Raw genomic sequence first — 52,007 nt, forward strand, 5'->3', positions numbered from 1 at the left:
GCATATCCAAGTCTTCCTTAATCCCTTTCCCGATCTCAAAGGAATTCGATTGCAGATTAAACATGTCTTTTCCTTCTCTTGTGATCCATTTCATCAGAAGCTGATCAAGAATAGACGTAATCCGTATTTTAATGTCTTCCACTAAGTAGCTGTCTCTGACACCGGCAATTTTATCAATCAAGCTAATGTAATCCATGACCTTAAAGTTGAACGTTCCATTTGCCCGGATCGGCATGCCCCCCGGCATTCCCGCCGCCGGAATGTTAATGGCGTTTTTCGTGCCCCATTTCACGGTGAATTCCTTCGTGTTGACAAATAACACCTCAGCCCGCATTCCGCTGTTAAAACCAAACTTAAACCCTTTTAACGTTGATAAAAACGGGATAATTTCAGATTCAATATCATAATCGCCGTCATCACGGAAAATCCCTTCAATCTTGCCGTTATATAAAAAGATGGCATCCTGGCCGGGCCGGATGATCAGCCGGCTCCCCTTTTTGATTTCACGGTTGTTCCATTTATAGAAAACCATATCATCTCTAAACTCTTCCCATTCCACAACATTCGCTAACTGATTTCTGAAAAAGCCCATGTATGATCAATTCCTTTACGTATAAATTTAAAAACTTCCTTTGCTGCCGCTGTATGAGGTGCCGCCTCTTGTCACTCCGCCGTCGCTGTCATTGTCTTTGTCAGACGGCTTTCTTTCTCTTGTGACGGTCGTTCTGATATACGTGTCGTGCTGGTCCAGCACTTCAGACGTGTCGTGATTCATATACGTGCTGCCGGTAACGGTGACCTTGCCGCCGGAATTGTACACCATCACAGTAACGGCAATCCCCGCAACCGCCGCGGCGGCAATCAGCTGAAACCACCATTTAAACAACAGGTTGTCAGACTGGTCCCCGGGGCTTTTCCCCATATCTTTATAGGACATCTTCATATACGTTTGAAACGCCTTATCATAATGCCCGTCAGAAATGTCCGAGGAAATCGTATTCCTGATCGTATTCAGCCTGCTGCTGTCCAAATACTTCTCTGCCTTTTGATAGCCGGAGATAAATACCTCCCGCCCCTTCATATCGATGGTCAGCATCGCCGTGCTGCCGTGAAAATGGCTGTCATAAAAGTCCCCGGCGTATTGCGCAATATCCTTACCGTCTGTACCGTTTACGGTCAGAATGATAAAATCGGTTTTTCGTTTTGCGCCCAGCTTGCCTGCCAGCGCCTCAAGCTTCCCGATTTCTTCCTTCGTTAAAAGATTGGCATTGTCATAGACATATTGCTTCTGTCCTGAAGCTTCTGCCGATGTATGTACTGCAAAAGGCAAAAGCAGCAAAAGAACGAAGCAAACGAGAAACGCTTTTCCGATAAATGTTCTCATCAAAAACCGCCTCCCATCATCAGTGAGACGAGTCTTAAAGCTAAAAACGTCCCGGCGGTAATTCCGCCGAACCACGCGGCAACTTTTCCAGAGCTGATCGGCGGTTTGCCGACCACCTTGCCGGTCTGCCCGTTCATCGCAAAAATGTGCTCAGTCCGTTCATAGTCATAACTGACCATCCAAACCGGAAGCAGCACATAAAAGCTGTTCAATTTGTTTGTGTGAATGTCTTCGTCTGTTATATCGACCGTTGTATAGCCGGAGAAGGTAGATCTTACATAAGAATCAATATAATGGCTGATTTTATCCTTCGCCCGCGGGAACAGATCGTCATCGGTATAATTATACTTTTCCGCTATATAACCTGCTAAATAAGCCGTATTAAACTCCTTCAGCTCACTATAGGAATACGGCTCTAATTTGTCCATTAATTCATCACTCATTTTTTCTGAAGCGTCGACCGGAATCTTGAGATAATCAAGGTTGATATCACGGAACGCGTTGAAATACTCCGTCTCCGTCACTCGGTATTCCCCATCATCATAATGATGCACTCTCGTACAAACGGCATTGACCTGAACCTTGCTGTTTAAATCAAACATCCAAAACGGGACATACATGCCGGTGATATTCTTCACCCGATCGGCTGACATAAAACCCTTCGGCGTCAGACGGCCGTTTCTGCACCATTTTTTAAATGCGCTCATTGCCTCGTCTTTGCTGATCGTAAAAGGAATCACCATTGAAGGCGCAAGATTTCCCGATAAGCGGTCGGCAAGGACGGCGGCTCCTCCGCAAAAACCGCACGTCGTGGCAGTCGTTTCCGCCTCCGTCATTAACACGGCTCCGCAGTTCTCACAGCGGTACTCGTTCGCCTCATGTTCAGAAAATCTCGTCGTAATATACTCTTTTGGCAGGCTTTCAATCTGATCCTGCCGCCCGCAGCTGTGACATGTCAGCATGCCGGATGAACTGTCAAAGACCATATCATCGCCGCAGTTCGGGCATTTATAAGAAATGATCATTCTGTTTCTCTCACTTTCTCTTTATATCGGACAAAGCTGAAGCCCGCTTTCTACTGATCTTTACTGAAAAGCATTTTCTGCTTGAGCGCCGCCAGTTCATCATCAACACTGCTTTGATTGCTGTCATATTTAGCCGTCAGATCGTCAATATCGTCTTTCGGAGACGCGTTCAGCTCCGCCATCGCATTGGCATGATCAAGCGCCCGGTTCACCTTGTCTTCCATTCTCCCGAAAGCTGACATCGATTGACCCGCATTTGACACAGAGGATCCCAGTTTATTCATTCTCTCTTGCGTTTTTGCCACAGACCACTTCGCTTTGATGGCATTTCGGCGCGACTCAAGCTCCCCGATATCAGAAACAAGCTTGTCATGCATGTTCCGCATTTGAGACGCGTTGGAAGAAGCGATCTGATAAGCCGTTTGCAGCTCAGACAGCCTTGATTCAACAGAGGTTTTCTTTTCCAAAAACGTCCTCGCATCCGCTTCATTGCCGGCCTGTAAAGCCTTCATCGCATAGTTTTCCATCTTTTCGGCATCAGCCTGGCACTCCGTTAAGGCTCTTTTCGCCCGCTGCTCCTCAGCCATGACAGAAGCCGTCTCCGCCTTTACTTTCCCTAAATCACTGTTTAAGTTCCGCAAATATTGGTCAACCATTTTTTCAGGGTTCTCAGCTTTATCTAATAAAGCATTGATATTGCTCGACATAATATCTTTAAATCTTCCTAAAATACTCATTTTTCATTTTCCTCCCAAAATTAAATAGTAACAAATTCACAGTTATATATACTGGTTTTTTTCAAAAAGGTTTCATTTTCTCTTAAATTCATGTACAAATACATGAAAAAAGTCTCATTCAGCCCATTTGTGCCGGCGGGTATTCTTTATGACCAAATACAGTGAGAACAAAAAATAAATAAACAGCCCAATCATCAAACCGCTCACTAACGGATAATGCTTCGCAGAATACACAAAGAAATCCAGCTGCGATATCTGTTCGGGCCTTGTAATCGTATCCGTCCCGTTCAGCAGCTTTGAAAATTTTGCTGTATAATTCCAATCAAACGAATCAGAAACAAGCTCACTCCCCTGATACCAATTCACAGCGGCGAGACAGAAAAAACAAAAAACAGAAAACGCGCATTGCACGATAAGAAATACACTTTTCATTGAAATCCTCCGCGGTTTGTTAACTTATGTATCATTTTTCCGGTCATATTATAAATGACGGCAGTAAAGGAAATTTGGTTTTACTGACAACTCATAAAAACGTTATTGTATGTACTTCACATTGGTTCAGCAGTTAATGGATACCTTTATAAAGTATACTGTAAAATGGAAAATGTTTAAATTAAACCAAAAGATCCCCTATAAAAATCTCTTATAACTAATTAGACTGCAAGGCAGAGAAAGAAATATTTTTATTCCTTCTTTCAAACAATAAAAACTCTATCTTGTATAAGTTAGAATTTTAAGTCTATTATTTACCTGCTGATACAAAGTTTCAATAATTAATTAGACGTCTATGAGCCGACAGACACTAATTCAAATCGGGCTAGCTGATCTCCTAACAGCATTCCTATGCTACAAATTTTCTGTATAAATGTACAATTTGCGCCTATTTTTCTTACTCATCATTCTATGCTAGCGAAATAAGAGCCTACTTAAATAACTATGAATTATATCTAGCTCTTCGGTACTTTTTCATGATCCAAACAAGTAATACAATAAAAATGATGTTAAATATTAATGCGGAAACAACATAAGTTTCATCTGAAACGCCAATATACTTCCCTTTCGTTTCCAAGAGATTCCGTACTTCCTTACTCCATAAAGAACCATTCGGTGAACTATCATCCGCCCCAAATGTAATAAGCGTCATTTCTTTATCCCTGTTAGATATATTTACCCCATAATATACCGTGTATTTATTGTTATGAAATATATGCATATAAGAATAGTTAGAAAATAAAGGTTTTACCTGCCTGACTGGTAATGAGACGTACAATATCGCAGTTGAATTGCCTATTCCTGTTTCAAATTGCTCTGCTTTAATAAATTTTGTATTTGAAGGAAGATCAATATTATAAAATTGCTCAAAAATTTGAATATCCCCTTTTGAAAAATCTGTAAATCGATAATAGTGCGGCTCAATAATACATTTGTAAAAATACCATCCGTTAAAAATTTAAAAAAATGAACTGATTAATATTCCTAATGCTATTTTCGTTATCATATTTAAGTTTGTCATAATGCCCTCCATGAAGGGAATTATAACATTAAGTAGCAAAATACAGAAATTCACTTAAGGTACAAATAAAAAAGGCTTCTCACAAGTTCAATGAACTCGTGAGAAGCCTCGATATGGAACCGAAACAGCGTTAAATGTGACTTTGTTACCCGACAACCCCTTATGTCAAAAGGGGTTGCGCTTTTACATCATTCCACCCATAATTACCACGGTTTTCGCTTGCTTTCGCACCCTTTCGATCGGTGTTATTTTTTTATGAGATCATGAATAGACAAGAGACAAAAACCGCATTGTTTCAGACCCTGACGAAACTTTCGTTATTTTTGTGTTATTTTTTAAAAAATAACAGGTTGGTTTGCATGTCGAACGCACGTTCTTTATAATCGTCTCCAAGGAGATGAAACACAATGACCGATTTTGAACGGAAAGTGTATCGGATTATTTTTAACATGAGCCGCTTCGGGAAAAATCCCTCAATGGAACAATTGAAAAGAAAAACTGGGAAAGATGAACAGACGATCCGGGCTGCCGTGAAAAGTTTGATGAGGCAACGCATTTTGAAGTGGGATAAAGACAAAAGTAAATGGAGATTCTAAAAAAACTCTCATTATTGAGAGTTTTTATTTTACATGGTGATGATATTTAGTAATAAGATCATCCGTTATTGCGCAATTTTGACCTGGCTCATATGCTCTATGCCAAGGCCCACCTTCTTGATGTGTCATATCAACCAAACGGAAAGGTGGATATTTCCCGTATTTAACAAGCACTTTAGTAATACTCTCAATAGCTTCTCCTCCATGCTCAGAAGATAAAACCTTCATGAAGGATGGTGTTACTACTAAATCATCTGTAAGAAGTTTGATGGAAGCATCTTCTTGATAATCTATAATAGATTTTCCATGAACCTTATATTTAGAGAAAATATCCTCAATAACTGGACCGAATTTAAAAGCGACTATAGGTTCCTTGAATAGCTTTTTGCCTGTTTTCAACAAAAATTCTGCATAAATATAATACAGTAATTTTTGTAGTTTCAAGTGGGACGCTGATTGAAATGACAACACAAATTTTGCTACGTCATAAGCAGTTAATTCCTTGTCTCTAGATATTACATCTATAAAGGCAGAAATATCTTCCGTAACAATAACATCATCAAAAAAGGAATCTTTTTTAGTTACAGAATCCCAGCTAGTTGAATCAGTTGACAGCTTGTGAATCCCGAATTGGACTTTTCCGCAACTCTCTTTAACTTTTTCAAAAAATTCTGATATATAGTTTTTATCCAGCCTACTTTCACTTGAGTAGTGCCAGCCAATTCTTCTACCACCAGAAAAATCACTAATGATCGCGATAAAATGAAATGCCATGTTTATCACCTCTACTTCTCCACCTCTGTGGAGTTCTTATAAATCGATGCCCAACCTTTATATGCTTGTTTATGAAGTTGATGCGACGAATTATTTGATTCTTTATCTTCTGTTCTCCATATTTGAAGCTCCCATGGGAAGAAACGAGTACTCTCACCATAAAAATAAAAATGAAATGCTTTATAATCGCCTTTGGACGAATCCATACAATTTATTTTGTATTGTTTTTTCAACGACTCACACATATCTTGAAAGCATTTATTATTATGGTCAAAAGAGTCAATAGTTATTCGTATACCCAACAAATCATTCAGGCACTTTCTTAAAGCTATTTTCCCACTTTCTCTTTTCCCCACACGATAATATTTAAGCTTATTGACAATGGAATCAGGTTGTTTTACTCTAAGCCGCAAATCAAATTCACTATACAGATATTCTAAGTCATTATAAATGACAATATCTTCTAGGTTGTCGGCATAATGTTGGAGTAAATTAAAGAAATCATTGTCGATTGAGAAAAGGTTTCTTTTTTCCGTAACCTCTGTGACGTGTCTTATTTGAGTTGTTTTTAAATGAACATGCGTGACATCTTGTTTTAAGCTGAATTCTGTTGAAAAATCACTATGCAACTGATTAATTTCAAGTATCAACTGATGAAGATGGTTGCAAAATGACTCAATTTGACAAGTGCATTTGATCAATTTTTTCTTCCTCGGTTATTTTAGTTTGATTTTACTCTTTTATCGTCATTTATACAATCATTTGTGAGTATTTATTTAAAGTTTTTCTTGATTTTTTTAATCAAAAACTTTATAATACTACATTTTGTTTAAGAGAGCCGAAACAGCATACCATATATAGTGTTTTTCGTTTTCTGCCCAACTTCCAAGCGCTCTAAACACAATATGTAGATGAAATGACCAAAATAACACTTTTCATCTACATATTGTGTCAAGAATTATTATTTGCACTGTGTCAATAAAGTGTGTTCTGATTAACTCTTAATAAAATAGCCCCCTTAGAAAAAGGAGGCATCTAAGGATTACTTCAATAGTGATTCAAGTTTCGCTTTTGTTTTCGGTCCGTAAATGCCATCAGCAGGCAGCCCGTACATAGACTGGAACCGTTTTACCGCATTTGCTGTTTTCGCGCCATATGCGCCGTCGATCCCAAAGTTTTTTGCACTCTTATCCGGGTAATAATGAAGAGCCGCCAGCGCTGTCTGAATCCGTTTTACGGCCTCCCCTCGGGTCAATGGGCTTGTGACTTTAAAAATACCCGCAGGCAGGCGGAAGGATGATTTCTTTCCTTTGGATGAAGAGCCGGCCGAATCCGTCAGCTTTATTACCTGGCCGACTCTGATTAGATTCGGATTCTTAATGCCGTTCAAGCTTTGCAGGGTTTTCATGCTTACTCCTGTTTTCTCTGCAATTACAGAAAGGACATCGCCTTTCTTGACGGTGTACGTCGCCCCGCAGGTCTTTGAATCTGTTTTTTGTGGTTCGGATGCTTTTTTACCTCCAAGGCGTTCAAGTTCTGCAGCAATGGCCGCTTTCACTTCATCCCAGCGCCCCGCATCTAAAATACGGTGCGGGCAGTATTTCCCATTCCAGTCCTGATGCTTTCTGATTTTGTCAACGCCCCATCCGCGCTCTTGAAGTAACTGAGCGACAAACTTGATAGCCAGCGCCTCCGCTGCTTGGTATCGCGCTCCGCCTGACTTGCTGTAGCAGATTTCAACACCGATAGACTTACGGTTCCCGGTTCCGTTTGTACCGTCGCCAGAATGCCAAGCGTTCCGGTCCAGCGGAATCCCCTGAATTACTTCTTTATCATCTACGGCAAAATGATAGCTTGTCGATTCGCTGTTTCCCGTCATATAACTGATTTCATTGGCGGCTGATGCGTCGTTTGCTGTGTTATGGATGGTGATATACTCCGGCGTCATTGGATTCGGGCATTTCAGGCTGTATTCTTCGCTTGGGACTAATCTCTTTTTCACTGGAATTGTCATAAAAAATCTCTCCTATTCTGTTTTGGAAATATAAAAAAGCAGCCGGGTTAAACAGCTGCCTGATCGTCTTTTTCTGTTTTCTGGTCGTTGTCGTTTTCGATTACGTGCAGGCGCTCCGTGATGACGGCCGGAATTTTAACGCCGATCTGTGCCAAGTTTTCCGTGATGGACAGGCCCTCATTTGCGATATAAAAAAGAACGGTTCCAAAGGTCAGAACACCGTTCAAATTTGTTATCGTATCAATAATGTTGGCGACGATGACCACCATAAAACTGAGCATCTTCCGCACATATCCAAACCACGCGCTGCGGCTTCGGAGCTGCTTCATTTTCCACGCTTTGATAATGCCGGTGATGACATCCAAGATGCTGAGTATCAAAAGCAAGTCAAGGTATTTCACCTCCCCGAAAAGATATGTTCTTGCGATCTGTAAGCTTTCAAAATTCATCCACACATGTATTCCCTCCATTTTGATCACCTCCTTCGAGGCAAAATAAAAACACCTATTCGGTTACAGGTGCTGGTTCACTATTATTTTCTTTCGCTGACAGTGCAGCATTTAATTGTTCTTGAAGTTCCTCGCGCTTCTTTTGCGCAAATGTATATAAAGCCTTGTATTCGGCGCGTTCCTTATTCTTTTGATCCAATTCTTCTTGCAGTGAAATGGATTTATAGATTTCAATCTGCAGCTGTTCCTGAAGCTGCTCTTTTGTCATTTCTTGCATCCTGTTCCCCTCCCTATTCTTGATCCGGATACGCATTACCGCGCTCTTTTTCTGTAATTTCATCATATTCCGCTTGAGTGATGCGACCTTTCTCAACGGCTTTTCTCATTTCAACGGTCAAAACAGTTCCATTTTTCCAGCAGTCTTCAAAAAAACCGAAGAGAACGCTTCGATTCTCCAATGAAATTTCCTCCGCTTCTTATGATTGATTCATTAAGAGATTGCAAACACGCTGAAGATCAAGAGTTCTGGCTTTCAAATTTTCCTCTTCATCAGTTTGAGAACCTTCGCTTTCTTCTTTAATACGTTCAATATCTTCCGTTGATAAGCCCTCAGTCCAGCAGTTATTTTCAAAATCTCTTTTAACCATAAAAAACTGTTCGGCCGGAGCTTCATAAAAACCTTCAGGTGGCTCGCGATCTTCAGAATTCTGATAAAACACATCGTTTACAAAACCTTCTTTATCAACTCCTAAAAAAGTTTTCATGGCAATCCCACCTATTTATCTTTTGGTCTAAAATGAATGTTGCTAATTGACACTTCATATTCTCGGCCGTCAGTCGGTCCATAGAATAGCTTTATATCGCCGCTAGGATACACAGTAAAACGTTCCTTTCCAGTTCCATTCCAAACGTAAGCAGGAAAGATTTGCTGATACTCCGGTGCAACTTCTTCAGGCAGACTGCAAATTACATAATCACGCAGCTCTCCAGCGCCCATTTTTCTCAAAAAGCCCCGCAGCATTACATCGCCGCTCTCATTAATTCGATATTTAACCGGACCAAAAGAGCCTCCTTTACTTGCAAAAGGGCTCATAACCTGCAAGAATTCCCACCCACTGTCTTTATTTCTTATCACAAATCTTGATTTTTTGTGCTCCAAAACCGCTTCATATCTATCTCCAACTAAGCCGTCGTAATTTACAGTGTTTTTCAACTGCATAACAACCTCATTGTTCAGCAAAAAATCAAAATATGTGCCAGCTGAATCACGAGTATCAATTTGATTTTGTGAATAGATTTTCAGGGCCGAAGTATAAGTTTCTTCCGGAAATGTTTTGCCTCCGTCTATCGTAATTGTGCCATTCTCGATTAACACACGGTTTATATCATATTCAACATTACCGCTTGTATCTTCAGCCTGCCTTCTTTGTGAGAATGATGAAGCTGTCAATTCTAAAACATCATATCTTAATCCTTTATTTGCTCTTTTTCTTTGATATATTGTACCCGCTTCAATATAGGCAGTCAGTGAGTCTGAATTTGAGATTGGCTCAAACCGGGCTCCTTTTATCAAAGAACCTTCTATCGTGATCCCCTTAATCGTGCCAGCGGTTATTTTATCAGCAGACAGATTGGCGATTTTTGCGTTTGTAATTGCTCCATCAATAATATGTGCGGTGTCAATTATGGCCGTTCCGAGATGTGCCTTTTTAATTGCGGCGTTCGCGATAGCAGCAGACCCTACCGCCGCATCTGCAATTTTTGCTGATGTTATCGCGGCTGATTGAATATTGGCTGAACCGACCGCAAGGTTTGCAAGATAGTTATTCGTGATGACCCCATCAACCAGGGCTACGTCATAGGGACTGTAGCCATATTCTTTAATTATCGTTCCTTTTCTGACTTGAATTTTTCTTACGACATAACTGCAATTACTGTTATCATCCGAACCACGGCCACCCAAACCAATTGTGTAATTATTACCGGTTTCCGGTGCCGTGAATTGAATATTCACCCTCTTGAATTCATCTGCCGGGTAATTGCTTATGTCGGTGAGCCCGCTTGAATCCAAGGAAATAAAAGTGCTGCCTTTTTTTAGATGATTCCAAGATATATCTGTTGTATTATTTCGTTTCACTTCAAAAGACAATGTATACACTTGATCTTTTACAAGCGACATCGTCTGTTTTACAGAGAGTTGACAAACACCAAAAGCCTTGGCGCCATCCTGAGAAATTGTCATTTCATTGAATTCTTTTTTGTCTATCGTGTACTTTGAGCCTGAATAGGCATACCACCAGTTGCTATCTAACAATGAGCCCGGCAAAATATTGGCATCATCAAAGTTTCTGGAGAGCTTATCAGCATCAACGGCCAGCTCGGCCAGCTTTTCCTTTGTGATCGCTCCGAAAACAATGTCATCAGTCAGAATGCGCTGAGTGGTCGCGGAAAACTGATCCGTGAATTCGCTTGCTGTGCCCCGTGTGTTGATTGAGCGCAAGCGATAATACCAAACTTCATTTACTCCCGTAAAATGCTCGTATCCGCCTGTTTTGCCTCTGAAAATACGATTCTCTTTTAATGGGGTGAATCCATTTACTTGTGAAGCATACACCTCGTAGGCTGCAATATAACTGGACGGATCATAGTCCCATGTCAGGGCCACATTCTGAAACATGGGTTTGATCACTACATTCGACGGAACGGGCGGTGCTTTGTCGGGAAAGCTGCCGTCCGTAACCTCTCCGGCGTCCGGTTTGCTTTCCCAAGTGCCACGGTTCTTTTCGATCACACTTTCAATCTGCTCAAGCCTACCGTCTTTTTGTAATGCCGATAAAAATTGGCCGATCTCAACGACGCAAGTATTTTCAGGGTCGGTAATATCGTATTCCATTGAAATAACGCGCTGAGATGTCTCAATCGGGATAGCGAAGTTTCGATCAATTGCGATCGTTGTATCTCCCAATTCCGTATGTTCGTGTTCGTGTCCCGGCACGCTCTCAAGCAGTTGCACGGACAGCTCATAATTGATTTCTGTCTTACATGCAGTCGTTATCAAATGATTATACGTGGCCTTTAAGAGCTCTTCCGGCTCCGTTATGTCTTCATTATTGAACTGGCCTTCCCGATGGATCAACTTTCCATCTTTAAGGCGCCCCAATCTTTCTAATAAATCCGGATCGCCAACCCATTCCTGGCCTAAGGGCTTATCGACCGGGTCGCCTTTTGATTTTTTCCATTCTACTTCAGAGAAGTCAATAAAACGGGAATAACCGCCCGTTTCCTCTCCTTCCTCATCCGTAGATGCTATGGATGCCCCATAACCCCAAAGGGCTGTCACCGGGTAACTGATAACGGTCCGCCGGATATTCGTTGTATCCTTATCACTCTCAAAGCGCTTCCCGCTGTCTTTACCGCGACGTGGAAGTATTTTTATGATTCGTTTGACGACCTTGTTCCCGTCAAATTCTATAGTATCCTGAAGCTCCCCGCCCCATATATTGATCACGTCAGCGATACATTCCAGAGCTGTTTTTTTATAGAAGGTAGTCGAATTCACTCCAAGCTCCGCCGTTACTTCCGCCACCCATCTTGACCGAGAAAGAACGTTGTCCAGTACAAACTGAGCAGTTTTATCGGTAGGGCGAAAATCTTTTACAAAGGTTTCGGCAAGCTCCATCATGGCAGCTTCACAGGTAACCTGAGTGTTAATCTCTCCTTCTTCACTTGTATCATCCAGTTCTTTGATGACAAACAGACGCATTACACCGTCCTTATCCTTGAATACCACTTGATTCTCTTCGAATAGGAAACGCGCGTCAGGGTGGGAGGCGTCTGCTACAAAAGAAAAAGAAGAGCCCTTGTTGAGCTCTTCTTTGTATTTAGCATCCCAGAACGTACAGGTTTCTCGTCCGTGGCTGGACAGCACTGTCAATAATTTATCATCTGGTGAAAGTATATAAATGTCAGCCATGACCGGACCTCCTTACAAATATGCCTCATTAAATTTGATGCTGCTCTTATGACTGAACTTGATTTTAACTGGCGTCCTGGGCGGCAGCAGAAACCAATCTGATTGAATTTGAAGTGCTGTCATGATTAAATTACCGCTGCAAGTGACCTTTCTTTTTGCTGAATCAATTACAAGTGTGTCACCTGCGATGAAATCGTACAGCAGCTTGATCGTTTTCGATACAGATCCATCAGCATTAAGAAGAGCCACCTCATATGAAGTGGCTTTCTCTTCAAAGATGCATACAATTGTCGGGTCTACAGCTGCATAACCCGGATTAGTGATAGTTTGAACACCTGAATTAAATTCAAAATCCTTCGCCGGGCCGTATTTTTTTGGATCAGGACAGATAAAAGTCAATGTTGCAGTCTGAAAGCCTCCCTGTTCTTCGCCTTCTGAAATGCTTTCAAAGACAGCATTATAGACTCTGTCAGGCTCATCGTGAAAAATTAACGGTTTAGGCTCTTCAGTATGCAGAATAAAAGTCAGTTCCTCCTGCTTTTTCTTCAGCTCTTCTTCACTACGGAAGGCAAAAAGAACCTCAACGGTTATGACTCTTACAGGAATTCTTGTGTCCCGCAGGAAACCTCCCGGACGATTCCCTATAGTGGCTGTATTCACTTCCCTCCCTGTCACGCCTCGGCCGCCCGTGGACTTTACATAAAAGAAGGGTGATATATCAATGCCGTCAAACGTGATTTTCCATTGGTTTGGCAGCAGCTCCTGATAATTAATCATTAAATCTCACCCTCCTTGCGTTTGACCTTTTTTGTGCGTTTGTGACAGGCTTTTCTACTCCTTGACCGACCTTCTTGCTGTCCATCTCAATAACAATCATTCTGTCAGGCAATTCAAGGTTCCGGATGTCCGCGCTCAATTCTTTTCTAACCGTGCCGAGTTCGCTGCTAGAAATGGATGTGTCATATGCAAAATTCATATCCTCTTGCTGAATAGTCATGGCATCACTGACGGCTCCCATAGCTTTCTGAACAGTGCCGATACCATTCTGAATCCCCACAGCGATACCGGCAGGAACCATGATCCCCACCTGATCCCGCATCAATCTGGATGGGGAATGGATTTTCAATTTTTTCTTAATGGTTTTCTCAATTGTCGATGCGATGGAGTTTGCTTCTTTCGCCAGCTCGCCCTTCATATTCTTCATTCCAGAAATAATGCCGGCCATTGTATTTGATCCGATGGCTTTGCCGCTTTTCTTGAGAGAACCAAGTTGTTTTACATCGACTGTAAGCTCCCCAATTTTGCGGAGATAGTCATTTTTCAGAAGTGCCAGTTCTTTATTTGCGGCCGAGCGTAATTCAACTATTTTCTTAGTTGTCTCGTTTTTCAGTCCGGTTAATTCTTGTTCCGCCTGAGTGCTCGCCAGCTTATGCTTTTCCTGCCACAGCTTGACATACTCATTTAACTCGGAATCTGTCATGCGTGAAATCGCATTAATTTGATCAGCTGACCCGACACCCATTTCTTTCAATTCGTCTGTGAACGCCTTCGGTGCCCGACCTGCTATTTTTGAAATGTCATTGTTGAACGTTTTGATCTTGTCCAGCTGCTTTTTAAGATTTGCAGTCAGCTTGGAGCCGTTCACTTTTTCACTTGAGACATCGTCAAATAGACCGATGGCGTTATAAATCGCGTCTGTTCGGTCTTGCAGTTCCTTTTTATAGGCATCGTTGGCCGCCTTAATATCGGCAGTCAGTTTATCATTCACACTTTTGAATTTTGAGAGATAAGTATTGTTTGCAGAAAGAATGCCCTTGTTAAGTTTGTCAGCCGCTTTCTTTTCGGCTTCCTTCTGCTTTCTAGCCTTATCAGCCATCGTTTTTTGAGTCTGATAGATTTCCCGTTGAACCTTTATTTGCTGGTCAGAATTCAGCTTGTTCTTCTTCTTGATTTTCTCAAGCATTTTGATATAGGTATTCCCGCTGATTTTTCCTGTATCGTATTTTGCCTCAGCTTTCTTAATCTGATCTGATACTTTCTTGGTATAAGCCAGTTTCGCCTTCGCTTCCTTGCGCTGCTGCTCTTTCAGTAGCTTCTTCTGTTTATCAGAGGCGCTTTTGGATGCCTGATATATCTCGCGCTGGATTTTTCGATTTTGCTCGCTGGTAAGCTTGTTTTGCTTCTGAATCTTCTGCAATGTTTTGATATACGTATCGGCGCCCATTTTCTTGGTGTCATACTTCACTTCAGCGTTCTTAATTTTGTTGGATACCTTTACCTCAGCCGCCTTCTGAGCCGCTTTTGCTGCTTTTGCCGCGGCCGCTTTTACTTTGGCCTGAGATTTATCAATACCTGCAGCCATACCGGTACCGACATGATAACCGACCTGGTCACGCATTACCCTTGACGGAGAATGAATCCCCAGAAGTTTTTTCATGCCGTTAGGTATAGCATTTGCCATTGATTTTACTTTGCTCGCTAATGCTCCCGCCATGCCTCCGATACCGTTTATTAAGCCTTGGATGATGTTACGGCCAATGGACTTGAGATTGATGCCTTTAAAAAACTTCATGACACCATTCCAAATGCTGACGATACGTTCTTTTGTTGCTTGGATACGGTTTACGATTTGTGCTTTCATGTAACTGAATGCTGTAGAAGCCGCACTTTTAATGCCGTTCCAAATGGACATCACTTTGCTTTTCACTGTATTCCAGAGGCTTATTACGCTGTCTCTCGTCGCTACAATTCTATTGACGATTTGCGCCCGCATGTAGTTGAAGGCTGTTACAGCTGCACTTTTTAAAGCATTCCAGACAGATGTTACTTTGCTTTTTATCGCGTTCCACAAACTGACCATTTTGTCTCTGGTTACAATAATCCGATTCACAATTTGTGCGCGCATATAGGTAAAAGCAGTCACCGCAGCACTTTTCAGGGCATTCCATATGGACGATACTTTACTCTTAATTGCATTCCATATGCTGATCATTTTGTCTCTTGTCGCGATGATCCTGTTAACGATCTGCGCCCGCATATAAGTAAAGGCTGTGACAGCAGCCGTTTTAAGACCTGACCAAATTGAGGTAACGGTGTTCTTTATACCGTTCCATATTGAGGTCGCAGTCTTCTTAATTCCATTCCAGACAGAAGAGGCGAATGATTTTATCGCATTCCAGACCGTAGTGAAAATGGTTTTGTAAAGATTGAATTCCCATTTGAAGAAAGCAGACAGGCCAGTCCAAATGGTTTTGGCTGCCGTTACAATTCCATTCCAAACAGTGGAGAAGAACGACGTTATTGCGTTCCATGTTGATGTTGCCGCTGTTTTAATGCCTTCCCATACAGATTGGAGCCACTGAGATATGACGCCCCAAACTTGAAGGGTGTACTGCTTGACCTTATCCCAATTGGCAATAATGAGAACAACTAAGGCTATAACTGCCGCCGTAATCCACCCGATAGGCCCCATTGCGATGACCCATGATGCTGCCATGCGCGCCGCATTTGCCGCTGCTTGAGCCGCCAGAATGACCAAGCGTTTACCAAATAAGATCATTTGCTTAATTCCTGCCGCCAACATTGACACAAATGAACTGATTTTTGCCGCGGTCCACGCCGCTGCCATACGTGTTGCTTGGGCTACTGATTTTGCTGCTAAAACAGTTATTCTGGCAATGAAAAGTCCCATCTGCTTAATGCCGTTTTTCAGCATTGTTATAAAAGAACCGATTTTCATCGCAGTCCATGATGCTGCCATTTTCACAGCATTAGCTGTTGTCTTTGCTGCCATAACGGTATATCTCGCAATGAATTGCCCTATAGTAGCTATCGCTGATTTTAATTGGGTGATCAATCCGGCCATTCTAATTCCGGATGCGGCAGAACTGAAACTCCGAATATATCGAGCAGCAGTCATAAAATCTTTAAGTCCGTTCGTAACAGCGCTGACCGCTACTATCGCCGGAACAATGGCTCTTAAAGCACCGATTAATGAAATGCCTGCCGCAATGAACTTCCCGATTGCCGGGTTTGCTTCCATCGCTGCATTAGTAAATTTCAAAAACCCGTTTACATTCTCCAAAATCGTTTTACCGAGTGGAGCCATGCCAACAAGCAAGTTGATGATAGTTTTCGCGATCTGCCCCAATGTGCTCCATACTGTAGGGCCGTTGGTCTTGATATAGTCAATGAACGATTGAAATTCTTTTGTTTTCGTAACGCTGCCAGCCCACTCATTGAACCGCTTGGTCAGGTCTACGAGAGATGTCATCATGTCTTGAGACATAGGAGCGAACCCGGTAAACAGCTTTGTCAGACCGCCCGAAAAGTTTCTGATGATCTGTAGCAGTTTTGGGCCGTTTGTTTTTGTATACTCCACGAAAGCCTGAAATTTCTTTGAAGAACCCAAGTTCGCTGACCATTTCACCCATGATTGGGTTATTCCTTCGATGGATTTCGTCATGCTCTTTCCGGCCGGCCCGAATGCTACGATCAAATTGAAAACTGTCCGTAAGACGTTCCCGGCAGATCGGCCGAATGAAGCAAATGCCCCCGGAGCTTCTTTGTTCAGATAAGAAATGAATCTCTGCATGTCCGGAGCTTTAAAAGCTTTGTCCATGCTTTTCGCCAGTCCCACGCCCTCTTTCGCCAGTCCGTCAAACATTGGAATGAGTGAGTTGAGAGCGAGTTTAAACGTATTTAGAGACATACCGAATGTTTTCAAGATCGGCTTTTGAACCATCGTACCGATGTCCCGCCAATTGTCTTTGAAGTCTTCGAGGTTCTTTAATGCCTCTCTCTCTTCTTTTCCAAGAGATTTTTGCAGATTATTGATCTGTTTCATGATTTTAGCGCGCTCTTTTGCGCTTGTTGCATTGTCCAGCTTCTCCTGCAGCTTTGCAAGGTCTTCAGATGCTTTGAATACACCGCTTATTGAAGTAATAGCCAGGGCACCGAATGCCGCCGCGCCTGTTCCCGCTGTTGCAAAAGCACTGGTTAACCCCATAACCCCGCCAGCTGCCACCCCGAGCATAGGACCCAATGAGCCGATTACCCCGACAATACTTGCAAGGGCTGGCGAGATTGCAGGAAGTAGGGACGTTAATGCCCCGGCAATTGAATGACCGATGACTGTTGAAACTGAGTTTGTGATCTTGGCAAGCCTGTTCATTGACGTTTCAAACCGATCAATTCGAGCTTCTATACTAATCCATACTCTTCTCGGCAAGGAGGCCAGAGCAGCGCGTGCGGTTGCCACAGAGCGCATAAGCGCAGCCGTGTTTCCGTTTATGACCGTGGTAATTCTGTTTGGCAGTGAAGCCAAAGCAGAACGGACAGCCGAAACCCCGCGCATGATAGGCGACGTGGCCGCATTAAAAGTGGTAGTTACGTTATGAGATACTGATGCTATTGCTGACCGCGCAACAGCGACAGCACGCCCTAAAGGAGTGGGATTTCCGTCTATCGTCGTTGTGATTCTGTTCGCCACCGCCGATAGCCCTGCTTTAGCGCGTGCCAATGCGGAAGATAACGGTCGCACATTCCCCATTAATTGCGTGGTGACAGTTTGGGGAATCTGTCTTAATCTTTGCTTCGCCCAATTGATGGCCCGAGTTAAAGGGTCTGAATCCGCATCTAAATCAACTCGCGTGCGTTCATGTCGATGAACAAAATTATCTATTTGTTGCGATGCCTGCCGTACTCTTGCCTGAAAGCTGGCAATCTCGGCATCAATCTCGACTGTATGATGATCAGCCATCCGGCGCATTATATCATTGACACGATCCATACTACGATTAAATTTTCGTGTCTGTGCTTCAACTATTGCTGTCAGTCTTTCGATCATTCCCTCACCCCATTCCTTGTCCGGATTTTGCAAAGTGGTTGCGGATTGCATCATTAAACCGCTGAACCCCTTTGGCTCGTTTGCCGAGCTCGTTTACATCTGACTTGCGCCATTTGTCGTTATCGCCAGTGATATTGCGCTCCAATTGGCGTCTGGCCTTCTTTGCATCAAACATTTTCGTTTCTTTGGGGCGCTTCTCATTCATGGCGTAACGGTGAAACATGGCGTTTCTTGCCATAAGCTCCAATTCATCTATTTCTCGCAACTTGGCCCCTTTGAGCAGAAGTTTGTACTCGTTAGGAGTCCATGACATGATTAAATCCACATCATAAACCCCAAGCCAATGTGCGGAATTCGTAATTATTTGGTCGTAGTCGATCCCGTTCTCTCTTTGTATGCCTCTTTCATCATCTTCAAGACTTCCTTGCCGTTCTCTTCGTCCTCCAGCCGCTTCGCTTCCATTTCCGGCGTTTCGTTCGGAGCCGGTTTCTTCCCTTTGTTCATCTTCTCCATCATCTTCCAGCGCTGACGGATCACGCCTTTGAAAAAACCCGCTGAGTCCAGTGTTGTGAATGCTTCATTGATCATCTTGTCAATTGCCTCGCCTGTCTCGTCTTCATCAATGATTTTCATGATTGCTTCTTCAATAGCCTCAGTTGAAGGCTTTTCTTTCTTCAAGTAAGCCAGAGCGCAATCCCAAAAAGCAGAAAGATACGAAGCCTCTTCGTTGAGCAAGCTCATGTAAATATTCATTGTGCCGCCTTTGCCCTTTTCGTCCTCAGTGGAGTATTTTTCGTTTGCTAACCTGTCAAAAGCAAAGTCGCAACGTGATTTGTATTCTTTATCTCCGATAGTTAAGTAAGCCATTTATAAAACCTCCGATTATTTTTGTATGTTAAAAAAGAGCCCGGGAAACCCGGACCCTATGATTCCTTTTCTGTTCGTATCGTAAAATTGGCCGATCGTTCCGATTCCCCGGCCGAGTTCACTGCCGACACGTTAAAAATGTAGGCGGTGTCCGGTTTCAGGTTAGGATTCGACGTGTACGAATTCTTTGAGACAGTCGCTATTTTTGCATAAAATCTGTAAATGTTGTAAGATGTCGCCCCTTTCACCGCATCCCATGAAAAACTCACCTGATTTGAAGTGACGCTTTTCGCAGTTATATTGCGGGGTACGTTAGGGCGTAACCGCTTGTGTTTGCGTAACAATCTCAGCCATTGAGGACTCGCCCGCATCGTTCACAGCAGAGACGTTGACCGTTAATTTCGTGTCGGCCGCAATTCCTGTCAAGGTGTGGGATGTGCCTGTGACAGTTGCGTCCAGCTGCTTGCTTGCTCCCCTATAGACCTTATAAGAAGTTGCCCCATCTACCGCATCCCATTTCACGGTCACGCTGTCAGCCGTAGCCGTGAACGATAGATTTTGGGGCGCCTTAGGGCGTAGTGCTTTTAGTACCGAAATCTTCAAAGCCTTTAGCGCCGGCCGATGATTTAATTGTTTCCAGCACATCATCAGGGATCGCGGGCAATTCTCCCTTAAAGGTTTTTCCTAATACCGGTAGGGTGACTGAGACTTCGACAAAGCCATCCTGTGGAGAGCCTGATTCTAAACTTTCGATGATCGCATGCCCATAAACGGCAGGGTGTTTGCCCTCAGCATTTTTGTTGATATTCGCCTTCCAGACTTTAATTGCTTTTTCGTCGTCAAATGCTTTTTCAATCGCTTCTTGTCCTGGATCGGTAACGGCAGCAAAATACGTCAATTCAAAGCTTTCGTTTTTCGTACCATATCCAACGATCCGGCCTGACTTTGTGGACTCGTCTAGTGTATCTTGTTCTTTCGTGTGTGATCCTTCCGTCTGAAAGGCAATAAATAGACCTTCGCCATCTTTTGCATCCATTGGCTGCACAAAGAAAATCTCATCTTTACCGTTTAATAAATCTGGCATTTCTTTCATCCTCTCAATTGTTTATTGTGAAGCGCATTCTGAGAATGCCGTGACGCGTGTACCCGTCAATATCGGTGATCACCTGCATGCTGCGCATCTCAGAACGGCATAAAGAAAAGCCCTCTATTGTTAGGGGCCTGTTTGTCAATGCTTGAAGCACGAGGCTCAAAATCTCCATAGCTTCTTTTTTTCCGTTGTAACCTGACCAGCAATGCAGAACAACATTGATTTCTTCACCGCTGGACGTCTTTGTTTCAAATGGGGAAACATCATCATCCCCCATTGTCACATAAGGCTTTTGCTGATCTTTCGGGACTGCATCAAAGACGCCCGTGACGCGCCCGTTCAGCTCTTCGTCTGTTGATAACCTCTTAAATAGAGCAGCCTGCAACGGCCACAGGGCAGATCGCATGATGACAGCTCCTTTCTATCACATTTGACTGGCAAAATACCGCATGCCTTCATCCACCGCTGGATTCCAGAACGGCTGCGCCCGCATTCCCCGCGTGACCACCCATCTATTAAGCTTGGTGTCATAATATACCCACGGCGTTTGCCGGCCGCCGCCTTCCTCTGCATAAATCCCTGTTCCATATTCCACATATACGGCATAATCAGCACCAACAGAAATAACGGCCCGTAAGCCGCCCTCTTGGTAGTCGATTTCAATTGAATTTTTCAGGTTCCCCCCGTCTATTGCGGCGGTCGGAGCATTCAGAACAGCATGGCTGTAAATCAGCTCGGCCGTGTCTGTGACCAGTTGCTTAATATCATCTATGACCCGGTTTCTGAACTCGCTCGTGGCTCTTTGCATCTGCCTGACCCATCTACCACTGACCTCAGCCATTGCCCTTCAGCACCCCCGTAACCTGACATTTCAAATTCATAATCTCATGCATGCCGCCCTGGTCGATCGGTTCTGATTTGAGAGTCAGCACCTTGTTTTCGTAGATGATCCGCATTGTCTTCTCAATATCAGTGCGATACGGGAAATACACATTGCAATCAACCGGGTTCTGAAGTTGCTGAGCCTGATAATATTCCCGGGACGTAATCCCCCCGACAAAGGCCTCTGTTGTGAGATAATCGGTGAATTTTTCAACATAGCCCCCGCCGCCGTCCGGCACCTTTTCCAACCGCTGAAACGTTATGACGTGCGGGAATTCCTCATAGATCATTTAACTCTCAGCCTTCGATATGGCGTAAGGTGTTTTGTGATGTACCGAGGAAATTCTGTATTGTACGAATAGGACACATCCCCCATGCTTCTTCCCGAGAGTCCAGAAGGATTCATGTTATATTCCGCAGCCTTCGCAACAAAAAGCTTCACGCCAGCTGGTAAAGCCTCCGGATCGAAAGTGTTGCTACAAAAATCACTGGCAGACTCAATCAAAATAGGGACTATTTCAGACAAATATTCGTCATGCCTATCTGTCTTAATCTCTGTCATTCGCTTTACTTGTGCGATGTCCACTGAATCACCTACTCTTCACCTAAGACAATCTTGATCAGTTCGTCTTTAGGCGCTTTAGGGTCAAAATCATATTCATTCTCTTTCAAGAAAGCAATAATCTCATCTTTGTTTACCTTCTGCAGTTGAGCCTCAGTCATATCAAGAAGATCGGCAGCTGGCTTCTTGACCTCATCCACTCTCTTAAAGCCAATATGAGAATAAACCACCTCGAAAGCCTTTTCAGTGCATTGAATGGTTTTGGAACCGTTAGATGCTTTCATATCACGCGCCGCCTCCTTCCAGTGCTTTTATCCGATTCTCTAAATCAGATAGTTTGGCTGTCACATCGTCACCGAGTTTAGCTAAAGTAACTGCTTTGGCACCGATGTTGGCATTTTGTACACTACCGGTGCCGATGTTACGATTTTGGACAGACCCATCACCGATATTGATGTTTTTCACTTCTCCGTCGCCGATCATTTCCGAAGTGATAGTTTTAGGAGCAGGTGCAGAACCCGATAACCCGGTCACCTTCGCACCCTCTTTTATTTCAAGCTCGCCGCCGATCACCAATTTGTCGCCGTTATTAGTGTTATAGTTTTTAGATGTGTACCCCATAAGCTTACGCCTCCGTTACTGGTGTAATAGCAGCAAAAGCAGCATCGGTCAATGTCATGAATCCGACTTGCTGAGTTACACGGAGAGCAACCATATCTCTCTCATACAAGTTGATCGGGTTTCCGTCTGCATCGACAATCGTTGTCAATGTTGCATCCTCTGAGATTTTGTATTCCATTCCTTGAGGGATTCCGTAACGTGTGTAATTCCAGTCAGCCGCAAGTAATGCCGCTTTTTCGTAATCCCATGACTTAGAATCCACATATCCAATCGGAAGGCCAAGGGCCTGCTGTGTGGCGCCGCCTGTCGCATCGTTGAAGATCGGAAGCCCGTTACCGTCCTTAGTACCACGAAGTTTCTGACGGAATCGGCGTGTTGTTGTAAAGCCGTTTACATCTTTGTCAGCGTCTTCGACCAAAGCCATGACCCCGCTTAACTCATCATATAGATTGCCAAGTGAGTTGAACGCAATTGTGTTACCAGATTCCTTGATTTTTTCAAATACAGATACGCCTTTTCCAAACGGTGAATCTACACCGAATAACGCAGCCTGATCAAATTTGATCGCAAAGGCTTCAGCGATAGCCGGGCGCATTTGTGTGAAGAAATCTGTTACAGAGTAGCGCAAGAATTCTTTAGAAACAGGGATGATGACACCCAATTTCTTTGAAATCATTTTTGCTGTTAACCATTGGGCCTTAGATGTTTGAATTCTATCGCCCTCTCCAACCCAGTAAGCTCCCGGTCCAGAAGCCAAGTACGTGAATTCCTTCACCGGCTTACTCATTTCTTCATATTTTGCTAGTTTCGTGACAGCAGATTGAGTCATAAATTCTTTTAAAACCAGCGTTCCTTGTTCAGTTGGAACCTTCCCATTTACTGAGTCTTGCATTAATGCATTGTTTGGATTAAATGTTGGCATTAAAGATAGCCCTCCTTATTTTCTAATACTTGCTTCAGCTGCAAGCGAGCTGATGTCTAAATCTTGATTTGTCGGTTCATTGCTGCCGGACTGGACATCACGGCCATTCTCTTGAAACTTGGATTCAATAGCCTTTTGGAGTGCAGCATTGTACTTCTCTTCGAATGCTCCGAGGTTCTTCATCGTTGATTCTTCATCCTCACCGATAAAGAATTCCACTACACCTGCCGGCAGTTGCTTTTCAGAGGCATAAGAAACAGCTTTGTTTAAAAGCTTTTCACGTTGTGCCGCTGTCTTTTGATCTTCCAGCTCCTTTTCGAGCTTCCTGATCCGCTTCTGCTCTTCTGTTTCTTCCGGATAAAGCTCTTTTACCTTTGCATCAACCAGAGCATCGAGGTTGTTCGCCTTCCACGTATCAAGGCCTTTCGTAAAATGGGAATCCAACCGAGGCTGAATGAGACGTTTTCCTTCTTCTGTATCTAAAAACCCATTCACCTTGTCAGCTGACAAGGCAGAAAGTTCATTCAGATACGACTTAACATCTTCGTTCTCTTTATTTTCTTCGAGAAATTTTTTCACATCTTCTAAAGTTGGCATTACGTTTCTTCCTCCTTCGCCCTCTACAGTGCGCGCCTGTTATGAGTGCATGAAAAATAAGCCTTTTAACGTCATGCTCAGGACAAAATAAAAAGCCGCTGTTTAACGGCTTCCCTTTTCCTCAATGGATTTGTACCATTCTTCATAGGTTTGGTATGGGATTGTTTGACCTGCCCCGCTGCCGCCTTCCCTCGCCCTTCTCGTATCCGGCAGGACGCCGTTTACTTTAAAAGCAATCGTACAACGGCAGTTTATGTCATCTTTCGCATTATTCATGTGCCCCGGAGCCGGTCCGACGCCGCCGTAAATTGATTTGAAGAGCCCATTGCGCTCTATTGTCTTCCCATCCAGCTTCCTGTGCCCGGCTCGTGTTTTTAGATCAAGGGTAGCATTCCACATCTTTTTAAGATTGCTCCGTTTTGAGGCCTTCTCAGCGCTTTCCATCCTTGCCGAGACTTGTGCCCTATGAGCTTCTGTTCTCGCCACGTCACGGGCTTTCCTGCGGGCAAATTCGGTCGCTCTTTCAATGCGGCGGGCGATCTTTGAATAATCCTCCCCCGCTTGTAAGCCCTGCGCGACGGAAATTTGAATCTGCCGGACATAATCGTCTCGATGCCGCCTGTATATCGCTGACAAAGTCAATTCAGCTATAGGGTTTAGAATGGCCTGCCGAATGACTTCGGCTGTCGGGATGCTAAAACCCAAGTTAACCACGGATTCCATTTCAAATAGATAAGCAGAACGCATATAATTCTCTAAAAACTGCTTGGCTGCTAATGCCTCAACAATAGTCAGAATGGTTTTGAAAGCCTTGTGAGATTCCTCGGCCATCCTCTCCATTTCCTTGTTCAGACGATTGTATTTGTTGGCATCGGCTAAGGTAAGCTGGCCGTCCTTGCTGTACTTCGCATACAGCCGGGCAATTTGTGCATTGATCTCCTTTAAGCGAGACGCAAAAACGACATCAATCTTCTGAGCATCCTCAGTGATCATGTCGTCCAGGTACTTATCAATATCATTCTGGTTCATCTTCATCACCGCCCGCGTCTGTTTCCACATCCGTTAACGGCGGCATGTTGAGCCTGTATTCCTCTTCTTCCTCTTCCATCTTCTTCAGCTCATACTGGACATCATCAACAAACGACAACAGAGACAGGCGGGTTTCTTCACTTACCATTCCTTTAAGCTGTCCCGTCGTGTTTGCTTCTTCCAGTACATTTGCCGGAAGGTTTCTCTTAAATCCAAACCAAACTTTTTTATAATCTTCTGCTGCCGCTTGCCTTTTAGTGTCCCATGCGGAAAAAATCAGTTTATATTGATAACGCAGAGCAGCCGTCATCTTCCGTTCCATTGTGATGCATTTGTTTTCAAGCGACATCAATTTATATTTCATCGCAACCCCTGAAACATTCCCACCAAAAGATTCATCGGAGAAATTGACCGATTTCGCAAAACGGAGAATATTCTCTTCCAACCTATCAAGATGGTTTTCTATAATGGCATCGTTTATATCCTTTGTCAGATAGCTTACGTCGTCTTTTTCGTCATACAATTCAAGGATTCCGGTCTTTTTGAGCTGATCAAGCGTCTCTTCATCCGCGCCAAGCCCTTTTAAAATCAGATAAGCCAGTCGATATTGCTCAATCTCATTCGATGCATCGGACAACGTGCGGTCATACGCATCAATTAACGAAAGAACCTTTTCGGCATCTCCCTTTAGTTCCTTGTTATTCGCTAAACCGAATAAGGGGCAGCCATCAAAAAGATGTAAGACCTTTTTATCAAAAGTGAAGGCCGAGCTGTCTTTCGTACTGAAATAATAAACATATTTCTGATCATAGAATTCTGCTTTGATCTTTCCGCCGTACACCGTGTAATATCGCAAAGCGTAAGCAGGTTCATGGATGCTTCCATCAGTAATAAAGGCGCATTCCCATGGATCAATATTTTTTATACGCTCGTTCCCAGAACGATCAACGTAAGCGAGGCGGGCGCCGTAACCGCAAATAGAGGCCATCTTCCCCCACTCGCTGTCTTCATCAGCAATGTTATTTCCCATATTAAAATCTTCGATCAGCTGTTTTACAGGTATTGCAGTGCTTGCCGCATCGCTCTCATCAAACTCATATGCAATAGGGTGGCCGAACAAATAGCCCACCTTTGTATCAATGATTTCAGAGTCAAACGAGTTGTTCAGCCTATTGTTTACTTTGTGATCAATACGTTTTAATTTTCCTGTTTCAAAATCCTCGTATTCAATGGCTTCTCTGGATAAGATCGGAACTCCTTGAACCTCAGCCTGGTACCGATCATAAAGCTTTTTCATTCTGTCATGATCCGGCTTATGTTCCTGAATGATCTTGTCAATCAATTCAGGCGTTATGCCGGACTGTTCAATCATGTCTATAAAATGATTCATCAGCTCACCCCTCTCCGTCTTTTCGGTTTATTATGCGAATACAGAGCGTACCGGAGAGCATCCAGCACGTCGTCCCATTCCTTCACAGGGTCGCCGGTCTTGGGATTCCATACATACATGAAAATTTCTTTTTTGAAGCGCTCAACCTTATCTTTCACGATGAATAATTCATTTCTCTTAAACAGCCGGGCCACTTCTTCAATACCGGATACGATCGCCTTATCAGCGTTCAATGCACGCAGTTTCTCCCTGCGGAATCGCTGAACGTGTTCCGGCCGCGCGGAATCGCAGTAGAAATTAATGTTTCCGTACCGCTCTTTGATGTCCTTCGCTACCTTCACCCAGTAGTCAATCTCTTCGTGCCGCTTGCAATGTTCTTCGAGCAAATAAAAACACCCTTGGTCATCTTGTCCGATTACGACAATAGAACCCGGGTGATCATATCCCCAGTCAACCCCCGCAAAATACTTCTTGAAATTGACGCGTCTGTTTTCAAATTCCTCGGAGCCGATATAGTGAATGTCCTTATTGAAATCCTTGTAAATGACCCCTTCAGGCGCCACCCAATAACCGTATATGTCCCGATCTGTAAACATGCCGCTCGGCGTCGATGCCACGATGCTCTCCACATATTCCGGATCGAGAAAATTGTTATCGAACAGCGAGAAATGAAATGACCGGATGTTCAGCCGGCCGCTTTTCAATACCTGCCCGTCTTTGTCGATATAATCCGTTTTGACGGTGTGCATCGGGTTTTCGGGGTTTGTATCCATCATGACCACAGCGCCTTTATACGAGCACCGGGAAATGACTTCTTTCACGAATGAATCGTGCAGGGCGGTCGCTTCATTCAGGAATGCGCCGGCTGATGTGAACCCCCGCGCTTTTTTCCATGAATCAGCATTGGCGCCGTCAAAGCAATAAACACGGTTGCCGAATATTTCAACGGCATTCGACTTGTCGAGCCTCAATTCTTTACCCAGAATCAATTCCATATCGTTCAAGACATTTCGTTTTATGGCTGCCTGAGTGGCCCCGCCGATGATGAAGGATAAACCCATGTTTTGATACTTGCTGACATGAGCAAGGAACGTCAAAAGGAGCACGAATGTTTTCCCTGCCCTCTTTGCACCGCTACAAATTAGAATTTTGGGTTGCTCTTTAATAAAGCTGTCCCAAACTTCCTTTTGCTTTTTATTCAGTTCCATCGGCATTCACCATTTTCCTCAACATTGCGGCAATATCATTTTCTTGGGTGTTTCCGTCGCCGCCATTAACAGCCTTCTTCGTCTTCTCGATATTCAAGCGCATTTGCTCCAATTTAAGGCGCCGCTCATCTTGCTCATGCGCCAGCTGGTCGAATTGCTTGATCAAGCTCCTGAGCTCTCCCATTGCCCGAGATTGAGCATTCAGGAATGTTGCATGACGATCCCAAGCGAATTGTATTTCAAACTCTTCTTCAGTGACGGCTTTTTCAAAATACTCATTGCCCTCTTCGTCCTCTTCTTGGTGATAAACGTATTTCGCCTTTTTAAGCTCTTTTGCAAGGTCGTCTTTATTCTGTACAAACATAATGCGCTGCGCCCAGATAATAGCCGCATATTGTATCTGAATCTGATCCCATATCATATCAGCAGGGGAACGCTCCTGAATCTCTTCCATGATTTCAAGCGTTTCTTCCGGCAGATACTTTGAGAAGAACCCATGTGATACAGCATTTTGATTTCTTGCCGGAGCCGCCCCGCCGCTATTTCCTAATGCGTTTTTGTTGCCGGGTTGCCCTCCTATTTTTGTGTGCACACTTTTTTCAATGGGTGCACCCTTTTTCCTTTCCCAACCATGCCGCTGCTTCCACGATTTAATGGTGTTCACCGACACCCCGTACTTCTCGGCAAGGTCCTTGTATTTCATGCCTTTGACGTAATCCTTATACGCCTGAATGTGCTTTTCAGCCATCTACATTCACCGCCGCCCCCTTCTGATTCGTGTTTGTTTCGGAAAAGATATTCCCTCTAAACCGACGCCGCACTCAGACCGTTAACCGCCAATTGTTTTTCTGAGATTTACCGGAATCAGTTTACAGAGAACATAAAAAAACACCCCGAAGGGTGTTTATTACATTAGCTTATCTCCCAAACAATCAGGGTTTCTTTGTCATTAAGTTTAACAAATTGAGTAAGTCTCACATTTTCTGCTTTATGCTCTTCACCCAATTCTCTGCTAATCTCTCCAAGGAATTCCGCCCAATCTTCTTTGGGTTCGAAGACATGTTGATAAAATTGCTTTACATTCATACCACCAATTATCATAATTCTCACCTCCCACCTTATTATCGGTTAAGGAGTATGATAAAGGAACTATTCGCAAAATTTGTCGAACGAAAGCGCCCTTCATAAATAGGTGGCAACCGTAAGACGAAAAAACACCCTTTTGACAGGGTGCTCATTTCCGTCTATGTTTTTGGAAATCCAAAATATCCTCTTTCAGAAAAAGCCTGTCCCGGGGCATTTCTTTCATCGGCTCTAATTCCCCGGTCTTTACTAACTGGTTCAGATACTGACGGGTGAACCCCAATATCTCAAGCGCCTCACTTGTATTGAGTATCTCTTCATTCAGAAATTTCTTGATTGCGTCACGCTCTTTAGGCTTGTACATTTTTGACTCATCCTTTTTTCTCACGATATTTCAAGTAAAGGGAAAATGCTTTCTCAATGATCGAAACAACAAATAAAATGATCAGACTAATGTCGAGAGCCGTTTTCAATGGTCCCGCTGCCACATCCTGACGGAAAAACAGCATATACGCCAGGGCGAGAAGAACAACAATATCGGTAGTGGACTGTACACTTTTCATTTTTTTGAAAGTGGCTGACTTTCAAGTATTTTTCTTTAGTCGCCGCATTTGCTATACTTGGAGCAAGGGAGAAGCGCTACCTTCTCCCTCGGCTCAAAATCATCTGCGCTTTCTTGGACGTCTGCGTTTTTTGATTTTGGGCTTTTTTGTTTTAAGCTTTTCCCTGATGATGAGGACTTTTTCAACAACTGTGAGAGTTGTGAGGATAATCCCCAGTACCAATGCGATTTCAGCCACTTTCTTTCCCTCCTTTCTATACTTTAATTATACCTCGTTTATTTACTCACGTCAAGTAATTTAATGGACTTTTTTCATTATTTCTCCAATAAAAAAAGAGCCTATTCACGCTAAACAGAATAGGCTGTGATCTGCTCTATTTTTCATTTTCAGACGGGAACGTTCAATGTTCTTCTGCACAGTTCCTTTTTTAATCCCCAATAACTGCGCTATCTCTTCGAATGACATGTTTTGCACAGCATGCATCATGAATATGTCTTTTTCTCTTTCGGTAAGCACGGAAAGGGCATCAGCGATTCTTTCCTTATCCCAATCACTTACCTCTCCCTCAGCTTCTTGAACGATTGCGTATTCTTCCGGCAACGCATCAATTAAGCGCGGATCAGCAAGAATCGTCCTTTGATATGCGTCTCTTCTGTCAGCACCTCGGCGGGCGCCCGGCTGTCTTCCGTTCTGCAGCCATTCAAGAGTGAATTCAATGTCACTGATCATGCTACTGATAATCTTTTTGTCGTTGATCTGCTCAGCCGTCAGATCGACTTCAGCTGTATCTTTGTAGAGCCGGTACATTTTTCTTGTTTCTCTTAAAGCCCGTTTGTATTCAATGATTAAATCTTGCATTCTGATTCCTCCCCTTATTTGCGCTTAAATGCGCCGCCCTTGCCTCGTTTAAGTGTTTGCATGTTCGTGTTCATCATTTGTTGCCAGAAACGATCTGAGCGCTCCTGCGTGTTTTTATTGGGCTTTTTCTTTTTCTGCTTCATGTCATCCCTCCGCTAAAATAAAAAACGGACACCAATCAGAGCACAGTGATTCTGTGCAATGATCAGTGTCCGCAGGCTTTCCGTCTTGGACTTATTCAGTTAAAGCAGCACATATGTAGCAATGTTCCCGATGATCGCTGCTATACAAATTGCAGTTAAGTGATTTCTCAGCTGTGAATCGTTATCCTCTCCTATAACTCCCATAAGAGAGATTATAAGAACCAGCAGGAGAACTATTTTAAAGGCTATTAACACTCGTCTTCCCTCTTCTCTCTATACTTATCAATATCTTGAAAAAACGCCGCGGCCGTGAATGCAATGATTGCGCCTATTAACGTGATGTTTGCTTTCATGTCCGGCCTGTATTCGTACTGGAAATAAAACCAGAATCCTAACCCCATCAGCATAAAAACTATTCTCAGCGCCATCGAATCCCCCTTATTTGATTTGAAATTTAGCTGATTCAAATGTTCCGATATAGTTTCGCTTGCCGGAATCAGAGTAGCAGTCAAGCTGGATGACATAGGTTCCCTTTCCGGTCTTATTCCGGATCGTTTTCACGTTGAATGATTTCAGAGGCGTTGCCGTTTTGAAGCTGCCCCGCTGTACCAGATTCGTATCAGTCAGCCCGCCGCCGCTGCGCTTCTTGTATACGCCGGCCGTGTAATAAAGTGTTCTTGAGCCTTTTTTCTCGGCTTTCCAGTCCACCGTTGAGGCGCCGGCCGTGTATGTCGCGGCATCCGTAAACACCCGGCCGCTGTACCCGGGTTCATTTTGCCAGCCTGACCATGCTGCGGAAGCAGACGGCGCAACGGCCGCGGCTCCCGTGAGTAATATTGCCGATAGAATGATTGATTTGAATAGTTGTTTCATGATTACTCTCCCCTCATTGCTGTTAATACATCATGGACATAAAAATTCTGCTCCAACGCTTCCCACAGTTCGTCTGTCATGCCTTCTTCTGCTGTCATGTCTTCAAAGTCGGCGCCTGTATACTGGATACTTGATCCGCTTTCTGTTGGTGAAGTTTCCTGCCTGTTAATTTCTTCCCCATTCTCGTTAAACAATTTCACAATGCCTTTTTCTGCTGTGATTTCGATTACGACTTTGTTGATCATCATTCTTCCCCCTTAACGATATACCCCTTCAAAATCGCCTTATTTAGATCATAAGCAGACATGCTGTTCAGCGGATCAAACAATCCGGTCCACGGTTCGACATCCCCTAGTTTAATGACAAAGTGTTTCCCGACGAATTGAAGGCGCGCAAATTCTTTTTTATCTCCTTTAGTCAACGCGTTCACTCTTTCAGGTTCATCGTCAGCCATTTTTTTAAAAAACTTCATGCCTTCCTCTATCGCCCGCGCCTGCGCCCGTGTGATCTCAACCTTATCGCTTGTTTTAATTGTGATTTTTGTCTTTGTCATTCCGCGCCCTCCTTCCAGTGCGGAAAATCCTCAAAGTCTCCAATATGCTCATCGTTGCATGCAGCGTATTCTTCTTTTGTTCGATCCCAACAACCTTTGCACATTGAAGCGCCCATATCCGCTATGAAAGGAGAAGGCCGCACCTTGTCTGCATATTCTTCGCAGTAGGCACATTTATGACCGTTTGTATAAGCGAGTTCAATTTTTCTTAATTGTCCTTCGCTTAATTCAACAGTTCCGATAGCTGGTACACAGATTTCATCAATATCGTAAATAGAAGGTTTCCCGTTATAGCCTCTATGCCTGAATCTATCATTTGCCGTATGCCCCAGATCAATTACTAGTTGCCCGCCGATTAATTTAAGATCAAGTTTCCCCATCATTCCGTGCCCTCCAATAACTTAGGAGTTTCATATGAGTTACCGATAACCTTCAAGTTTTTTATAAAGCCGCTAGGAACATTGTGCCGGCCCTTTGCTATGAAAATAACACGCTTCTGCCTTATAAAATCAGGTCCGTTGCCACCACCAAAAGCCTGAGCTAAATTCCTTTCTTCATATTCAATCTCATCACCTGGATAGATCATTTTTCCGTCTTCGTCTTTCTGACCAGTTCCCCACATGAGAGAAGATTCACCATCGTCACTGGATGCAACACACCCGCCGCCAGCATCGTGCCACAAAAACCAACTTCCGTCATTTTTGATGGTTAGGCTTATATCCTCCTCATCCCAATAATGCATGTTCTCGCCGTCCCAAACTCTGTATGCGGTGATCATTTAAACACTCCTTTCTAATTCCAATGCCGTTTTACTTGATTTCACAACGGAAATTTCCGCTCCATCTTCCAATACATGCAAATCAATTTTCGCTTCGTGAAATGGCGCGCAACTCTCACGACTAATGAAAGCGCATTGATGGTGCCTTCTCCTAACCAATTCTTCTGCGACAACGTCAAAAGCTTCTTGCAATGTGATTGCTCGTTTGAAACCTTTTTTCTTTTGTAGTCTTCCTGTTTTTGGTTTTCTCATTTCAATACCCCTCCTGCTGCCGCTGGTGATTGACGGCGTTTTTGTCCATGTAAGCCGCTTCGATCTGTTCCAAAGTAAATCCGAAACCGATAGTTCCAATGCTCAAGAACAAGGCCCAAGCCAAACTGAAACTGGTCTTTTTAGTGTCCTGATCTTTGGACATGTAAGAATTTAATAGCATCCATTTCATTTCTAGGAACACACCTGTTAAACCGCCCTCAAATCCCTTTTTCTTCATTTCGACAAACCCTTCTTCCGGTAGACTCATAGCATCTTCCCAGCCTTTTTTAATGGCTATTGAAAGAAAAAAGTGCAGGCAGTCGACAAATTCTTCAAGCAAAGAATACGATTTATAGCCATATTCAGGTTTCCATTCAAGGGCGCCTCCGTCCTCAGATGGTTTCCAGTTATACTCCGGTTCTTTCGGCAGCTGGTTATTGCTCCAATGCTTGAACCAGCGTCCTTCATTTGCAAATTCAGCTAATTCAGTATCCAGAGCAATATAAGTGTTTGGCAGCAAGTCCTGCCCCTCAAGCCCCTTTTCTTTGATGATCCGATCATCAAGCACCTTTTGAATTCCGAACATTTTTTGTAGATTCATTGTCCGCTCTCCTTTGATCTAATTGTGCACCGTGTTTTACAATCCTTGCTAACCTGTTGCAATTCAGCAGTGAAACAGTTAAGACAAATATTTTCTTGTTTTCGATGATCGCCAGTGTTTTGTTTTAGCTTTTTAATGTCTGATCGCAAAGCAAACCTTAAAGGCTTTTCAAAGATAGGTGCAGTATTTTCATGGGTATCTAATCCGCACGTTTCACAACATAAGCTTTCCATAATGATTTTCCGCTCCCTTATTTCCGCCCGCCGACGGTATTTTGTAGAAGTTCATGCACATGACACATAAGCAGCATGCCGCCTGTTTCCGGTCCGTGCTTTTCACGGAAGACAGCCAATGCTTGTTCGAAAGCCTGCCTGTAATCCTGCTTCAATCTATTTCCTCCTCGGCGCCCATGCCGCGCCCACAATGCGGGCAGCGTGCATCTGCGCGGATTTCTAAATCAAGTTTTTTATAATCGCAGTCCGGGCAATGGTATTCGATCATGGTCGGACCACCGAATCAAATAAGCTGAGTTGAGTGATCTTATAGTTGAACAGCAATAATTCTTCAGCTCCGCGGCTTTTTCCGGATCCGCCGACAACCTGTTTGTATGCGGAAAAGGTTTCTGACTCCCAGTTCGGGTAGATCTCGAGTATCAAAGGATCATCGTAATAAGAAAGAACCACTTTCCCTTTGACCTGATTAAGCAGTCGGGCCAGTTCCCGGTGATCCTCTTCAGTAAAGCCGCCAGCATAAAACCGCTCGCGCCCAACATATGGTGGATCCACATAAAACAGAGTATCCGGGCTATCGTACTTCTCAATGATGTTGCGAAAATCCTTACATTCGATCATGACGCCCTTCATGCGGTTGGCGAAAGACTCGAAGGCAGCGCAGGCGCTTATGTATCCGCCAGCAGGGTTCTGCCCGCTTTGTGTGCTATGCCTCCAGCCTGTTTGTGGCACTTCCTCCGCGTTCCCCTTACTAATGCCGGAACGATTCATATAAAACCACCTGACAGCCCGGTCAAAATCATCTTGCGGGTAATCTTCAGTTTTCCATTTCTCATAGAGCGCCCGGCTGTACGGAATGGACTCGCAGGCCTGCTGCATGGCCTTCGGATCCTTTCTGACTTGCATCAAGAAATTCACCACATGGCCGTCAATGTCGTTATACACTTCATGACCTATTTGCGGCTTGTTTGCTATGACATGAGCCGCGCCGCCGAAAGGCTCGACGTACACCTTATGGGCGGGCATTTTATTTATGATGTGATCGGCGTATCGACCTTTGCCGCCAAACCAGATTAACGGTGAGCGTGCCATCCCTTAACCCCCGATCAAATTCGGCAGCACAGAGACAGCGAAGAAGAAAAGCCCCACGCATGCCCCGACCAGCCAGATATTTGTTTTATCCCGTTTAGCGATAATGGTATGGTCGCCGATCATTTTTAGATCGTCAGACCGAGCGACAAGCGTCGGGATGTAGTCCGGGTGAACCTTCAAAAGCTCGGCCGCCTGCTCGACGGTCATTGCTTCGTCCTTCGTGGCCTTCACGTTCCGTTGAAGTTCTACTTGTAATGGCATCATTTTTCTTCCCCCTCGCAATGGCATTCACTTTCTTCATGACCGCATTCTTCGCATATTTTTTCAACCTGCCAACCCTCAAAGTGATATTTGGGCATTGAATAATATTCTTTATAGCAACTCGTGCATGTTACGATCCCGTCGCTGTCTGAATCCCAGTTAGAATGGTATGCTTCTTCTGTGCAATCGCAATACGGACAAGTTTGTTCTTGTGATAATCCGCTCATTCCGCATCCCCCTCCAATGCTTCAACTTTATCTTCCAATTCCTCTATCTCGTCCTCTAAATTGCTGTTTTCGAATTCTAAATCTCTTATTTCTTCTTCCTGTCCCTCGACCTTTAATATTAGTTCTTCGTTCTCTTTTGTAAGCCGCTGAATCTCTTCCTGAGCCTGCCGAAACTGATTGACCGCAATATCCTGCTGGTGCTGGTGCTCCCGATTCATAGCCTGTTGCATGATTAATTCTTCCGCGAGCTTTTCGGCTGCTGCTTCCAAAGAGATTTGCTCCGGTGTACTGGCTGCCGTTTTCGAAAGGGTGCAAATGTAAGAGCCGGTATATAAAACCTCACCTTTTGATAAGTTGATTTTGAATTCTTTCATGCCCGTTCCTCCCCCGCAGGGGAAACCCCTGCTATTTGAATTTATGGCCGATCTCGTAATCACAACGAGCCAGGCCGCCTTTTACTGTTTGAATGATTGTTTTACCGTGTTCCGGGGCGTCCATTAGATGAGCAGTCCCTTCAGTTCCATCTAAAACGATGATGCAGACTTTCCCCGGCTCGATGCTTTGCTGAATAGTTGTTTCATGATTTTTTATTTCTGTTGGCTTGTTCACTCTGGCCGCCCCCTGTGCTATGATAGAAGTACCAGTTCATATCAAAGCTCCGGGGCTTCGGCTTCGGTGCTTTTTTCGTTTTACGACGGCAACCGCATCGTCACGCCGGCAGATGGCTTTAATTCCTCACGGTAGATGATTGGATGCTTTTCGACGTATGCCGCCAACTCCTCCGGTGTCATCTTCCATTCGTTAACCGGTCCTGGTTTATATGGATTGATTTTTTCTTGCATAGCAATAACCTCCTGAATTGATTTTGGGAATTTCTGAACCTCCAAGCTTTTTGCAATCTGCTCCCATGCGGCTGACGCATCGTTTGTAATCGGAACAGAGCGCATGCAGGCCATGAGCTTATCTTCTTCCTGCACCCACAACGGCCGATCGTCTGCGATTACCACGTTTTGCAGTGGTCTTCCCCGCCTTTCTTTTGAGTTTTTTCAGCTCGTCCAACTCAATGAAGCCGAATGCCTTATCCAGCGCCAGCACCTTGAGTGGCGTATCGTAAAGCCGCTCATACAGCTTGCGTTTGATGGTAAATTCCTTTGTTTCTACACCCTTGATGTCAATGATCTCGATGCTGCCATCCAAGTTATGAACCTCAAAGTCTGCAATATATTCAATCTTCCGAAAAGTTTTACCGTTCTTTTTGAATGCCTCTTGAAGCAGGAACCGCGGCTGCAGCTTAAAATCTTTGATCTGCTTGCTTACCTTGAGCCATTTCAATTGCTCATAGTATTTGGCTTCGGCCCGGCTATCGAACGTGATGCCGTCCACCTGTGTTTTCCTTGCGCCGTACTTATTCGTTTGCATGTGATGCCTCCATATCTCTGACTATTTCCTTATCGACCCGTTCCCGCGTGCCGTCGTTACCTCCCGTCAATTTGTTCCCAGTGCTGAATCTGCTTTTCCTTGTACGGCGCTGTGAGGATGATGGCCGGCAGCAGGATAACCGCTTTAAGCACTGTGCATCAGCTCCATTTGTTTGATTTTTTCCTCAAGCACCCGGATCGCCGGGGTAAGGTCCTGGCCGGCCGTTTGCTCGGCGGGCCCGAACATGTACATGCCGCCGGTTGCCGTGAAATTCGCTTTTTCCGTCATTCCCAGTCTCCTAACCTATGGTTTAATTGCATCCGGTCACCCTTAATGATCACCGTGTAATCTCTGCACATTTGATGAATGCGGGAGCCCAGCGCCTCGTCGATGTCCAAAATTTCGCCCGTATCAAGCTCGGAAGAGATTAGCAGAGGCTTATGATTCAAGTACCGATAATTCACAACCGATTGAATTTGTTCCACTTGCCAATCCGTCGCCCGCGGCTCCCCCTTCACTGGCTTGAATAAGTCATCAATGAACAGAACCTCAGATTTTCGCATGGCGTCGAGCTTTGTTTCCAGCTGGTCAAAGTCATTTCGCAGATCGCCCATTCCCTCAACGTACGGGAAATACATGCAGTAAATTGATTTTTTCTTGATCAGATTGTTCATGATCGCCGTTAACAGGTGCGTTTTTCCGCTGCCCGGCTGCCCGAGCAAAGCGATACTGTTTGAACGATTTCCCCTGATGCTCTGAAAATCCTTATAGTATTCTACCGCGCACTCATAAGCGTCCTTGATCATGTCCGGCTTCCCGTCCTTGATGAAGTTTCCAAAAAGGAGCTTTTCGAATTCTTCCGTGATTCCGCTGACCTTCATAAGCCGGGCGATCTTTTTCCGTTTTACACACTCGCATTGCTTTGAAAATGTGGTCTTCCATTCCCGGGCCTTATCCGGCAAGCATACTTTCCCAGCCAGGTAATCCTCTTCTCTGACCATTTGATCAGGGGCCAGGCTTTCCATTGTCTTATGCTCTTTTCTCAATTGACGCTCGGTATCTTGGTGAATCCGGTAAACGATAATGCCCTTATCCTTGCAGTCAGAGCACTCATATTCAGCCTTTTCTTCTGAGGCGGCCTGTCCCGTTGAAGATGCTGCTGACCGATCCCGGAGCTTGGTTAGAATGGCCTTCATTGCCGCGTCCATATCTTGCGTTTTGCGAGCTTCCATACTGCTGTTTCTCCTTTCGTCTCTGGCTGAATGGGTTTGATAGGATTGCTTCAATGTAATTTAAACCAACCTCGCTGCCCTTGTTCCTGAAAGCCTGTTTCATAGCCTCCATGACCTTCTCCTCGCCGTAATCTTCAACCATATAGCCAATTCGCTGAGCTTCAATTGGTCCGATAGTACGAGCGACTTTGTTCTCGAATAGTTCAAAGGCATTTTTCATTTTTTCATCGACTTCCTTTCTTTCTTGCGGCTCTGGTGACGGGTCTTTCATTTTGTTGTAATTTCCTAGCTGTATGTACTCCGCATAATTCAAGACTGTGACGATAAACCCGCGTTTTTGCGGCAGCCGGTCCAGCTTTAAATACTCCTGCTTGACCATTCTGTCTAACGAGTATTTGATCTGATCGGATGACCAATTAAAACGCTTTGCTAATTCCACAAGCTTAATGATTGTCTGACCGGGCTCTAAATCCTGATCCGCTCTATACTCTGCCCGTTTGAATAAATGATCGTATATTGTCTCATCACGTGAATCCTTAAATGGCAGCCGAGGTAGGACCACATACCCCAAACCTTGCATATCCATGCCGCTCACCTACTTCCTTTCACACAGTGCTGTCAGAGCCTTGAAATCTATTTCTACTAATCTCAGAGACGGCTCATTTGTCTTTAAGTAGTCAGTCGTGTACCGGGTATACAAGTCCTTTCTCATATCGCGCTGAACCGTTTTGACCAGCCAGAGATAACAATGTGGGATGGGAATCCTGATCAACTCCCTTTCCATCAGCTCACCAACTCCGAAAAATGGATGATGCTGTTCAGTTGATTAGTGGCCCGGCAATACTTGCATTTTTCGCACCGCTCCGGCTTCTCCTCGCCGTGTTTCACTTGCAAAATCCGGTCCATCCGCTGCTCAATCTCTTCAAGCTCTACTTCCATCCTGCCTTCATCAATATTGATGACAGCTTTATCAGGTGGATCTTCTTTTGAAACCCCTACGATCAGGGGCTCAAGCCATTCGCTCCGTCCAGTCATTCTTTTTTCAAGCTCGGCATACAGTGCCATTTGTGCAATATAGCCATTTGCCTCGACGAATGAGCAATAGCCTATTTCCGGATCCCAAACCCTCTCCCGCAATGACCGCGCTGTTTTCAGATCGGAGAAACGACCACCAGCTGGGTTGTATACGTCCAGCTTTCCTTTCCACGGGACTCCGAACAGTTCAGCTGATACGATAACTTCCTTTGCTCCTTGCAGAACGAACATACAAAGTTCGTCATGTTGAATCGCTTCAATCATCAGATCAGCTAACTGATACTGCTTGTACAGCTGGCCTTTTTGTGTAAAAAGCGATGGAGTGTTCTTTTTAAATTCATCAAAAGCCTGTTCACCCTCAAGCCAGGCATGAACATATTGGCCGAAGAGGAGCGCCTCCGATGTAGGCGGCGTCCATTCTCCATTCAACTTTGCCATCGTGGCAGCCTCACACTGCAAAAAGCTTTTATATTGAGAATTTGACATGTAGTGTCTATCAATCTCGTTAGAGTAATAATTCTCCTTGTTCAGCGCCGGTATCCGCATTAGCAGGATCACCCGCCTTTTCTTTACTATCAGCAGACTTGTCAGCTTGCTCTTTCTGCTTTTTGAATTCTTCCTCAGCCTTTGACTTAGTCGCGCCTGTGGCCTTCACATTGAAGTAATCCTCTTTCTTGGCCATACCATCACGTAAAGATGTATAAATGCGGCCAATCTTTAAAAAGTCTTGTTCTGTAAAGGCATCGACGTTACTGCCGATGTATTCTTCAATCATTTCTTTGGTGATCCCGAATTCTTTTTTGAATGTTGATAAAGCATTTCTGAGCCGATCTTCCAATGGTTCTTTATGGCCGTTTATTAACGTTTTCTGGCACATATCAACTGCAGCGTCAACGATATCGCCAGGAATCACTCCAAGTATGCAGGAACGGAGTCGACGGGCTCCTTGATTGGCAACCATTTCGTAAATATCCCTTGCATCATTGAGCTTTGTCACTGTACCTTTTGCCTTTCTCTCATGCTTCACAGTAAATATTTTGGTTTGCCGGGTATTCGTTTCAAGATCCCAAGCGTAAGCCATGACAGAGGATTCCCCGGCTTTTTGCTCGAGCTCCATAATTCCGTAATCAATGTTGCCCCAATTCTGCGCCAATGCCTCAGCCAATCGGATTGACGGACCAGATACCTTTGTCCCGCCGCGAGGATATTCATACACCGCATTCTCAGCTAACAATCTTCGTTCGCATGCTTTTTTTATCCGATCAAACGCCGCGAATACGTCCCGTGGGAATTTCTTTGCGATGACCATCGCCGCCTGTACTTCTTGAGCCTGCCGGCTTACCATCGCTTCCGTAGTCACGCTAGTATCCTGCTGGGGCGCCGGCATGTAATCTGAGTAATCCACCTGTGATAATCCATTCATTGTGCTTCTGCCACCTTTCTTTTGTATGCTTCCGTTCCAAGCCGCTGCCATTCTCGGTATGCGTCCATTGACGGGAAGGAAAATACCGGTTTGCCCTTACTGAACATGATTGAGCCGCCGACTTCTCTCAGGCGCTTCTGATCGTCCACCCGGTCACTGAAAGATGCTGTTATTCGTTTAGCCATGTATAAAACCTCCATTGTTTTTTATGGGGCGTTTTGGTATAATAGGAATACAATCAATTATCAAAACGCCTTACCTAGTCCACTCTGCCAAGTGGGCTTTTTTATTGTGCTGAATGAAACTTAAATCCAAGTTGCTCCTTCAAGTAGCGTTCAAGATTGTCTTTTAAAATGATCTCGCCGCAGTCAATTACATAATTATCTGCTGACGTTACTTCGTCCCCGAAAAAGTCCTTTTTTGTTTCCGGCTCAGTCAGCTTGTCATGCCAGTTGTTCAGAACCATTGGGTTTTCAACGTTCATCCAAAACACCTACTTATCACTGCTAAATTAATGCCGCGCTGTTGCATTTTTATTGCTGTGTGATACAACCGCCCTTTATTCGCCAGTCGGCTGATGTCCTCTGTAAGAACCTTGATGCTCCCCGCAAGACTGATAGCTTCTTCATAATCGCCATCCCGTAACGCCTCCGAAAGCATGATAGAGAGCTCTTCCGCCGACTCGATTTTTCTTTTTGCTGAATCTGCATCTGATTTAAGAAACTGATTGATTTTCATACCAGCACCGCCTGCCTTTCTTCTGTTTTCGCCATTGCAACCTGACTCATTAGCGCTTTCCGCGTCCACCTTTCGGCCAATTCCTTCATGTTCAATCCATGACTACGGGCCAGCGAATATAACAGCGTTTTATTTGCCGGGATCAGATCAAAAATCTGTTTAATATCGGCCATTGGCAGTTCTTCAGGTTGTCGGCCTGGCCTATCGTTTGCCAGCCAGCGCGCTAAATGCCTTGTTGCTTGCAATGCTTCTTCAAGCTGATGAATCATATTGATTACCGCCGTGCTTGCGCTCTCGTTAAGTGCGGGATCAATTGGTGCCGCCGTCGTCGGGTGAAGTTTGAAAAGGTAATGTACCAGATCAATATGTTCGTACGCCTCGCACGCCTCAAACCACTTGATGCATAATTCCGGAGTAAGCTTACTGAATCCATTCTCAACGTCCGAAACATACCGCTGATCTTTTCCCCCTATCAAATTACCAATCTGATACTGTGCAAGTCCTGCCGCTTTGCGGACACTACGCATGATCCGGGGTAGATTATGCAAATTGTATGGGTTGTTCTCCATATGTTTGCCTCCTGATATATCCAGTTGTTCACTGGTAAAATTTAATTAATGAAGGGACAAGCTAGTCCTTTTCTCGAACATTAATCTCCCCAAATTTGTGGAGATTGTTTCAAGCTGTTTCTGATGAAATGAATTTATTCACAAAATAAATCTGACCTTTTCCCGTAACCTTTGGCGTTCGGGTAGTTCTAATTGAACCATCAGGGTTATTCATTGTTCTCTTCTTAATTTCAAAGAGACCCAAATCCATACTTCGCTGTGTTGGTAGATTGAAAGACTCGCCTGTCTTACGAATTAAATAACCATTATCACGGAGCCATTGAAATAACTTGTTAGGTCCAATCTTTACGCCGTTCTGTTGAATGATTTTCGCTAACTCGCCAACAAGCACAGATGATTCAGATGCTTCCACAGCTTCGGCGAAAAGAGCTTTTGGCTTCATAGATTCAATTTGCTTATTTTGCTCCTTTAGTGCGTGAAGAGTTGTTTTGAAAAATAATTTGGTATTTTCGTCTGCGTTGGACAAATACGTCTGAATGAACTGTTCATCATTTGCGACATATCCCCCGGTTTTTCTGATTGTGGGTATAACTTCAAAGGCTAACCAATCTTGAAATTGTTCGGCAATTTGATTAGATGCTCTAAAAGCCAGCTTGTACACCAATGGTTCAGGAATAAAATCACCTTTCTCTACTTCTGGAAAGTTATCCGGAAGGTAGGTATTCACACGGCTCCATCGGATTGTTACGTTGCCACTTTTGGCAACGGTAGTGAGGCCTAAGTTCCGAGCAACTTGCTCGGCATCAAAAAGGATTTGATCATTCTCAATTTTGGCTGCAACTTCGAAAATTTCATTTTTGAATGTTTGTAAATTATTCATGCCGAAGCTCCTTTCTGATAGTATGCGGTGTTCTCAGCAACCCAACGCGTGTTGCTCTCAATCCATTTAAAAAGCAAAGTCGTAGGGATTTTTTTGCCACATTCTTCGTTAACCGGAAAATCCGGACGGGCCATCAGTTCCGCCATTTTAGTGGGACCGCACCGCAGCACCTCCATCGCTTCAGTTCTCGTCAAGATGTGAGGAAGCTCGTTCAAAGAGCTGAGCCGCTCTACCAGCATGTCTGTTGCTCTATCAGCAATTTTGGCAGCGATCTGTTCAATGAATTTCTCATCGTATTGCATAGTGAACATATAAAAAACCTCCTTTACAATGAGCTTTATAATCTCTCACTTTCATGTGGTAAAATATGCATGGAAGGTGGTGAGATTTAATGGCTTCTACTAAGGTTTACGCTTGCCTTTGTGGTGAATGGGTTGACTTGACTAGTGATCCGGACTGCAAAATAGGTGAATCTATGTCTTCTCCATACATATGGTGGGAAGAAGGTGCTTCAATTTGGAGCCCTAATTCTAAAGAAGAGCACACGATGTATCAGCAAGATTACGTTAATATTTATTACAAAAATGCTGAATATCGCATTCACCCAATGTTTATCCAAATCAAGTATTCATCCTAAATTCACGTTTAAGGTTAGCTTCTAACAGTTCTGGGTCGTCAAACTGCAATTTGGCGGCTTTAGAACTGAACAGTACATCGACATGTTGTTTAACACGGCTCCACTCGGATTGGGACATACCATTCAATAAATTTTTAATTTGTTCCAGCTTTTTTTGATCCATAACTTCGACCTCCTATACTGTTTTTTATAACTTTCATTCCTATGCAGTTTTCTCGTTACCCTTTTTGTGTAACTTTTCATCAAAAAAAAGCTCATCGACTTCTTCATTCAGTAACTCGGATATTTGGTGTGCTTTTTCAAGACTTGGCTTTGTACGCCCCATTTCTATATTTGCATAACCGCTTGCGTATCTATAGCCAAGCTTTTTTGCCATAAAGGTTTGGGTCTTCCCTTGAGAAAGCCTTGTAGCCCGTAATTTTTCTAGCACTATTAACTCACCACCTTACTCTTTTCGTGTAACTCGTTAAACACATAATAATATACACAATAAGGGTAAGTCAACATATTTTTATTCTTTTTGTGTAAGTAATTATCTCTTGTGTGTAAACCGTGTTAAAATTTACACACCAAATGAAAAAAGGTGTATAATAATGGATAATATAACAGGGAAAATCTTAACTGAATTAAGAGAAAAGAAAGGTTGGAGCAAATCTTTCGTCGCAAAAAAATTAGGTATTAAAACAATGTCTACATATGCGAATTGGGAGTACGGTTTAAGGAAACCAGATGGGGAAATGCTCGTTAGACTTGCAAGTTTGTATGGTGTAACAACTGATTATCTCCTAACTGGCAAAGAACCTACTTTTAATAATGACCTTTTTGATGATCCTGATCTACAGATCGCCTTTAGAGAAGCGAGTGACTTCTCAGAAGAAAGACAAAAACAAGCAATTGATTTTATAAAATACCTCAAAGAAAAAGAAGAACGCGAAGGCCGAAAGCCTAAAAAGTAAACCAACTGGCGCAACCTTTATTTATATTATTGTTATTATGTTATTTCTGTTTACTAATAAGATCAGGATTGGATCGGGATTAGAACCGAACTGGATCGGGAAAGCATTTTTCGCAAATAGGGTGAAGTCGGTTATATCAAGGGATATAACAATCTTTCTCATCAGGATTGCTTCAGGATTCAAACCGGATTGGATCAGAAAAAAAGAGATAAACTCAACTGTTATTACTAAAAAAGGGGAAATTTAATTTGTCTTTTTTGTCAGAGAATGGTGAAGTGTATAACTGTCAATTCAAAAAACACATGAAGGCTTCTAAAAACTTTGTAAAAACCTATAAAATGATGCTTAATGAGATAAACGAAACCGTATTGGAAATTGCAAGAGGTAGCTTGAATAGACCCAAAGTTGTAAGCCTACCTACTGGTATATTTGCCGTAACAGATGATTCTGTGTATTTCTTCTATCTTAAAAAAGACGCCCTGATTACAGAGAAATGGCCTTACGATTCTATTTTGAAAATCTCTGTTACGAAAAAAGCACTTGCTGGTTTTCGGATAGATTTTACCACTTCAGATGGAGAATTCAGTATCACTAACATAACAGAAGGAAATCCAGAGGCAGTCAGTAAATATGTAGAATCGAAAATTACTGGTAATGAAGAAAAATTTAATCGGGAAAAAGAAAAGGAACTCCAAGAACAAAAAAAAATTGAAGAAAAATCGAAAAAACATATCAAAGAGTATTATTTTAAATCTGCAAAAACAACAATCACACTTGACGGAAACTATATAAGAGTAGCAAGAAAAGGCGCTGTTAATACTATCACACGAGGGTATAGTGGGGAGAAATCTTATAGAATCAGCGAACTGTCCGGGCTTCAAATAAAAAAACCTGGATTAGTGACCTCTGGCTATTTTCAATTTTTAACGCCAGCTGCTAATGAAACAAGTGGACTCTGGGACGCAATACAAGACGATAACTCTTTCACTTTTGGCACAAATGAACTGCCTATGGTTTTAGAAATTCAAAATTACATAGAAGAGCATCAGTCTAGGCCTGCTCCAACAATACCACCAGCTCCTGCCCCTACTGTATCTGCAGCTGATGAATTGAAAAAATATAAAGAATTGTTGGATATGGATGCTATCACTCAAGAAGAATATGAAATTAAAAAGAAACAGCTATTGAATTTATGACAGCCCTTCTTCCTTGGGCTTTTCTTTCACACCAAAAACAGAACATACATTCCCTCCATGGTGGTGTTTTTAATGTCAATCCAGTTATCTTATCTTGAAGAAGAAGTGAAAAGAATCTATTACACATTAAATATCGAGACTCCTGAAGACATTGATTTAGAAAGGATTGCCGCGGCATTTCGTATCTGGCTGCATTATGAGCAAAGAAAAAGCTGCATGTTTCAAATTAACGGTGAGTATAGCGTCGTCCTTGATGCTCGAGCCTCTCCACAAGAACAGTGGCAAGACTTTGTTCATGAGCTAGGGCATGTGATTAAACATTGTGGAAACCAGTTCAACATGAATCGTATGTTTCGCCAGTTGCAAGAGTATCAGGCTAATAGCTTTATGTATCATTTCTGTGTTCCTACTTTTATGCTTGAAAAGATTTCGTTGCCACGCATGAAATCAGAGGTTATAAAATTAATAGGTGATACCTTTAATGTTACATATCAATTTGCTGCTAAACGGCTCGATATGTATACAAGAAAACAGTTCTCATTCTTGATGTATAAACAGCTCTTTAAAACTATTCATTGAAAAATTGGGGTGACAAAATGTATACAGAGGAATTGATCAAGGGTAAAAAATGGCTGGCTGTTGGTGACGGACCTCGTGATCCCGTTACCGGTAAACGCAAACAAATTGCGCGACGTGGCAAAACAAAAAAAGAAGCTGAACAAAGAGTTAGAGATGCTATTGATGCCTTAAAAGAGGATGGTATTGATGAATCAGTAGTTAAAAAAATAACTTTCGAAAAGCTTGCTGCCGAATGGTTGAATGAATATGCTCTCACAGGAAAGAAAAAAGCAACTCTGCGTATTCGAAGGAAAGAAATTAAAATCTTAAACCGGTATATCGCTAAAACCAATATCGCTCAGGTAACAGGGAGAAAATACCAAAAAATACTTAACGATCTCACTGATCAAGAGTATGCCCGTACCACCATTAGTGGTGTGCATACGACAGCCGGAATGATTTTTAAATACGCTGTAAAAGTGAAGCTTTTAAAAGATAATCCAGTGGCTGGCGCTGTAGTTCCTAAAAAGAGAATGACAGTAGAAGATATTGAAAGTAGTAAAATAGAGCAAAAATATCTTGAAAGGGAAGAACTTGAAGAATTCCTCTTAGCAGTAAAAGTCCATGGTTTGGAAATGGACCTTGAACGATTTTACTTGCTCGCTTTTACAGGCATGCGTTCAGGGGAAATGTGCGCCCTCAAACTTCCTGATATAAATTTTGAAACAAAAGAGCTGCGTATCACTAAAACCATATATTCCGAAGATAACAATATGAGGAACTATGAATTGACTCCGCCGAAAACAGCCGGATCGGTGCGAACTATCACTCTCGACGATCAGATAATAGATATATTGAAGGCGCATGTAACCAAACAAAAGAAGTTGCGTCTACAGTCCAGGATTGATCCAAGCGAATACCACGACGGTAATTTCCTATTTGCTCGTGAGAATGGCTATCCCTTTTTACCAAAAAATATCATTGTAAGAATGGAAAGAATACTGGAAAAAACATCAATTAAAAAACATGCTACTCCCCATATATTTAGACACACGTATATCAGCATGCTGGCCGAGGCAAAAGTTGACTTGCCAACTGTAATGGAAAGAGTTGGTCATGACGACATGAAAACAACGATGAAGATTTATACTCATGTAACCAAAAAAATGAAAGAGGATGCCTCCCACAAAGTCCAGCAGACTTTTGGAAACATCCTCAATTTCGGGATTTCATAAAGAAATGTTATTTTTTTGTTATTTTTTCGGCTGATTGGGGTGATGAAAAACGGTCAAACCCTTGGTATATCAAGGGTTTTCGCCGTTTGATTACATCATTCCACCCATACCGCCCATGCCGCCCATATCAGGCATTCCAGCACCGCCGGCATTTTCTTCCGGTTTGTCAGCAACAACCGCTTCAGTTGTTAAGAGCATTGCTGCTACAGAAGCTGCGTTTTGTAGTGCAGAACGTGTAACTTTAGTTGGGTCAACGATACCTTTTTCGATCATGTTTACCCATTCGCCAGTTGCAGCGTTGAAGCCTACGCCGATTTTTTCATTTTTCAGGCGCTCAACGATGACAGATCCTTCAAGACCTGCGTTGTGTGCGATTTGACGGATTGGCTCTTCAAGCGCGCGAAGCACGATGTTGATACCTGTTTGAGCATCACCTTCAGCTTCAACTGCAGCCACTTTGTTATATACGTTGACAAGGGCTGTACCGCCGCCTGATACGATACCTTCTTCAACTGCTGCGCGAGTTGAGTTGAGGGCGTCTTCGATGCGAAGTTTACGCTCTTTCAATTCAGTTTCAGTCGCAGCGCCGACTTTGATGACAGCTACGCCGCCAGCCAGTTTCGCAAGACGTTCTTGTAATTTTTCTTTATCGAACTCAGAAGTTGTTTCTTCTACTTGAGCGCGGATTTGGTTTACGCGTGCAGCGATTTTTTCTGTATCGCCGGCGCCTTCTACGATTGTTGTGTTTTCTTTTGTTACGACAACTTTAGAAGCGCGTCCCAATTGTCCGATTTCAGTAGATTTCAGGTCAAGGCCAAGATCTTCTGTGATCACTTCTCCGCCTGTAAGGACAGAAATGTCTTCAAGCATTGCTTTGCGGCGGTCACCGAAGCCAGGAGCTTTAACGGCCACTGCGTTGAATGTGCCGCGAAGTTTGTTGACAACAAGAGTTGCAAGCGCTTCGCCTTCTACATCCTCAGCAATCAGAAGCAATGGTTTGCCCTGCTGTACAACTTGCTCAAGCACAGGAAGGATTTCTTGGATGTTTGTGATTTTTTTATCTGTGATTAAGATGTAAGGATTGTCAAGAACCGCTTCCATCTTATCAGAATCAGTCACCATGTAAGGAGATGCATATCCGCGGTCGAATTGCATACCTTCAACAACTTCAAGCTCAGTTGTGAAGCCTTTAGACTCTTCGATTGTGATAACACCGTCGTTTCCAACGCGCTCCATTGCTTCAGCGATAAGGCTTCCGACTTCCTCATCAGCAGCAGAGATCGCAGCAACCTGAGCGATAGATTCTTTGCCTTCGATCGGTTTAGAAATTTCTTTTAGGTTTTCGATAGCAACTGTAACGGCTTTTTCCATACCTTTACGCACGCCGACAGGGTTAGCTCCTGCTGTTACGTTTTTAAGGCCTTCGCGGATCATCGCTTGCGCAAGAACCGTCGCAGTTGTTGTACCGTCACCGGCAACGTCGTTTGTTTTGCTGGCTACTTCAGCTACAAGCTTTGCACCCATGTTTTCAAACGCATCTTCAAGTTCGATTTCTTTTGCGATTGTCACACCGTCATTTGTAATTAACGGAGAACCGAATTTTTTCTCCAGAACCACGTTGCGTCCTTTTGGCCCTAAAGTTACTTTTACAGCGTCAGCAAGCGCATCGACACCGCGAAGCATAGAGCGGCGTGCTTCTTCACTAAACTTAATATCTTTTGCCATGTTAACGAAACCTCCTCAAATTTTTAAAAATATTTATTTACTTAGCCAATAACAGCTAAAATGTCGCTTTCACGTAAGATTAAGTATTCAGTACCTTCGTATTTCACTTCAGTACCGGCGTATTTTGAGAAGATAATGCGGTCGCCCTCTTTTACTTCTAAAGCAACGCGCTCTCCGCTTTCTAACACGCGACCTGAACCGGCTGCCACGATTTTGCCTTCTTGCGGCTTTTCTTTCGCAGAATCCGGTAATACGATTCCGCTGGCAGTTTTTTCTTCAGATTCTACGAGTTCAATGACAACGCGATCACCTAATGGCTTTAACAATGTAATAACCTCCTCAATAGTATGAATATGTAATTTTAGCACTCAGCTCTGAAGAGTGCTAACACAATTATTATAATAAAGAATCTCACTTCCAATTTCAAGTCATAACAATAAAAAAATTTCACGCTTACATGATTCTTATTTTCACGGGATTTTCTCGTTTTTTCACCTCAAGTTCAGTTGTGTTACAATAATATCAGACAAGTTGATTTTATAGGGTAAAGGAGTACATATCATTTGAGAAAACAGTATTGGTATATCATTTTGACATATGTTCTCATGCAGGTTTCCGCATTGATCGGAATCCCTTTAATGTACAAATTCGGCTATGCGGGCGGACAGCCGACAGAAGCAAATCTCGTTCAGGCTCAAGGGATTTATTCTGTGGCAAGCTTTTTTATCTGCCTGATCATCGTTCTTTTGTTGTTGAGAACCGTGCCGAAGCAAACATTGAGAAACGGAAAGAAAGCGTCGGCTGGCATGTCCGTCCTCTGGGCTGTTGCCGGAGTCTGGCTCGCTTTATTTGCTCAAGGAATCGCAGGTTTAATTGAACAATACGTCTTTCACGTAAACAGCGGCTCCGAAAACACTCAAGCCATTCTCAGAATCATTAAAGCCATGCCGCTCATGATTATCGTTTCTTCTATTGTAGGGCCGATCCTTGAAGAAATCATTTTCCGGAAGATCATCTTCGGAGTACTGTATGAAAAAACGAATTTCTTTATCGCCGGGCTGATCAGCTCCGTGATTTTCGGCATTGTTCACCAAGATCTCACGCATTTGCTGCTTTACACAGCCATGGGCTTTACCTTTGCGTTTTTATACGTGCAGACGAAACGGATTCTTGTGCCGATGTTCGCCCATGTCATGATGAATACCATCGTCGTGGTCATGCAGCTCGGACCCGCCCAAAAATACATGGAACAGCACAGTGAACAAATGCAATTAATTATTGGAGGATTGTTTTTATGAGGAACCCAATGACTTGGGGCTTGATCTATTTTATCGTCGGCTGTATCTTCACATATCTGGCCGCAAGCTCGCCGGGCAGCATGTGGTCTTTTTATTCCATTCTGCTGATGGTTTTCGCCGCTTATAATATCAGTATTTCTTTCAAAATGTTTGCTTTTTCGCTTAAGGTAAAGAAAAATCAAAAATAAAGAAAAGCCATTTCTCGTTATGTGAGAAATGGCTTTTTTATTAAGCTGATATGTCGCGGTCAGACTCGCGGCTGGCTGTCTGCTTTTTCCGATACGCCGCTTTGGATATGAGGATACTGATCTCATATAATATGCAAAGCGGAATGGTGATCATCAAATGGGACAGCAGCTCAGGCGGCGCGATCAGCGCGGCGATCACAAGCAAAACAAAGTACGCGTACTTTCGGATTTTCGATAAAAACATCGGTGTCACAATACCGAGCCTTGTTAAAAACATGAGAAGAACCGGCATTTGAAACAGCAGCCCAAACGGAATGGTCAGCTGCAGAAGAAAATGAAAATACTCGGTGATGCCGATAACCTGATTCACATCCAAATCATTCGAAACCCGCTTCATAAAATCAACGACCAGCGGAAATAAAATATAATAAGAAAACGACACTCCCGCAACAAACAGCACGATCGCGATCGGGATATAGCTGAGTGTTACTTTGCGCTCCTTTTCATACAGTCCGGGACTGACAAACGCCCAAATCTGATAAAGAATGACCGGCGAAGTCAAAATGATGCCGATAATAAACGCAAACTGCAAAAAGATATACAGCGGATCTGTCAGCTTAAAAGCATTAAGAGTAAGCTCCTTCACTTCATCGGCTTTTTGAAGATACACAATGATAGGCTTTGCCAGAAAAAAGCCGGCGGCAAAGAAAACCGCAAAGGATAACGCAACAATTAGCAATCGTTTCCGAAGTTCGGCAATATGCTCCACAAGCGACATTTGATTCACTCTCATACGTGTCATCCTAACTTACTGATCTTCTTTCTTTTTTTCCTCTTCTTCACCGGCTAATCCTTTAGTAGCATTCTTAAATTCACGAAGCGTGTCCCCCGCTGCTTTTCCTAATTCGGGAAGCTTCTTCGGGCCGAAAATAATGACTGCCACTACCCCTATTACTGCCAGGCTTCCTGGACCGATCATGCGCGCTCCTCCTTTCGTTATTCGATCTCTTCTAACACAGAATAATGCTTTAAGAAATAAACCAATGATTGAAGTTCAACAGCTAAATCTATATGATGAATTCGAATGTGATCCGGCACATTCAAACGGGCCGGCGTAAAATTAAGGATTCCCTTTATCCCAAGCGCCACGAGACGGTCAGTGATCGACTGGGCGGCAACTGCCGGTACAGTAAGAATCGCCACGGGTTCATCCTTAATATGGAGTTCTAAATCATCCAGATTATAGACAGGCACACCGCCTACCTCAGTTCCTATTTTACTCTGATTCACATCAAAAGCCATAGAAATTTTCGTGTTATTATTTTTTGTGAAATTATAGTGAAGAAATGCCGTCCCTAAATTCCCGACACCGATCAAAATGACGTTTGTCGTTTCATCCTGATCGAGGGTTTTTCTGAAAAATGACAGCAGGTAATCCACATTATATCCATATCCTTTTTTGCCAAGCGCTCCGAAATAGGAAAAATCCCTGCGGATCGTGGCCGAATCGACTTTTACTGCGTCGCTGAGCTCAGCCGACGAAACGCGCTGCTTTCCTGACGCGTGCAAATTCTTTAAAAAGCGATAATAAAGCGGCAGCCGTTTTGCTGTCGCCTGTGGAATTTTTGATTGATCCTTATTCATTATTGGTCCTCCACTTTATACTCAGATGCATCTCTTTTAAAATCACCGTTTTTCCCGCCTGTTTTTTCAAGCAGACAGGTAGGGCCGATGACCATCCCCTTATCCAGCGCCTTGCACATGTCATAGACGGTCAAAGCGCACACTGATGCGGAAGTTAGCGCTTCCATTTCCACACCTGTACTCCCTTTCGTTTTTACGCTTGCCTGTATATGAAGAATGGCTTCGGTTTCTTTTTCTTCCCAGCCGAATGAAATATCGACGCCGCTTAAAGAAAGCGGA

Annotated in this window: 80 protein-coding genes (2 of these 80 running past the window's edge); 8 read left to right on the top strand and 72 right to left on the bottom strand. The window is 43.5% G+C overall.

All coding sequences use genetic code 11. The annotated features are described in order from the left end of the window. From J7E26_RS01215 to J7E26_RS01235, 5 genes are all read right to left on the bottom strand, one after another. Positions 1–592: the 5' portion of an SPFH domain-containing protein gene (locus J7E26_RS01215; RefSeq protein ID WP_214800532.1), read on the bottom strand. 413 nt of this gene lie to the left of the window's left edge; 592 of the gene's 1,005 nt are visible here — the first part of the coding sequence; the start codon lies at positions 590–592; its stop codon lies beyond the left edge, outside the window. A 27-nt stretch (positions 593–619) separates the two neighbouring features. Further along, positions 620–1,384: a TPM domain-containing protein gene (locus J7E26_RS01220; RefSeq protein WP_214800533.1), complete on the bottom strand. Its 765-nt coding sequence runs from the start codon at positions 1,382–1,384 to the stop codon at positions 620–622. After that, positions 1,384–2,409, bottom strand: a complete 1,026-nt coding sequence (locus J7E26_RS01225; protein ID WP_214800534.1) for a TFIIB-type zinc ribbon-containing protein — start codon at positions 2,407–2,409, stop codon at positions 1,384–1,386. Before J7E26_RS01225 ends, J7E26_RS01220 begins: the two co-directional genes overlap by 1 nt. A 50-nt stretch (positions 2,410–2,459) precedes the next feature. After that, positions 2,460–3,146 (bottom strand): PspA/IM30 family protein, encoded by a 687-nt coding sequence (locus tag J7E26_RS01230; RefSeq protein WP_214800535.1) that lies wholly within the window; start codon positions 3,144–3,146, stop codon positions 2,460–2,462. Positions 3,147–3,260: 114 nt separating this feature from the next. Then, positions 3,261–3,578 (bottom strand): YjdJ family protein, encoded by a 318-nt coding sequence (locus J7E26_RS01235; protein ID WP_214800536.1) that lies wholly within the window; start codon positions 3,576–3,578, stop codon positions 3,261–3,263. Between the two features lie 1,488 nt (positions 3,579–5,066). Between J7E26_RS01235 and J7E26_RS18140 the strand changes: the two genes are divergently transcribed. Further along, positions 5,067–5,255 (top strand): hypothetical protein, encoded by a 189-nt coding sequence (locus tag J7E26_RS18140; protein ID WP_251039235.1) that lies wholly within the window; start codon positions 5,067–5,069, stop codon positions 5,253–5,255. Between the two features lie 24 nt (positions 5,256–5,279). Here J7E26_RS18140 and J7E26_RS01240 read toward each other — a convergent pair whose 3' ends face one another. From J7E26_RS01240 to J7E26_RS01530, 59 genes are all read right to left on the bottom strand, one after another. Then, positions 5,280–6,029 carry a Panacea domain-containing protein gene (locus J7E26_RS01240; RefSeq protein ID WP_214812908.1) on the bottom strand — a complete coding sequence of 250 codons (750 nt, stop codon included), beginning with the start codon at positions 6,027–6,029 and terminating at the stop codon, positions 5,280–5,282. Positions 6,030–6,040: 11 nt separating this feature from the next. Beyond that, positions 6,041–6,730 (bottom strand): nucleotidyltransferase family protein, encoded by a 690-nt coding sequence (locus tag J7E26_RS01245; protein ID WP_214812910.1) that lies wholly within the window; start codon positions 6,728–6,730, stop codon positions 6,041–6,043. 341 nt (positions 6,731–7,071) lie between these two features. After that, a complete protein-coding gene (locus tag J7E26_RS01250) occupies positions 7,072–8,043 on the bottom strand; it encodes an N-acetylmuramoyl-L-alanine amidase (RefSeq protein ID WP_214812912.1) in 972 nt (323 codons plus the stop codon). Positions 8,044–8,090: 47 nt separating this feature from the next. Beyond that, a complete protein-coding gene (locus J7E26_RS01255; protein WP_007408577.1) occupies positions 8,091–8,513 on the bottom strand; it encodes a phage holin family protein in 423 nt (140 codons plus the stop codon). A 34-nt stretch (positions 8,514–8,547) separates the two neighbouring features. Continuing rightward, positions 8,548–8,769, bottom strand: a complete 222-nt coding sequence (locus J7E26_RS01260) for a hypothetical protein (RefSeq protein WP_119027022.1) — start codon at positions 8,767–8,769, stop codon at positions 8,548–8,550. A gap of 13 nt (positions 8,770–8,782) precedes the next feature. Next, complete coding sequence (locus J7E26_RS01265; protein WP_214812914.1) at positions 8,783–8,950, bottom strand: XkdX family protein; 168 nt, start codon at positions 8,948–8,950, stop codon at positions 8,783–8,785. Positions 8,951–8,968: 18 nt separating this feature from the next. Next, positions 8,969–9,256, bottom strand: coding sequence for a hypothetical protein (locus tag J7E26_RS01270; protein ID WP_150941149.1), 288 nt, complete (start codon positions 9,254–9,256; stop codon positions 8,969–8,971). Between the two features lie 11 nt (positions 9,257–9,267). Next, positions 9,268–12,465: a phage tail protein gene (locus J7E26_RS01275; RefSeq protein ID WP_214812916.1), complete on the bottom strand. Its 3,198-nt coding sequence runs from the start codon at positions 12,463–12,465 to the stop codon at positions 9,268–9,270. A gap of 12 nt (positions 12,466–12,477) precedes the next feature. Beyond that, entirely contained in the window at positions 12,478–13,242 is a 765-nt protein-coding gene (locus tag J7E26_RS01280; protein WP_119027019.1) for a distal tail protein Dit, read from the bottom strand. Continuing rightward, positions 13,235–18,313, bottom strand: coding sequence for a phage tail protein (locus J7E26_RS01285; protein WP_214812990.1), 5,079 nt, complete (start codon positions 18,311–18,313; stop codon positions 13,235–13,237). Before J7E26_RS01285 ends, J7E26_RS01280 begins: the two co-directional genes overlap by 8 nt. Before the next feature lie 4 nt (positions 18,314–18,317). After that, on the bottom strand, positions 18,318–18,626 hold the full coding sequence (locus J7E26_RS01290) for a hypothetical protein (RefSeq protein ID WP_003155844.1): 309 nt from the start codon (positions 18,624–18,626) through the stop codon (positions 18,318–18,320). Positions 18,627–18,673: 47 nt separating this feature from the next. Further along, positions 18,674–19,180 (bottom strand): tail assembly chaperone, encoded by a 507-nt coding sequence (locus J7E26_RS01295; protein WP_003155845.1) that lies wholly within the window; start codon positions 19,178–19,180, stop codon positions 18,674–18,676. A 56-nt stretch (positions 19,181–19,236) separates the two neighbouring features. Further along, positions 19,237–19,551 carry a fibronectin type III domain-containing protein gene (locus J7E26_RS01300; protein WP_251039236.1) on the bottom strand — a complete coding sequence of 105 codons (315 nt, stop codon included), beginning with the start codon at positions 19,549–19,551 and terminating at the stop codon, positions 19,237–19,239. Then, a complete protein-coding gene (locus J7E26_RS01305; RefSeq protein WP_214812918.1) occupies positions 19,493–19,825 on the bottom strand; it encodes a fibronectin type III domain-containing protein in 333 nt (110 codons plus the stop codon). Before J7E26_RS01305 ends, J7E26_RS01300 begins: the two co-directional genes overlap by 59 nt. Then, positions 19,749–20,264 carry a phage major tail protein, TP901-1 family gene (locus J7E26_RS01310; protein ID WP_007408587.1) on the bottom strand — a complete coding sequence of 172 codons (516 nt, stop codon included), beginning with the start codon at positions 20,262–20,264 and terminating at the stop codon, positions 19,749–19,751. The genes J7E26_RS01305 and J7E26_RS01310 overlap by 77 nt, the downstream gene beginning before the upstream one ends. A 13-nt stretch (positions 20,265–20,277) precedes the next feature. After that, positions 20,278–20,676: a DUF3168 domain-containing protein gene (locus J7E26_RS01315; RefSeq protein ID WP_214812920.1), complete on the bottom strand. Its 399-nt coding sequence runs from the start codon at positions 20,674–20,676 to the stop codon at positions 20,278–20,280. Between the two features lie 18 nt (positions 20,677–20,694). Next, complete coding sequence (locus tag J7E26_RS01320; RefSeq protein ID WP_007408589.1) at positions 20,695–21,111, bottom strand: HK97 gp10 family phage protein; 417 nt, start codon at positions 21,109–21,111, stop codon at positions 20,695–20,697. Then, positions 21,104–21,442, bottom strand: a complete 339-nt coding sequence (locus tag J7E26_RS01325; RefSeq protein WP_214812921.1) for a phage head closure protein — start codon at positions 21,440–21,442, stop codon at positions 21,104–21,106. Before J7E26_RS01325 ends, J7E26_RS01320 begins: the two co-directional genes overlap by 8 nt. Continuing rightward, positions 21,439–21,738 carry a phage head-tail connector protein gene (locus J7E26_RS01330; protein ID WP_015388403.1) on the bottom strand — a complete coding sequence of 100 codons (300 nt, stop codon included), beginning with the start codon at positions 21,736–21,738 and terminating at the stop codon, positions 21,439–21,441. The genes J7E26_RS01325 and J7E26_RS01330 overlap by 4 nt, the downstream gene beginning before the upstream one ends. Positions 21,739–21,746: 8 nt before the next feature. After that, on the bottom strand, positions 21,747–21,998 hold the full coding sequence (locus J7E26_RS01335; RefSeq protein ID WP_151296178.1) for a hypothetical protein: 252 nt from the start codon (positions 21,996–21,998) through the stop codon (positions 21,747–21,749). 1 nt (position 21,999) lies between these two features. Further along, positions 22,000–22,335, bottom strand: coding sequence for a hypothetical protein (locus J7E26_RS01340; protein WP_003155858.1), 336 nt, complete (start codon positions 22,333–22,335; stop codon positions 22,000–22,002). Positions 22,336–22,339: 4 nt separating this feature from the next. Then, complete coding sequence (locus tag J7E26_RS01345) at positions 22,340–23,257, bottom strand: phage major capsid protein (RefSeq protein ID WP_214812923.1); 918 nt, start codon at positions 23,255–23,257, stop codon at positions 22,340–22,342. Positions 23,258–23,272: 15 nt separating this feature from the next. Then, complete coding sequence (locus J7E26_RS01350; protein WP_214812925.1) at positions 23,273–23,854, bottom strand: DUF4355 domain-containing protein; 582 nt, start codon at positions 23,852–23,854, stop codon at positions 23,273–23,275. A gap of 102 nt (positions 23,855–23,956) precedes the next feature. Beyond that, on the bottom strand, positions 23,957–24,883 hold the full coding sequence (locus J7E26_RS01355; protein WP_214812927.1) for a phage minor head protein: 927 nt from the start codon (positions 24,881–24,883) through the stop codon (positions 23,957–23,959). Beyond that, positions 24,870–26,273, bottom strand: a complete 1,404-nt coding sequence (locus J7E26_RS01360) for a phage portal protein (protein ID WP_214812928.1) — start codon at positions 26,271–26,273, stop codon at positions 24,870–24,872. Before J7E26_RS01360 ends, J7E26_RS01355 begins: the two co-directional genes overlap by 14 nt. Next, on the bottom strand, positions 26,273–27,481 hold the full coding sequence (locus tag J7E26_RS01365) for a PBSX family phage terminase large subunit (protein ID WP_214812993.1): 1,209 nt from the start codon (positions 27,479–27,481) through the stop codon (positions 26,273–26,275). The genes J7E26_RS01360 and J7E26_RS01365 overlap by 1 nt, the downstream gene beginning before the upstream one ends. After that, complete coding sequence (gene terS, locus J7E26_RS01370; protein ID WP_063095631.1) at positions 27,468–28,229, bottom strand: phage terminase small subunit; 762 nt, start codon at positions 28,227–28,229, stop codon at positions 27,468–27,470. Before terS ends, J7E26_RS01365 begins: the two co-directional genes overlap by 14 nt. A 164-nt stretch (positions 28,230–28,393) precedes the next feature. Further along, on the bottom strand, positions 28,394–28,582 hold the full coding sequence (locus J7E26_RS01375; RefSeq protein WP_214812929.1) for a hypothetical protein: 189 nt from the start codon (positions 28,580–28,582) through the stop codon (positions 28,394–28,396). 133 nt (positions 28,583–28,715) lie between these two features. Next, entirely contained in the window at positions 28,716–28,928 is a 213-nt protein-coding gene (locus tag J7E26_RS01380; protein WP_003155868.1) for a helix-turn-helix domain-containing protein, read from the bottom strand. Between the two features lie 298 nt (positions 28,929–29,226). Further along, positions 29,227–29,364 (bottom strand): hypothetical protein, encoded by a 138-nt coding sequence (locus J7E26_RS01385; RefSeq protein WP_014304494.1) that lies wholly within the window; start codon positions 29,362–29,364, stop codon positions 29,227–29,229. Positions 29,365–29,469: 105 nt separating this feature from the next. Next, on the bottom strand, positions 29,470–29,985 hold the full coding sequence (locus J7E26_RS01390; RefSeq protein ID WP_151280311.1) for a sigma-70 family RNA polymerase sigma factor: 516 nt from the start codon (positions 29,983–29,985) through the stop codon (positions 29,470–29,472). Positions 29,986–29,999: 14 nt separating this feature from the next. Beyond that, positions 30,000–30,128, bottom strand: a complete 129-nt coding sequence (locus J7E26_RS01395) for a hypothetical protein (RefSeq protein ID WP_003155870.1) — start codon at positions 30,126–30,128, stop codon at positions 30,000–30,002. A 248-nt stretch (positions 30,129–30,376) separates the two neighbouring features. Beyond that, positions 30,377–30,556, bottom strand: coding sequence for a hypothetical protein (locus J7E26_RS01400; RefSeq protein WP_044802090.1), 180 nt, complete (start codon positions 30,554–30,556; stop codon positions 30,377–30,379). Positions 30,557–30,566: 10 nt separating this feature from the next. Continuing rightward, positions 30,567–31,001 carry a hypothetical protein gene (locus J7E26_RS01405; protein WP_214812930.1) on the bottom strand — a complete coding sequence of 145 codons (435 nt, stop codon included), beginning with the start codon at positions 30,999–31,001 and terminating at the stop codon, positions 30,567–30,569. Between the two features lie 2 nt (positions 31,002–31,003). Beyond that, positions 31,004–31,246, bottom strand: a complete 243-nt coding sequence (locus J7E26_RS01410) for a hypothetical protein (RefSeq protein WP_017417275.1) — start codon at positions 31,244–31,246, stop codon at positions 31,004–31,006. Continuing rightward, positions 31,246–31,554 carry a hypothetical protein gene (locus tag J7E26_RS01415; protein WP_214812931.1) on the bottom strand — a complete coding sequence of 103 codons (309 nt, stop codon included), beginning with the start codon at positions 31,552–31,554 and terminating at the stop codon, positions 31,246–31,248. The genes J7E26_RS01410 and J7E26_RS01415 overlap by 1 nt, the downstream gene beginning before the upstream one ends. Then, on the bottom strand, positions 31,551–31,937 hold the full coding sequence (locus J7E26_RS01420; RefSeq protein ID WP_214812932.1) for a hypothetical protein: 387 nt from the start codon (positions 31,935–31,937) through the stop codon (positions 31,551–31,553). The genes J7E26_RS01415 and J7E26_RS01420 overlap by 4 nt, the downstream gene beginning before the upstream one ends. Continuing rightward, on the bottom strand, positions 31,934–32,332 hold the full coding sequence (locus J7E26_RS01425) for a YopX family protein (RefSeq protein WP_140957402.1): 399 nt from the start codon (positions 32,330–32,332) through the stop codon (positions 31,934–31,936). The genes J7E26_RS01420 and J7E26_RS01425 overlap by 4 nt, the downstream gene beginning before the upstream one ends. After that, entirely contained in the window at positions 32,333–32,584 is a 252-nt protein-coding gene (locus tag J7E26_RS01430) for a hypothetical protein (RefSeq protein ID WP_140957404.1), read from the bottom strand. Position 32,585: 1 nt separating this feature from the next. Then, complete coding sequence (locus J7E26_RS01435) at positions 32,586–33,185, bottom strand: dUTP diphosphatase (RefSeq protein ID WP_214812933.1); 600 nt, start codon at positions 33,183–33,185, stop codon at positions 32,586–32,588. Positions 33,186–33,435: 250 nt separating this feature from the next. Next, positions 33,436–33,573 carry a hypothetical protein gene (locus J7E26_RS01440; protein ID WP_214812934.1) on the bottom strand — a complete coding sequence of 46 codons (138 nt, stop codon included), beginning with the start codon at positions 33,571–33,573 and terminating at the stop codon, positions 33,436–33,438. 109 nt (positions 33,574–33,682) lie between these two features. Continuing rightward, positions 33,683–34,507, bottom strand: a complete 825-nt coding sequence (locus tag J7E26_RS01445) for a DNA adenine methylase (protein WP_214812936.1) — start codon at positions 34,505–34,507, stop codon at positions 33,683–33,685. 3 nt (positions 34,508–34,510) lie between these two features. Beyond that, entirely contained in the window at positions 34,511–34,771 is a 261-nt protein-coding gene (locus J7E26_RS01450) for a hypothetical protein (protein WP_061046881.1), read from the bottom strand. Continuing rightward, on the bottom strand, positions 34,768–34,995 hold the full coding sequence (locus J7E26_RS01455) for a hypothetical protein (RefSeq protein WP_214812939.1): 228 nt from the start codon (positions 34,993–34,995) through the stop codon (positions 34,768–34,770). The genes J7E26_RS01450 and J7E26_RS01455 overlap by 4 nt, the downstream gene beginning before the upstream one ends. Beyond that, entirely contained in the window at positions 34,992–35,369 is a 378-nt protein-coding gene (locus J7E26_RS01460; protein ID WP_214812941.1) for a hypothetical protein, read from the bottom strand. Before J7E26_RS01460 ends, J7E26_RS01455 begins: the two co-directional genes overlap by 4 nt. Positions 35,370–35,400: 31 nt before the next feature. Further along, positions 35,401–35,604, bottom strand: coding sequence for an XtrA/YqaO family protein (locus J7E26_RS01465; protein WP_214812942.1), 204 nt, complete (start codon positions 35,602–35,604; stop codon positions 35,401–35,403). Positions 35,605–35,684: 80 nt separating this feature from the next. After that, positions 35,685–35,951: a hypothetical protein gene (locus J7E26_RS01470; RefSeq protein WP_214800611.1), complete on the bottom strand. Its 267-nt coding sequence runs from the start codon at positions 35,949–35,951 to the stop codon at positions 35,685–35,687. A gap of 4 nt (positions 35,952–35,955) precedes the next feature. Continuing rightward, on the bottom strand, positions 35,956–36,414 hold the full coding sequence (locus J7E26_RS01475) for a DUF1064 domain-containing protein (protein WP_214812944.1): 459 nt from the start codon (positions 36,412–36,414) through the stop codon (positions 35,956–35,958). A 144-nt stretch (positions 36,415–36,558) separates the two neighbouring features. Beyond that, positions 36,559–36,702, bottom strand: a complete 144-nt coding sequence (locus J7E26_RS01480) for a hypothetical protein (protein ID WP_014304482.1) — start codon at positions 36,700–36,702, stop codon at positions 36,559–36,561. Further along, a complete protein-coding gene (locus J7E26_RS01485; protein ID WP_214812946.1) occupies positions 36,699–37,646 on the bottom strand; it encodes an ATP-binding protein in 948 nt (315 codons plus the stop codon). Before J7E26_RS01485 ends, J7E26_RS01480 begins: the two co-directional genes overlap by 4 nt. Further along, positions 37,531–38,232: a DnaD domain protein gene (locus tag J7E26_RS01490; RefSeq protein WP_214812947.1), complete on the bottom strand. Its 702-nt coding sequence runs from the start codon at positions 38,230–38,232 to the stop codon at positions 37,531–37,533. The genes J7E26_RS01485 and J7E26_RS01490 overlap by 116 nt, the downstream gene beginning before the upstream one ends. A 197-nt stretch (positions 38,233–38,429) precedes the next feature. After that, the gene (locus J7E26_RS01495) at positions 38,430–39,227 is read right to left on the bottom strand and encodes a PD-(D/E)XK nuclease-like domain-containing protein (protein ID WP_214984649.1); all 798 of its coding nucleotides are present in this window, start codon (positions 39,225–39,227) and stop codon (positions 38,430–38,432) included. Next, the gene (locus tag J7E26_RS01500; RefSeq protein ID WP_214812948.1) at positions 39,187–40,104 is read right to left on the bottom strand and encodes a hypothetical protein; all 918 of its coding nucleotides are present in this window, start codon (positions 40,102–40,104) and stop codon (positions 39,187–39,189) included. Before J7E26_RS01500 ends, J7E26_RS01495 begins: the two co-directional genes overlap by 41 nt. Then, positions 40,101–40,289 (bottom strand): hypothetical protein, encoded by a 189-nt coding sequence (locus J7E26_RS01505; protein WP_214812950.1) that lies wholly within the window; start codon positions 40,287–40,289, stop codon positions 40,101–40,103. The genes J7E26_RS01500 and J7E26_RS01505 overlap by 4 nt, the downstream gene beginning before the upstream one ends. Positions 40,290–40,390: 101 nt before the next feature. Continuing rightward, positions 40,391–40,588, bottom strand: a complete 198-nt coding sequence (locus J7E26_RS01510) for a YqaI family protein (protein WP_214812952.1) — start codon at positions 40,586–40,588, stop codon at positions 40,391–40,393. Further along, positions 40,585–40,842 (bottom strand): YqaH family protein, encoded by a 258-nt coding sequence (locus J7E26_RS01515; protein ID WP_214812954.1) that lies wholly within the window; start codon positions 40,840–40,842, stop codon positions 40,585–40,587. The genes J7E26_RS01510 and J7E26_RS01515 overlap by 4 nt, the downstream gene beginning before the upstream one ends. Next, positions 40,839–41,411 carry a helix-turn-helix domain-containing protein gene (locus J7E26_RS01520; protein WP_214812956.1) on the bottom strand — a complete coding sequence of 191 codons (573 nt, stop codon included), beginning with the start codon at positions 41,409–41,411 and terminating at the stop codon, positions 40,839–40,841. The genes J7E26_RS01515 and J7E26_RS01520 overlap by 4 nt, the downstream gene beginning before the upstream one ends. A gap of 109 nt (positions 41,412–41,520) precedes the next feature. Beyond that, a complete protein-coding gene (locus J7E26_RS01525) occupies positions 41,521–42,291 on the bottom strand; it encodes a phage antirepressor (protein WP_003155918.1) in 771 nt (256 codons plus the stop codon). Then, positions 42,288–42,602 (bottom strand): hypothetical protein, encoded by a 315-nt coding sequence (locus J7E26_RS01530; protein WP_003155921.1) that lies wholly within the window; start codon positions 42,600–42,602, stop codon positions 42,288–42,290. Before J7E26_RS01530 ends, J7E26_RS01525 begins: the two co-directional genes overlap by 4 nt. Before the next feature lie 80 nt (positions 42,603–42,682). Between J7E26_RS01530 and J7E26_RS01535 the strand changes: the two genes are divergently transcribed. After that, a complete protein-coding gene (locus tag J7E26_RS01535) occupies positions 42,683–42,928 on the top strand; it encodes a hypothetical protein (RefSeq protein ID WP_003155923.1) in 246 nt (81 codons plus the stop codon). On the opposite strand, the gene J7E26_RS01540 is transcribed toward J7E26_RS01535, so the two are convergent. After that, positions 42,912–43,091: a hypothetical protein gene (locus J7E26_RS01540; protein WP_003155930.1), complete on the bottom strand. Its 180-nt coding sequence runs from the start codon at positions 43,089–43,091 to the stop codon at positions 42,912–42,914. The genes J7E26_RS01535 and J7E26_RS01540 overlap by 17 nt on opposite strands. Positions 43,092–43,130: 39 nt before the next feature. Beyond that, positions 43,131–43,358 carry a helix-turn-helix transcriptional regulator gene (locus J7E26_RS01545; RefSeq protein ID WP_214984651.1) on the bottom strand — a complete coding sequence of 76 codons (228 nt, stop codon included), beginning with the start codon at positions 43,356–43,358 and terminating at the stop codon, positions 43,131–43,133. A 163-nt stretch (positions 43,359–43,521) separates the two neighbouring features. Between J7E26_RS01545 and J7E26_RS01550 the strand changes: the two genes are divergently transcribed. From J7E26_RS01550 to J7E26_RS01565, 4 genes are all read left to right on the top strand, one after another. Beyond that, positions 43,522–43,884, top strand: coding sequence for a helix-turn-helix domain-containing protein (locus tag J7E26_RS01550; RefSeq protein ID WP_003155933.1), 363 nt, complete (start codon positions 43,522–43,524; stop codon positions 43,882–43,884). A gap of 248 nt (positions 43,885–44,132) precedes the next feature. Continuing rightward, a complete protein-coding gene (locus tag J7E26_RS01555; RefSeq protein ID WP_214812959.1) occupies positions 44,133–45,080 on the top strand; it encodes an SHOCT domain-containing protein in 948 nt (315 codons plus the stop codon). 72 nt (positions 45,081–45,152) lie between these two features. Further along, positions 45,153–45,659: an ImmA/IrrE family metallo-endopeptidase gene (locus J7E26_RS01560; RefSeq protein WP_214812960.1), complete on the top strand. Its 507-nt coding sequence runs from the start codon at positions 45,153–45,155 to the stop codon at positions 45,657–45,659. Between the two features lie 17 nt (positions 45,660–45,676). Then, entirely contained in the window at positions 45,677–46,873 is a 1,197-nt protein-coding gene (locus tag J7E26_RS01565) for a tyrosine-type recombinase/integrase (RefSeq protein ID WP_214812964.1), read from the top strand. Positions 46,874–46,963: 90 nt separating this feature from the next. On the opposite strand, the gene groL is transcribed toward J7E26_RS01565, so the two are convergent. Then, on the bottom strand, positions 46,964–48,598 hold the full coding sequence (gene groL, locus J7E26_RS01570; RefSeq protein ID WP_214800586.1) for a chaperonin GroEL: 1,635 nt from the start codon (positions 48,596–48,598) through the stop codon (positions 46,964–46,966). A 41-nt stretch (positions 48,599–48,639) separates the two neighbouring features. After that, positions 48,640–48,924 carry a co-chaperone GroES gene (gene groES, locus J7E26_RS01575; protein WP_003155970.1) on the bottom strand — a complete coding sequence of 95 codons (285 nt, stop codon included), beginning with the start codon at positions 48,922–48,924 and terminating at the stop codon, positions 48,640–48,642. A 237-nt stretch (positions 48,925–49,161) separates the two neighbouring features. On the opposite strand from groES, the gene J7E26_RS01580 reads away from it, so the two are divergent. Next, the gene (locus tag J7E26_RS01580) at positions 49,162–49,896 is read left to right on the top strand and encodes a CPBP family intramembrane glutamic endopeptidase (RefSeq protein ID WP_214812967.1); all 735 of its coding nucleotides are present in this window, start codon (positions 49,162–49,164) and stop codon (positions 49,894–49,896) included. Continuing rightward, positions 49,893–50,084: a YdiK family protein gene (locus tag J7E26_RS01585; RefSeq protein ID WP_214800588.1), complete on the top strand. Its 192-nt coding sequence runs from the start codon at positions 49,893–49,895 to the stop codon at positions 50,082–50,084. The genes J7E26_RS01580 and J7E26_RS01585 overlap by 4 nt, the downstream gene beginning before the upstream one ends. 40 nt (positions 50,085–50,124) lie before the next feature. Here J7E26_RS01585 and tatC read toward each other — a convergent pair whose 3' ends face one another. The 4 genes in view from tatC to moaC are tightly spaced (at most 17 nt apart) and all read right to left on the bottom strand, a layout consistent with a single transcriptional unit that may run on beyond the window. Further along, positions 50,125–50,886: a twin-arginine translocase subunit TatC gene (tatC, locus tag J7E26_RS01590; protein WP_214800589.1), complete on the bottom strand. Its 762-nt coding sequence runs from the start codon at positions 50,884–50,886 to the stop codon at positions 50,125–50,127. Between the two features lie 6 nt (positions 50,887–50,892). Beyond that, a complete protein-coding gene (locus tag J7E26_RS01595; RefSeq protein ID WP_061528211.1) occupies positions 50,893–51,063 on the bottom strand; it encodes a twin-arginine translocase TatA/TatE family subunit in 171 nt (56 codons plus the stop codon). 17 nt (positions 51,064–51,080) lie between these two features. Further along, entirely contained in the window at positions 51,081–51,728 is a 648-nt protein-coding gene (locus J7E26_RS01600) for a redox-sensing transcriptional repressor Rex (RefSeq protein WP_214800590.1), read from the bottom strand. Beyond that, a protein-coding gene (moaC, locus tag J7E26_RS01605; protein ID WP_214800591.1) for a cyclic pyranopterin monophosphate synthase MoaC crosses the window boundary here: on the bottom strand, positions 51,728–52,007 show its 3' portion. Its footprint extends 230 nt past the window's final position; only the last 280 of its 510 coding nucleotides appear in the window; its start codon lies off the right edge, out of view; its stop codon occupies positions 51,728–51,730. The genes J7E26_RS01600 and moaC overlap by 1 nt, the downstream gene beginning before the upstream one ends.

The organism is Bacillus sp. ISL-51 (assembly GCF_018613535.1).
Lineage (GTDB): Bacteria > Bacillota > Bacilli > Bacillales > Bacillaceae > Bacillus.

What these genes read in the sequence shown, in the direction of transcription:
- J7E26_RS01290 (WP_003155844.1), bottom strand. Translation starts at nt 18,626, where the DNA reads ATGTCATGGACTCCTAACGAGTACAAACTTCTGCTCAAAGGGGCCAAG.
- J7E26_RS01325 (WP_214812921.1), bottom strand. Translation starts at nt 21,442, where the DNA reads ATGATCTATGAGGAATTCCCGCACGTCATAACGTTTCAGCGGTTGGAA.
- J7E26_RS01500 (WP_214812948.1), bottom strand. Translation starts at nt 40,104, where the DNA reads ATGAATGGATTATCACAGGTGGATTACTCAGATTACATGCCGGCGCCC.
- J7E26_RS01495 (WP_214984649.1), bottom strand. Translation starts at nt 39,227, where the DNA reads ATGCGGATACCGGCGCTGAACAAGGAGAATTATTACTCTAACGAGATT.
- J7E26_RS01270 (WP_150941149.1), bottom strand. Translation starts at nt 9,256, where the DNA reads ATGAAAACTTTTTTAGGAGTTGATAAAGAAGGTTTTGTAAACGATGTG.
- J7E26_RS01600 (WP_214800590.1), bottom strand. Translation starts at nt 51,728, where the DNA reads ATGAATAAGGATCAATCAAAAATTCCACAGGCGACAGCAAAACGGCTG.
- terS (WP_063095631.1), bottom strand. Translation starts at nt 28,229, where the DNA reads ATGGCTGAAAAGCACATTCAGGCGTATAAGGATTACGTCAAAGGCATG.
- J7E26_RS01355 (WP_214812927.1), bottom strand. Translation starts at nt 24,883, where the DNA reads ATGAACCAGAATGATATTGATAAGTACCTGGACGACATGATCACTGAG.
- J7E26_RS01455 (WP_214812939.1), bottom strand. Translation starts at nt 34,995, where the DNA reads ATGAGCGGATTATCACAAGAACAAACTTGTCCGTATTGCGATTGCACA.
- J7E26_RS01525 (WP_003155918.1), bottom strand. Translation starts at nt 42,291, where the DNA reads ATGAATAATTTACAAACATTCAAAAATGAAATTTTCGAAGTTGCAGCC.
- J7E26_RS01485 (WP_214812946.1), bottom strand. Translation starts at nt 37,646, where the DNA reads ATGGAAGCTCGCAAAACGCAAGATATGGACGCGGCAATGAAGGCCATT.
- J7E26_RS01300 (WP_251039236.1), bottom strand. Translation starts at nt 19,551, where the DNA reads ATGCGGGCGAGTCCTCAATGGCTGAGATTGTTACGCAAACACAAGCGG.
- J7E26_RS01280 (WP_119027019.1), bottom strand. Translation starts at nt 13,242, where the DNA reads ATGATTAATTATCAGGAGCTGCTGCCAAACCAATGGAAAATCACGTTT.
- J7E26_RS01255 (WP_007408577.1), bottom strand. Translation starts at nt 8,513, where the DNA reads ATGGAGGGAATACATGTGTGGATGAATTTTGAAAGCTTACAGATCGCA.
- J7E26_RS01475 (WP_214812944.1), bottom strand. Translation starts at nt 36,414, where the DNA reads ATGCAAACGAATAAGTACGGCGCAAGGAAAACACAGGTGGACGGCATC.
- J7E26_RS01505 (WP_214812950.1), bottom strand. Translation starts at nt 40,289, where the DNA reads ATGGCTAAACGAATAACAGCATCTTTCAGTGACCGGGTGGACGATCAG.
- J7E26_RS01520 (WP_214812956.1), bottom strand. Translation starts at nt 41,411, where the DNA reads ATGGAGAACAACCCATACAATTTGCATAATCTACCCCGGATCATGCGT.
- J7E26_RS01490 (WP_214812947.1), bottom strand. Translation starts at nt 38,232, where the DNA reads ATGGATATGCAAGGTTTGGGGTATGTGGTCCTACCTCGGCTGCCATTT.
- J7E26_RS01260 (WP_119027022.1), bottom strand. Translation starts at nt 8,769, where the DNA reads ATGCAAGAAATGACAAAAGAGCAGCTTCAGGAACAGCTGCAGATTGAA.
- J7E26_RS01560 (WP_214812960.1), top strand. Translation starts at nt 45,153, where the DNA reads ATGTCAATCCAGTTATCTTATCTTGAAGAAGAAGTGAAAAGAATCTAT.
- J7E26_RS01375 (WP_214812929.1), bottom strand. Translation starts at nt 28,582, where the DNA reads ATGATAATTGGTGGTATGAATGTAAAGCAATTTTATCAACATGTCTTC.
- J7E26_RS01445 (WP_214812936.1), bottom strand. Translation starts at nt 34,507, where the DNA reads ATGGCACGCTCACCGTTAATCTGGTTTGGCGGCAAAGGTCGATACGCC.
- J7E26_RS01275 (WP_214812916.1), bottom strand. Translation starts at nt 12,465, where the DNA reads ATGGCTGACATTTATATACTTTCACCAGATGATAAATTATTGACAGTG.
- J7E26_RS01380 (WP_003155868.1), bottom strand. Translation starts at nt 28,928, where the DNA reads ATGTACAAGCCTAAAGAGCGTGACGCAATCAAGAAATTTCTGAATGAA.
- J7E26_RS01430 (WP_140957404.1), bottom strand. Translation starts at nt 32,584, where the DNA reads ATGAGAAAACCAAAAACAGGAAGACTACAAAAGAAAAAAGGTTTCAAA.
- J7E26_RS01350 (WP_214812925.1), bottom strand. Translation starts at nt 23,854, where the DNA reads ATGCCAACTTTAGAAGATGTGAAAAAATTTCTCGAAGAAAATAAAGAG.
- J7E26_RS01565 (WP_214812964.1), top strand. Translation starts at nt 45,677, where the DNA reads ATGTATACAGAGGAATTGATCAAGGGTAAAAAATGGCTGGCTGTTGGT.
- J7E26_RS01515 (WP_214812954.1), bottom strand. Translation starts at nt 40,842, where the DNA reads ATGAAAATCAATCAGTTTCTTAAATCAGATGCAGATTCAGCAAAAAGA.
- J7E26_RS01450 (WP_061046881.1), bottom strand. Translation starts at nt 34,771, where the DNA reads ATGATGCCATTACAAGTAGAACTTCAACGGAACGTGAAGGCCACGAAG.
- tatC (WP_214800589.1), bottom strand. Translation starts at nt 50,886, where the DNA reads ATGACACGTATGAGAGTGAATCAAATGTCGCTTGTGGAGCATATTGCC.
- J7E26_RS01315 (WP_214812920.1), bottom strand. Translation starts at nt 20,676, where the DNA reads ATGCGATCTGCCCTGTGGCCGTTGCAGGCTGCTCTATTTAAGAGGTTA.
- J7E26_RS01320 (WP_007408589.1), bottom strand. Translation starts at nt 21,111, where the DNA reads ATGGCTGAGGTCAGTGGTAGATGGGTCAGGCAGATGCAAAGAGCCACG.
- J7E26_RS01235 (WP_214800536.1), bottom strand. Translation starts at nt 3,578, where the DNA reads ATGAAAAGTGTATTTCTTATCGTGCAATGCGCGTTTTCTGTTTTTTGT.
- J7E26_RS01345 (WP_214812923.1), bottom strand. Translation starts at nt 23,257, where the DNA reads ATGCCAACATTTAATCCAAACAATGCATTAATGCAAGACTCAGTAAAT.
- J7E26_RS01585 (WP_214800588.1), top strand. Translation starts at nt 49,893, where the DNA reads ATGAGGAACCCAATGACTTGGGGCTTGATCTATTTTATCGTCGGCTGT.
- J7E26_RS01405 (WP_214812930.1), bottom strand. Translation starts at nt 31,001, where the DNA reads ATGAAACAACTATTCAAATCAATCATTCTATCGGCAATATTACTCACG.
- J7E26_RS01415 (WP_214812931.1), bottom strand. Translation starts at nt 31,554, where the DNA reads ATGACAAAGACAAAAATCACAATTAAAACAAGCGATAAGGTTGAGATC.
- J7E26_RS01335 (WP_151296178.1), bottom strand. Translation starts at nt 21,998, where the DNA reads ATGAAAGCATCTAACGGTTCCAAAACCATTCAATGCACTGAAAAGGCT.
- J7E26_RS01365 (WP_214812993.1), bottom strand. Translation starts at nt 27,481, where the DNA reads ATGGAACTGAATAAAAAGCAAAAGGAAGTTTGGGACAGCTTTATTAAA.
- J7E26_RS01360 (WP_214812928.1), bottom strand. Translation starts at nt 26,273, where the DNA reads ATGAATCATTTTATAGACATGATTGAACAGTCCGGCATAACGCCTGAA.
- J7E26_RS01470 (WP_214800611.1), bottom strand. Translation starts at nt 35,951, where the DNA reads ATGGCCTGCATGCGCTCTGTTCCGATTACAAACGATGCGTCAGCCGCA.
- J7E26_RS01390 (WP_151280311.1), bottom strand. Translation starts at nt 29,985, where the DNA reads ATGCAAGATTTAATCATTGAATACAAACGGGCTTTAAGAGAAACAAGA.
- J7E26_RS01530 (WP_003155921.1), bottom strand. Translation starts at nt 42,602, where the DNA reads ATGTTCACTATGCAATACGATGAGAAATTCATTGAACAGATCGCTGCC.
- J7E26_RS01310 (WP_007408587.1), bottom strand. Translation starts at nt 20,264, where the DNA reads ATGCCAGATTTATTAAACGGTAAAGATGAGATTTTCTTTGTGCAGCCA.
- J7E26_RS01425 (WP_140957402.1), bottom strand. Translation starts at nt 32,332, where the DNA reads ATGATCACCGCATACAGAGTTTGGGACGGCGAGAACATGCATTATTGG.
- J7E26_RS01435 (WP_214812933.1), bottom strand. Translation starts at nt 33,185, where the DNA reads ATGAATCTACAAAAAATGTTCGGAATTCAAAAGGTGCTTGATGATCGG.
- J7E26_RS01460 (WP_214812941.1), bottom strand. Translation starts at nt 35,369, where the DNA reads ATGAAAGAATTCAAAATCAACTTATCAAAAGGTGAGGTTTTATATACC.
- J7E26_RS01420 (WP_214812932.1), bottom strand. Translation starts at nt 31,937, where the DNA reads ATGATGGGGAAACTTGATCTTAAATTAATCGGCGGGCAACTAGTAATT.
- J7E26_RS01285 (WP_214812990.1), bottom strand. Translation starts at nt 18,313, where the DNA reads ATGATCGAAAGACTGACAGCAATAGTTGAAGCACAGACACGAAAATTT.
- J7E26_RS01510 (WP_214812952.1), bottom strand. Translation starts at nt 40,588, where the DNA reads ATGAACGTTGAAAACCCAATGGTTCTGAACAACTGGCATGACAAGCTG.
- J7E26_RS01535 (WP_003155923.1), top strand. Translation starts at nt 42,683, where the DNA reads ATGGCTTCTACTAAGGTTTACGCTTGCCTTTGTGGTGAATGGGTTGAC.
- J7E26_RS01340 (WP_003155858.1), bottom strand. Translation starts at nt 22,335, where the DNA reads ATGGGGTACACATCTAAAAACTATAACACTAATAACGGCGACAAATTG.
- J7E26_RS01295 (WP_003155845.1), bottom strand. Translation starts at nt 19,180, where the DNA reads ATGGCTTACTTAACTATCGGAGATAAAGAATACAAATCACGTTGCGAC.
- groL (WP_214800586.1), bottom strand. Translation starts at nt 48,598, where the DNA reads ATGGCAAAAGATATTAAGTTTAGTGAAGAAGCACGCCGCTCTATGCTT.
- J7E26_RS01220 (WP_214800533.1), bottom strand. Translation starts at nt 1,384, where the DNA reads ATGAGAACATTTATCGGAAAAGCGTTTCTCGTTTGCTTCGTTCTTTTG.
- J7E26_RS01225 (WP_214800534.1), bottom strand. Translation starts at nt 2,409, where the DNA reads ATGATCATTTCTTATAAATGCCCGAACTGCGGCGATGATATGGTCTTT.
- J7E26_RS01480 (WP_014304482.1), bottom strand. Translation starts at nt 36,702, where the DNA reads ATGACGGAAAAAGCGAATTTCACGGCAACCGGCGGCATGTACATGTTC.
- J7E26_RS01540 (WP_003155930.1), bottom strand. Translation starts at nt 43,091, where the DNA reads ATGGATCAAAAAAAGCTGGAACAAATTAAAAATTTATTGAATGGTATG.
- J7E26_RS01595 (WP_061528211.1), bottom strand. Translation starts at nt 51,063, where the DNA reads ATGATCGGTCCAGGAAGCCTGGCAGTAATAGGGGTAGTGGCAGTCATT.
- J7E26_RS01305 (WP_214812918.1), bottom strand. Translation starts at nt 19,825, where the DNA reads ATGTGCTGGAAACAATTAAATCATCGGCCGGCGCTAAAGGCTTTGAAG.
- J7E26_RS18140 (WP_251039235.1), top strand. Translation starts at nt 5,067, where the DNA reads ATGACCGATTTTGAACGGAAAGTGTATCGGATTATTTTTAACATGAGC.
- J7E26_RS01250 (WP_214812912.1), bottom strand. Translation starts at nt 8,043, where the DNA reads ATGACAATTCCAGTGAAAAAGAGATTAGTCCCAAGCGAAGAATACAGC.
- J7E26_RS01550 (WP_003155933.1), top strand. Translation starts at nt 43,522, where the DNA reads ATGGATAATATAACAGGGAAAATCTTAACTGAATTAAGAGAAAAGAAA.
- J7E26_RS01400 (WP_044802090.1), bottom strand. Translation starts at nt 30,556, where the DNA reads ATGGCGCTGAGAATAGTTTTTATGCTGATGGGGTTAGGATTCTGGTTT.
- J7E26_RS01410 (WP_017417275.1), bottom strand. Translation starts at nt 31,246, where the DNA reads ATGATCAACAAAGTCGTAATCGAAATCACAGCAGAAAAAGGCATTGTG.
- J7E26_RS01240 (WP_214812908.1), bottom strand. Translation starts at nt 6,029, where the DNA reads ATGGCATTTCATTTTATCGCGATCATTAGTGATTTTTCTGGTGGTAGA.
- J7E26_RS01395 (WP_003155870.1), bottom strand. Translation starts at nt 30,128, where the DNA reads ATGAAGCAGAAAAAGAAAAAGCCCAATAAAAACACGCAGGAGCGCTCA.
- J7E26_RS01230 (WP_214800535.1), bottom strand. Translation starts at nt 3,146, where the DNA reads ATGAGTATTTTAGGAAGATTTAAAGATATTATGTCGAGCAATATCAAT.